This is a genomic window from Paenibacillus sp. FSL F4-0125, assembly GCF_038008565.1.
In the GTDB taxonomy this organism is placed as follows: Bacteria; Bacillota; Bacilli; order Paenibacillales; family Paenibacillaceae; genus Paenibacillus_AQ.
The window spans coordinates 3,690,977-3,748,647 of sequence record NZ_JBBOZJ010000001.1; the positions used below are offsets into that span (position 1 = coordinate 3,690,977).

At 43.6% G+C, this 57,671-nt stretch carries 54 protein-coding genes (2 of these 54 running past the window's edge); 8 read left to right on the forward strand and 46 right to left on the reverse strand.

The features are described from left to right. The 4 genes from lpdA to pdhA form a co-directional block, all read right to left on the reverse strand. A protein-coding gene (gene lpdA / locus NST74_RS16300) for a dihydrolipoyl dehydrogenase (protein WP_042128286.1) crosses the window boundary here: on the reverse strand, positions 1-1,017 show its 5' portion. 396 nt of this gene lie to the left of the window's left edge; only the first 1,017 of its 1,413 coding nucleotides appear in the window; it begins with the start codon at positions 1,015-1,017; the stop codon falls past the left edge of the window. Positions 1,018-1,019: 2 nt separating this feature from the next. Beyond that, positions 1,020-2,645 carry a 2-oxo acid dehydrogenase subunit E2 gene (locus NST74_RS16305; protein WP_042128288.1) on the reverse strand — a complete coding sequence of 542 codons (1,626 nt, stop codon included), beginning with the start codon at positions 2,643-2,645 and terminating at the stop codon, positions 1,020-1,022. A gap of 108 nt (positions 2,646-2,753) precedes the next feature. After that, positions 2,754-3,731: an alpha-ketoacid dehydrogenase subunit beta gene (locus tag NST74_RS16310; protein ID WP_042128290.1), complete on the reverse strand. Its 978-nt coding sequence runs from the start codon at positions 3,729-3,731 to the stop codon at positions 2,754-2,756. Between the two features lie 15 nt (positions 3,732-3,746). Then, positions 3,747-4,814 (reverse strand): pyruvate dehydrogenase (acetyl-transferring) E1 component subunit alpha, encoded by a 1,068-nt coding sequence (gene pdhA / locus NST74_RS16315; RefSeq protein ID WP_042128292.1) that lies wholly within the window; start codon positions 4,812-4,814, stop codon positions 3,747-3,749. A gap of 265 nt (positions 4,815-5,079) precedes the next feature. Between pdhA and NST74_RS16320 the strand changes: the two genes are divergently transcribed. Continuing rightward, positions 5,080-5,811 carry an alpha/beta hydrolase gene (locus NST74_RS16320; RefSeq protein WP_283907620.1) on the forward strand — a complete coding sequence of 244 codons (732 nt, stop codon included), beginning with the start codon at positions 5,080-5,082 and terminating at the stop codon, positions 5,809-5,811. 136 nt (positions 5,812-5,947) lie between these two features. On the opposite strand, the gene NST74_RS16325 is transcribed toward NST74_RS16320, so the two are convergent. Further along, complete coding sequence (locus NST74_RS16325) at positions 5,948-6,412, reverse strand: low molecular weight protein-tyrosine-phosphatase (protein WP_042128296.1); 465 nt, start codon at positions 6,410-6,412, stop codon at positions 5,948-5,950. 164 nt (positions 6,413-6,576) lie between these two features. On the opposite strand from NST74_RS16325, the gene NST74_RS16330 reads away from it, so the two are divergent. Further along, positions 6,577-7,218 carry a thiamine diphosphokinase gene (locus tag NST74_RS16330; RefSeq protein ID WP_341113246.1) on the forward strand — a complete coding sequence of 214 codons (642 nt, stop codon included), beginning with the start codon at positions 6,577-6,579 and terminating at the stop codon, positions 7,216-7,218. 325 nt (positions 7,219-7,543) lie between these two features. After that, on the forward strand, positions 7,544-8,044 hold the full coding sequence (locus NST74_RS16335; protein ID WP_076118705.1) for a C40 family peptidase: 501 nt from the start codon (positions 7,544-7,546) through the stop codon (positions 8,042-8,044). Positions 8,045-8,089: 45 nt separating this feature from the next. On the opposite strand, the gene NST74_RS16340 is transcribed toward NST74_RS16335, so the two are convergent. The 18 genes from NST74_RS16340 to NST74_RS16425 all read right to left on the reverse strand — a co-directional run bounded on the left by NST74_RS16340 (position 8,090) and on the right by NST74_RS16425 (position 26,222). Beyond that, positions 8,090-8,812, reverse strand: coding sequence for a response regulator (locus NST74_RS16340; protein WP_341113247.1), 723 nt, complete (start codon positions 8,810-8,812; stop codon positions 8,090-8,092). Between the two features lie 115 nt (positions 8,813-8,927). Next, positions 8,928-9,968, reverse strand: a complete 1,041-nt coding sequence (locus NST74_RS16345) for a ThiF family adenylyltransferase (RefSeq protein WP_341113248.1) — start codon at positions 9,966-9,968, stop codon at positions 8,928-8,930. 72 nt (positions 9,969-10,040) lie between these two features. Further along, a complete protein-coding gene (locus tag NST74_RS16350) occupies positions 10,041-11,594 on the reverse strand; it encodes an ABC-F family ATP-binding cassette domain-containing protein (protein WP_341113250.1) in 1,554 nt (517 codons plus the stop codon). 237 nt (positions 11,595-11,831) lie between these two features. After that, positions 11,832-13,334: a serine/threonine protein kinase gene (locus NST74_RS16355; RefSeq protein WP_341113253.1), complete on the reverse strand. Its 1,503-nt coding sequence runs from the start codon at positions 13,332-13,334 to the stop codon at positions 11,832-11,834. Between the two features lie 118 nt (positions 13,335-13,452). Continuing rightward, entirely contained in the window at positions 13,453-14,520 is a 1,068-nt protein-coding gene (locus NST74_RS16360; RefSeq protein ID WP_341113255.1) for an SAM-dependent methyltransferase, read from the reverse strand. After that, positions 14,517-15,299 (reverse strand): ABC transporter ATP-binding protein, encoded by a 783-nt coding sequence (locus NST74_RS16365; RefSeq protein WP_341115908.1) that lies wholly within the window; start codon positions 15,297-15,299, stop codon positions 14,517-14,519. The genes NST74_RS16360 and NST74_RS16365 overlap by 4 nt, the downstream gene beginning before the upstream one ends. Next, positions 15,299-15,622 (reverse strand): thioredoxin family protein, encoded by a 324-nt coding sequence (locus NST74_RS16370; protein ID WP_042128312.1) that lies wholly within the window; start codon positions 15,620-15,622, stop codon positions 15,299-15,301. Before NST74_RS16370 ends, NST74_RS16365 begins: the two co-directional genes overlap by 1 nt. Continuing rightward, the gene (locus tag NST74_RS16375) at positions 15,619-15,963 is read right to left on the reverse strand and encodes a cyclic-phosphate processing receiver domain-containing protein (RefSeq protein WP_042128314.1); all 345 of its coding nucleotides are present in this window, start codon (positions 15,961-15,963) and stop codon (positions 15,619-15,621) included. Before NST74_RS16375 ends, NST74_RS16370 begins: the two co-directional genes overlap by 4 nt. A 2-nt stretch (positions 15,964-15,965) precedes the next feature. Then, entirely contained in the window at positions 15,966-16,823 is an 858-nt protein-coding gene (locus NST74_RS16380) for a deoxyribonuclease IV (RefSeq protein ID WP_445668197.1), read from the reverse strand. Then, a complete protein-coding gene (locus NST74_RS16385; RefSeq protein WP_341113259.1) occupies positions 16,813-17,628 on the reverse strand; it encodes an Fpg/Nei family DNA glycosylase in 816 nt (271 codons plus the stop codon). Before NST74_RS16385 ends, NST74_RS16380 begins: the two co-directional genes overlap by 11 nt. A 46-nt stretch (positions 17,629-17,674) precedes the next feature. Next, a complete protein-coding gene (locus NST74_RS16390; RefSeq protein ID WP_341113261.1) occupies positions 17,675-18,463 on the reverse strand; it encodes an HAD-IIA family hydrolase in 789 nt (262 codons plus the stop codon). Positions 18,464-18,747: 284 nt separating this feature from the next. Then, complete coding sequence (gene rnz, locus NST74_RS16395) at positions 18,748-19,695, reverse strand: ribonuclease Z (RefSeq protein ID WP_341113263.1); 948 nt, start codon at positions 19,693-19,695, stop codon at positions 18,748-18,750. 144 nt (positions 19,696-19,839) lie between these two features. Beyond that, on the reverse strand, positions 19,840-23,217 hold the full coding sequence (gene metH, locus NST74_RS16400; protein WP_445668198.1) for a methionine synthase: 3,378 nt from the start codon (positions 23,215-23,217) through the stop codon (positions 19,840-19,842). Positions 23,218-23,395: 178 nt separating this feature from the next. Then, positions 23,396-23,833: a FixH family protein gene (locus NST74_RS16405; protein WP_341113266.1), complete on the reverse strand. Its 438-nt coding sequence runs from the start codon at positions 23,831-23,833 to the stop codon at positions 23,396-23,398. A gap of 260 nt (positions 23,834-24,093) precedes the next feature. Further along, the gene (locus tag NST74_RS16410; RefSeq protein ID WP_042128330.1) at positions 24,094-24,879 is read right to left on the reverse strand and encodes an HAD family hydrolase; all 786 of its coding nucleotides are present in this window, start codon (positions 24,877-24,879) and stop codon (positions 24,094-24,096) included. 33 nt (positions 24,880-24,912) lie between these two features. Continuing rightward, on the reverse strand, positions 24,913-25,440 hold the full coding sequence (locus NST74_RS16415) for a hypothetical protein (RefSeq protein WP_341113269.1): 528 nt from the start codon (positions 25,438-25,440) through the stop codon (positions 24,913-24,915). Between the two features lie 49 nt (positions 25,441-25,489). Continuing rightward, positions 25,490-25,699, reverse strand: a complete 210-nt coding sequence (locus NST74_RS16420; RefSeq protein WP_042128334.1) for a DUF896 domain-containing protein — start codon at positions 25,697-25,699, stop codon at positions 25,490-25,492. Positions 25,700-25,808: 109 nt separating this feature from the next. Next, entirely contained in the window at positions 25,809-26,222 is a 414-nt protein-coding gene (locus tag NST74_RS16425; RefSeq protein WP_341113271.1) for a LysM peptidoglycan-binding domain-containing protein, read from the reverse strand. 296 nt (positions 26,223-26,518) lie between these two features. Between NST74_RS16425 and lexA the strand changes: the two genes are divergently transcribed. The 4 genes from lexA (at position 26,519) to NST74_RS16445 (ending at position 29,057) form a co-directional block, all read left to right on the forward strand. Continuing rightward, positions 26,519-27,145 (forward strand): transcriptional repressor LexA, encoded by a 627-nt coding sequence (gene lexA, locus NST74_RS16430; RefSeq protein ID WP_042188849.1) that lies wholly within the window; start codon positions 26,519-26,521, stop codon positions 27,143-27,145. Between the two features lie 247 nt (positions 27,146-27,392). Continuing rightward, a complete protein-coding gene (locus NST74_RS16435) occupies positions 27,393-27,731 on the forward strand; it encodes a L,D-transpeptidase (RefSeq protein ID WP_076118728.1) in 339 nt (112 codons plus the stop codon). 146 nt (positions 27,732-27,877) lie between these two features. Continuing rightward, a complete protein-coding gene (locus NST74_RS16440) occupies positions 27,878-28,258 on the forward strand; it encodes a hypothetical protein (protein WP_341113273.1) in 381 nt (126 codons plus the stop codon). A gap of 220 nt (positions 28,259-28,478) precedes the next feature. Beyond that, positions 28,479-29,057 (forward strand): hypothetical protein, encoded by a 579-nt coding sequence (locus tag NST74_RS16445; RefSeq protein WP_341113274.1) that lies wholly within the window; start codon positions 28,479-28,481, stop codon positions 29,055-29,057. On the opposite strand, the gene NST74_RS16450 is transcribed toward NST74_RS16445, so the two are convergent. The 18 genes from NST74_RS16450 to mutS form a co-directional block, all read right to left on the reverse strand. Next, positions 29,058-29,834 (reverse strand): methyltransferase domain-containing protein, encoded by a 777-nt coding sequence (locus NST74_RS16450; protein ID WP_341113275.1) that lies wholly within the window; start codon positions 29,832-29,834, stop codon positions 29,058-29,060. Between the two features lie 164 nt (positions 29,835-29,998). Then, positions 29,999-30,778 carry an MBL fold metallo-hydrolase gene (locus NST74_RS16455; RefSeq protein ID WP_341115909.1) on the reverse strand — a complete coding sequence of 260 codons (780 nt, stop codon included), beginning with the start codon at positions 30,776-30,778 and terminating at the stop codon, positions 29,999-30,001. Next, positions 30,778-31,275: a cupin domain-containing protein gene (locus tag NST74_RS16460; RefSeq protein ID WP_341113276.1), complete on the reverse strand. Its 498-nt coding sequence runs from the start codon at positions 31,273-31,275 to the stop codon at positions 30,778-30,780. Before NST74_RS16460 ends, NST74_RS16455 begins: the two co-directional genes overlap by 1 nt. A 76-nt stretch (positions 31,276-31,351) precedes the next feature. Beyond that, a complete protein-coding gene (locus NST74_RS16465) occupies positions 31,352-32,377 on the reverse strand; it encodes a CDC27 family protein (protein WP_341113277.1) in 1,026 nt (341 codons plus the stop codon). Between the two features lie 347 nt (positions 32,378-32,724). Next, on the reverse strand, positions 32,725-33,702 hold the full coding sequence (locus tag NST74_RS16470) for a TraB/GumN family protein (protein WP_341113278.1): 978 nt from the start codon (positions 33,700-33,702) through the stop codon (positions 32,725-32,727). Between the two features lie 689 nt (positions 33,703-34,391). Further along, entirely contained in the window at positions 34,392-35,720 is a 1,329-nt protein-coding gene (glnA, locus tag NST74_RS16475) for a type I glutamate--ammonia ligase (RefSeq protein ID WP_042128352.1), read from the reverse strand. Between the two features lie 33 nt (positions 35,721-35,753). Then, positions 35,754-36,164, reverse strand: coding sequence for a MerR family transcriptional regulator (locus tag NST74_RS16480; protein ID WP_042128355.1), 411 nt, complete (start codon positions 36,162-36,164; stop codon positions 35,754-35,756). Between the two features lie 83 nt (positions 36,165-36,247). Continuing rightward, the gene (locus tag NST74_RS16485; RefSeq protein WP_341113281.1) at positions 36,248-37,501 is read right to left on the reverse strand and encodes a methionine gamma-lyase family protein; all 1,254 of its coding nucleotides are present in this window, start codon (positions 37,499-37,501) and stop codon (positions 36,248-36,250) included. 133 nt (positions 37,502-37,634) lie between these two features. After that, complete coding sequence (hflX, locus tag NST74_RS16490; RefSeq protein ID WP_341113283.1) at positions 37,635-38,924, reverse strand: GTPase HflX; 1,290 nt, start codon at positions 38,922-38,924, stop codon at positions 37,635-37,637. A gap of 40 nt (positions 38,925-38,964) precedes the next feature. Next, positions 38,965-39,930, reverse strand: coding sequence for an AAA family ATPase (locus NST74_RS16495; protein ID WP_341113285.1), 966 nt, complete (start codon positions 39,928-39,930; stop codon positions 38,965-38,967). A 93-nt stretch (positions 39,931-40,023) separates the two neighbouring features. Next, entirely contained in the window at positions 40,024-40,680 is a 657-nt protein-coding gene (locus tag NST74_RS16500; RefSeq protein ID WP_341113287.1) for a YdcF family protein, read from the reverse strand. 4 nt (positions 40,681-40,684) lie between these two features. Then, on the reverse strand, positions 40,685-41,239 hold the full coding sequence (locus tag NST74_RS16505; protein WP_042128364.1) for a DUF402 domain-containing protein: 555 nt from the start codon (positions 41,237-41,239) through the stop codon (positions 40,685-40,687). A 289-nt stretch (positions 41,240-41,528) separates the two neighbouring features. Next, complete coding sequence (locus tag NST74_RS16510; RefSeq protein WP_341113289.1) at positions 41,529-44,105, reverse strand: transglycosylase domain-containing protein; 2,577 nt, start codon at positions 44,103-44,105, stop codon at positions 41,529-41,531. A 139-nt stretch (positions 44,106-44,244) separates the two neighbouring features. After that, positions 44,245-44,484: an RNA chaperone Hfq gene (gene hfq, locus NST74_RS16515; protein WP_042128368.1), complete on the reverse strand. Its 240-nt coding sequence runs from the start codon at positions 44,482-44,484 to the stop codon at positions 44,245-44,247. Positions 44,485-44,503: 19 nt separating this feature from the next. Beyond that, positions 44,504-45,484 (reverse strand): tRNA (adenosine(37)-N6)-dimethylallyltransferase MiaA, encoded by a 981-nt coding sequence (miaA, locus tag NST74_RS16520; protein WP_341113291.1) that lies wholly within the window; start codon positions 45,482-45,484, stop codon positions 44,504-44,506. After that, entirely contained in the window at positions 45,474-46,253 is a 780-nt protein-coding gene (locus NST74_RS16525) for a class I SAM-dependent methyltransferase (RefSeq protein WP_341113292.1), read from the reverse strand. The genes miaA and NST74_RS16525 overlap by 11 nt, the downstream gene beginning before the upstream one ends. Positions 46,254-46,327: 74 nt before the next feature. Next, on the reverse strand, positions 46,328-48,316 hold the full coding sequence (mutL, locus tag NST74_RS16530) for a DNA mismatch repair endonuclease MutL (RefSeq protein ID WP_341115910.1): 1,989 nt from the start codon (positions 48,314-48,316) through the stop codon (positions 46,328-46,330). Between the two features lie 32 nt (positions 48,317-48,348). Continuing rightward, positions 48,349-51,099 carry a DNA mismatch repair protein MutS gene (gene mutS, locus NST74_RS16535; RefSeq protein WP_341113293.1) on the reverse strand — a complete coding sequence of 917 codons (2,751 nt, stop codon included), beginning with the start codon at positions 51,097-51,099 and terminating at the stop codon, positions 48,349-48,351. Between the two features lie 275 nt (positions 51,100-51,374). Here mutS and NST74_RS16540 point away from each other — a divergent pair, with 275 nt between their 5' ends. Continuing rightward, complete coding sequence (locus NST74_RS16540; RefSeq protein ID WP_341113295.1) at positions 51,375-52,172, forward strand: GNAT family N-acetyltransferase; 798 nt, start codon at positions 51,375-51,377, stop codon at positions 52,170-52,172. 116 nt (positions 52,173-52,288) lie between these two features. Here NST74_RS16540 and NST74_RS16545 read toward each other — a convergent pair whose 3' ends face one another. From NST74_RS16545 to NST74_RS16565, 5 genes are all read right to left on the reverse strand, one after another. Then, the gene (locus tag NST74_RS16545; protein WP_341113296.1) at positions 52,289-53,671 is read right to left on the reverse strand and encodes a putative amidoligase domain-containing protein; all 1,383 of its coding nucleotides are present in this window, start codon (positions 53,669-53,671) and stop codon (positions 52,289-52,291) included. A gap of 218 nt (positions 53,672-53,889) precedes the next feature. Further along, a complete protein-coding gene (locus tag NST74_RS16550; protein WP_042128379.1) occupies positions 53,890-54,447 on the reverse strand; it encodes an outer spore coat protein CotE in 558 nt (185 codons plus the stop codon). A 225-nt stretch (positions 54,448-54,672) separates the two neighbouring features. Further along, entirely contained in the window at positions 54,673-55,695 is a 1,023-nt protein-coding gene (locus tag NST74_RS16555) for an HD-GYP domain-containing protein (protein ID WP_341113297.1), read from the reverse strand. A 165-nt stretch (positions 55,696-55,860) separates the two neighbouring features. Next, positions 55,861-56,847, reverse strand: coding sequence for an aromatic acid exporter family protein (locus tag NST74_RS16560; RefSeq protein WP_042128381.1), 987 nt, complete (start codon positions 56,845-56,847; stop codon positions 55,861-55,863). 105 nt (positions 56,848-56,952) lie between these two features. Then, positions 56,953-57,671 carry the 3' portion of an ABC transporter permease gene (locus tag NST74_RS16565; RefSeq protein WP_341113300.1) on the reverse strand. Its footprint extends 118 nt past the window's final position, so the window shows 719 of its 837 coding nt (coding positions 119-837); its start codon lies beyond the right edge, outside the window — the gene reads right to left on this strand; its stop codon occupies positions 56,953-56,955.

Sequence of the window (57,671 nt, forward strand, 5' to 3'; positions counted from 1 at the left end):
TCCTGCAATCGCTTCTGCGGCAATCTTACCTTCGTAAGAAGCTTTGTGTGCCAATGCCAGACCTGGAACAACGTCGCCGATAGCGAAGATGTTAGGAATGCTTGTGCGACCTTGGTGATCAACTTTGATCAATCCGCGATCATCAAGCTCTAGACCGATCAGATCCAGACCAAGTTCACCGTCTGTGTTAGGACGACGGCCTACAGTAACAAGCAAGTAATCCGCAGTTACTTCTTTGGATTCGCCACCAACAGAATATTTCACGGTAACTTCCTTGTCGTTCTGTACAGCACTTTCAGCTTTAGCATTAGTTACGATTTCGATGCCAGTTTTGGCCATGTTCTTCGCAACAAGACGAGTCATATCTTTATCGAAGCCTGGAAGTACAGTATCCAATCCTTCAATGATTGTTACTTTAGTACCGAATTTGGAGTACATTTGACCAAGCTCAGCGCCGATGTAACCACCACCGATTACGATCATGCTCTTCGGAATTTCTGGAAGTTCCAGAGCTTCAGTCGAAGACAAAATGCGTCCACCGAATGGGAAAGGTTTCAATTCAATCGGACGGGAACCTGTAGCAATGATACAGTGCTTGAAGCGGTAACGTGGGGATTCATGATCATTGAACACACGTGCTTCTGTGTCGCTGATAAACATGCATTCGCCGTTAAATACTTCAATTTTGTTGCCCTTCATCAAGCTAGTCACGCCGCTAGTCATTTTCTTAACTACGCCGTTTTTGAACTCTTGAGTTTTGGCAAAATCCACTTTAACGTTCTCAGCTGTAACACCGAAAACTTCACCATGCTTAGCAGATTCGAACTGATGTGCAGCAGCAATCAGTGCTTTAGAAGGAATACAACCACGGTTCAAACATACACCGCCGAGTTCCGATTTATCCACGATGAGGACCTTTTGGCCGAGCTGGGCGGCACGAATTGCCGCCACATACCCACCAGGACCTGCACCAATGACCAATGTGTCAATATCTAGAGAAGCGTCTCCTACTACCATAATTATACCTCCATAACCAGCAGCTCAGGATTATTGAGCAGCGATTTAATGTAGTTCATAAAGTTTTGAGCAGTCGCACCATCGATAATACGGTGGTCAAAGCTGAGTGACAACGCCATTACAGGAGCAACTACGATTTCACCATTCTTCACAACTGCTTTTTCACTGATACGGCCAGTTCCGAGGATAGCCACTTCAGGGAAGTTAATGATTGGAGTAAAGAACATACCGCCAGCAGAACCAATGTTACTGATAGAGATCGTGCTGCCTTTCATTTCGTTAGCAGACAATTTACCGTCACGACCACGAACTGCAAGGTCAGTGATGCTGCTAGCGATCATCCAAATGCTCTTACGGTCAGCGTCTTTGATAACTGGAACAATCAAACCGTTAGGTGTATCAGTAGCGATACCGATATTGTAGTATTTCTTGTAGACAATTTCGCCTGCTTCTTCATCAATCATAGCGTTGAGTGCTGGGAATTGACGGGAAGCTGCAACCAATGCTTTAACGATGAATGGAAGGTAAGTAACCTTAACGCCTTTTTTCTCAGCGATTGGTTTCATACGTGTACGGAATGCTACCAGTTCAGTAACATCTACTTCGTCCATAATGGTAACGTGCGGTGCAGTGTAAGCCGATTTAACCATTGCATTGGAGATCGCCTTACGAATGCCCTTGAATGGTACACGTTCTTCTTCAAGACTAACATTACCGCTCGCCGCTGCTGCTGGTGCTTTAGCTTCGGTCTTAGCAGCCTTAGGAGCTTCAGAAGCTGCCGCTGCTGGTGTTGCAGATGCTGCTGGTACTGAACCGCCTTTCAGGAATGCTTCAACGTCTTCACGAGTGATTTTGCCACCTTTTCCAGTTCCGTTCACTTTAGAAATATCCACTTTTTGCTCACGAGCAAATTTGCGAACGCTTGGTGTAGCCAATACATCACGGTCAGGAGCTGGTGCCGCACTAACAGATCCGCTTGCAGGGGAAGAAGTTGTATCTGCACTGCCTTTTGCTACATCTGCTTCTGCAGCTGCATGACCGGCTTGTTCAGGAACGTCACCTTCTGCAGCAATGATAGCTACAACATCGCCGACACGGCATACTTGACCGTCTTTAGTCAGAACTTCCAATACAGTACCGTTGACTGGACAAGGAACTTCAACTACCGCCTTGTCATTTTGAACTTCCATGATGATATCATCATCGGTTACTTTGTCACCGGCTTTGATATGCATTTTGATGATTTCACCTTCATGCAGACCTTCACCCAGTTCTGGGAACCGATATTCAAAGTTCGCTGATTTAGCATTCGCAGGAGCTGGTGCAGCAGGTGCAGGTGCAGCTGGAGCTTCTTCAGCAGCATGACCTTCTTGCTCAGGTACATCGCCCTCAGCTTCGATAATTGCTACAACTTCGCCAACACGGCATACTTGACCGTCTTTAGTCAGAACTTCCAACACAGTACCGTTCACTGGACAAGGTACCTCAACTACCGCCTTGTCATTTTGAACTTCCATTACGATATCATCATCCGTTACCTTGTCACCGGCTTTGATATGCATTTTGATGATTTCACCTTCATGCAAACCTTCACCTAGTTCAGGGAATCGGTATTCAAACTTTGCCACTTTGAAAACCTCCTTGTGAAATTGGGACTGACCTTATGATTAGAATTTAGAAGAAGAAACGACGTTGTCATCCATATAGGATGACAACCGTTTCTCATAGAATTTTTTTTAGAAATCCAAAACTTTCTTCACGCCTGCAATGATACGTGCAGGGTTTGGAAGCCATGTATCTTCAATTTGTGCGAATGGATACACTGTGTCAGGTCCTGCGATACGAAGCACAGGCGCTTCCAAGTGCAGCAATGCTTTTTCATTAATTTGTGCAATAACCTCAGCAGCAACACCGGAGCTCTTTTGAGCTTCTTGTACTACGATAGCACGATTAGTCTTCTTCACAGACGCTACAATAGTGTCGATGTCGATTGGACTTACAGTACGAAGGTCAATAATTTCAACGTTAATGCCTTCTTTTTCAAGTTGCTCGGCTGCTTTGGTAGCTGTATGTACCATCAGCCCGTAAGTAATGATCGAAACGTCAGTACCTTCACGAACTACATTAGCTTTGCCAAGTTCAACAGTGTATTCACCTTCTGGTACTTCAGCACGGAACGCATGGTAAAGGTTCAAATGCTCCATGAAGAATACAGGGTCATTGTCGCGGATAGACGCGATAAGAAGTCCCTTAGCATCATATGGGTTTGAAGGAATTACTACTTTAATACCCGGGCTTTGTGCAATCAAACCTTCAAGTGAGTCTGTGTGAAGCTCAGCAGCCTTAACTCCGCCACCAAAAGGAGTACGGAATACGATTGGAGCATTATATTTACCGCCAGAACGCCAGCGCAAACGTGCCGCTTGAACAACGATCTGATCAAGTGCTTCAAAGATAAAACCTACGAATTGAATTTCTGCAATTGGGCGGAAGCCTTGTACACCAAGACCAAATGCCAGACCACCGATAGCGGACTCAGCTAGTGGAGTATCAAAAATACGATCTTCGCCAAATTCCTTTTGCAGTCCTTCCGTTACACGGAAAACGCCACCTACATTACCAACATCCTCTCCGAAGATAAGAACGTTAGGGTCACGATTCAGTTCAACGCGCATCGCGTCGCGGATCGCTTCTTTCATATTCATTTGTGCCATTGCCTGATATCCCCCTTATTCAAAATCGGCTTTTTGCTCTTCCAGATGTTTAGGTGTTACTTCGAACATGCTGTCGATCAAGCCAGGTATTGTCATTTTTTCGGTTTGTTCAGCTTTTTTAATCTGCTCGTTAACAGTAGCTTTCGCTTCGTCTTTCACGCGCAGCGTATCTTCTTCAGTCCAAAGACCTTTCTTCTCCAAATACTTGGCAAGACGGTTGATTGGATCCTTTTCACTCCATTGTCCTTCTTCTTCTTTCGAACGGTATTTACTTGCATCGTCAGAAAGGGAGTGTGGACGGAAACGGTAAGTTACAGCTTCGATCAATGTAGCACCTTCACCATTACGTGCACGCTCAGCAGCGTCACGAACAGCACTGATTACCGCAAAGATGTCCATGCCGTCAACTTTGATTCCCGGAATACCAGCTGCAACCGCTTTGTGAGCGATCGATTTGGAAGCTGTTTGTTTTGCGAACGGAGTTGTAATCGCGTAACCGTTGTTTTGAACAAAGAAGATAACAGGCAGTTTAAAGCGACCAGCAAAGTTCAAGCCTTCATAGAAGTCGCCTTCAGAAGAACCGCCATCACCAGTGTAAGTAATTGCAACACTCTTTTGTTTCTTCAATTTAAAGCCCATTGCAATTCCTGTAGCGTGCAGGATTTGCGCGCCGATGATAATTTGTGGCATCAATACATTAACGCCATCAGGAATAGCTCCACCATGTTGGTGTCCACGGGAATATAGGAATGCTTGGTACAATGGAAGTCCGTGCCATACTAGCTGCGGAATATCACGGTAGCCTGGGCATAAGAAGTCTTCTTTTTCCAAAGCGAATTCGCTACCAATCATAGTAGCTTCTTGACCGGATACCGGTGCGTAGAAACCAAGACGGCCTTGACGGCCAAGATTTACTGCACGATCATCCCAAGTACGGGTAAATACCATACGATACATAATTTCTTTCAGTTGATCGTCGGTTAAATCAGGCATTTTATCCTTGTTGATAATTTCTCCATCCGGGGAAAGTACCGTTAGAGCCTCGACGTCCTCTGTATACACTTCATAAGGAACTTTACTCATTATCTTCACCTCAATAAAAAAATTTGAATATCAGCTGCCTCTGTTATAATATTATTATACACCTGTTTGGTTACTTTCGTCAAAGAAATACTTATAAAATTTATATTTCTTTAAATTTTGTATGTATAACAGGTGATATATTTTTATATAACAGTTTAAAGCTTTTGGATCAAGTAAATGATTAATCACACAGTTACTCAGCTATTTATTTTAGAGCAAACCGTTGTGTATTGCAAAATTCGACAAGAAAGGTGACGTGGCAACTATGAGCGATTCTGTTTTTCTGAAACGCACAATTGTAAAAGAAACGCTTTGGAGTGAACATCTGCAGGAGGAACGCAAATTACGTATCTATCTCCCTCCCGGCTACAACGAAGTCTTGAGCTATCCCGTTGTGTATTGCCAAGACGGAGAAGAATTCTTTAACTTTGGCCGCATCGCTACACTTGCTGGACGTCTTATTATAGAAGAAGACGTGGAGCCCTTCATCATTGTTGGTGTCGAAGTAGACGTCGCTGTTCGGACTCAAGAATATGCGCCGTTTGGCAGCAGATTCAAGCAGTACTTATCTTGCTTTTCCGAAGAGATTATTCCCTTCATTGAACAAAAATATCCTGTACGCCGTACTCCGGACGAACGAATCCTAGCAGGTGACTCTCTTGGGGGCAGTGTATCGCTCCATCTTGCACTTGCTTATCCTGCGATCTTTACACGTATCATCAGCCTTTCCGGGGCTTTCTATCCTGAGTCCCGAGATATGCTGGCCAAAGAAGAGGATCTTTCCTGGCTCAACATTAATATGGTCGTTGGTCTTCAGGAAACTGACTACAAAACGGATACCGGCATTTATGATTTTGTTCAGATGAATCGAGAAACCAAAACATTGCTTGAATCACGCGGAGCAACCGTATCCTACCGAGAGAAGGACGGACGTCATCTCTGGGGATTCTGGCAGAAAGAGCTACCAGAGTCTCTACTCTATTTCTTAAACGCCTAATGACCAGTTGATAGTAGTAAATAGTGAACATCTAAAGAACAGTATGTAGATTACTTGTTGCGCTTACAGTTTAATCCAGCAACTTTCCTCAATTTACCATATGAATCATAACGAGAAAGCTGTAATCCAAATTGGGTTACAGCTTTTCTCTTATCATTCTTTCCAGCAATATGTCACAGCCCGCGTTGATCAAGTCATATACCTGTTCAAAATTACCTGTAAAATACGGATCTGGTACTTCACGCAGTTCCTCCTCAGGCAATAAATCCATGAAGAACATTAGATCAGCGTCATTTCCTCCTGGAACCTTTCGAACATTCTCTCCATTAGACTTGTCCATACAGACGATATAATCAAATTTTTGAAAATCTTCACTGCTAACTAGACGCGCCATCATATTCTCATAGCTAATACCATTATGATCAAGGATACGTCTCGTTCCTTCATGCGGTTCTTTCCCAATATGCCAGTCACCAGTTCCTGCAGAGTCTACAAGAATCTTGTCTGATAATTCTCGTTCATGAATCTTGTGCCTTAGAACAGCCTCCGCCATCGGTGATCGACAAATATTACCTAGACATACAAACAGTACTCTTACGATTTTCGTTCACCTCCTGGTTGTTAAACCTAAAATATATGTGAAATTATACTCAAAAGATCACACACTCTCATTTTAGCGTTGTCGAGGTCAATTGTGCAACCTTTCGATCTGCATTATACTGGACAGGATACTCAACTAGAGGTTTAAGAGGAGGAATGGATGTTATGTCATCCAAACGCGTCGTTATTTTTGCCGGTGGTGAATTATCTCCGGATTATTTCGATCTATTAGATGAAGATGATTTTATTATCGGTGCGGATCAAGGGGCATTGTTTCTCATTTCACACGGATATACACCAGATGTAGCAGTAGGTGATTTTGATTCCGTTTCACCTGAGGCACTTCAAGATATTGAGAACATAAGTAAAAAGACCATCACCTGTGATGCCGTGAACAAGGATTTAACAGATAGCGAGATGGCGCTCGATATTGCAATAGATCAGCAACCTGATTCTATTCTACTATTAGGTGTTACAGGGACTAGAATTGATCACTCTCTGGCTAGCATTCAAATGATGACAAGAGCCCTTCAACGTCAAATCAATTGCTACGTCATGGACACTCATAACTATATAACCCTTACAGGATCCCAGGCTGTTATCAACGATTTAGGCTACACCTACGTTTCTTTGCTACCCTTAACCCCAGAAGTATCGGGGATTACCCTTGAAGGTTTTCAATATCTATTGACTGACGCTACGCTGAAGCTTGGACAATCTCTTGGCGTAAGTAATAAACTGATTTCATCCTCAGGAACGGTTTCCATCCGAAGTGGATTGTTGCTGATTATTCAGAGTAAAGATTAATTACATATGGCACATGTTAACGTAAAAATGCTCCCTTTTTGCATTTTAGAAACATCATTGTAACTTTTATAGCAAATTGAAAGAAGCCGCGAAAATCCTTATATACCATGGGTTTTTCGGCTTTTTTTATATCCTGACAGATTAAATTATTAATTTTTTGTAACTTTTAATGAATTTTTAATATAACGCTTCCAACCCATACCCAGCCTCACTTTATTGCACCTCTACCATTTTTTATGTCATAGATAACCTGCTATACTACGAATCAGGCAAGCAAGACAGACAAACACAACAACAAAGACTAACACCTTGGAGGTAATACAACATGAATAAACAACAATGGATTAAAAAAGCGATTGTTATAGGAATGGTTACTACAATGGGCTTAGGTACAGTGATGGCAACAGGCATAGGCGCTACGAAAGTTGAAGCAGCTTCCGTGTCTAAAGGTCAAAGCGTAGTGAATTTAGGAAAGAAATATATGGGCGTGCCGTACAAGTTCGGTGCATCTACTTCTACTACTAAAGTTTTTGATTGCTCTTCTTTTACAAAGTACATCTTTAAACAATATAACGTAACATTACCACGTACGTCCGTAGCTCAATCAAAAGTAGGGAAAGCAGTATCTAAAGCTGATCTTCGTGTAGGTGATCTTGTATTTTTCTCCAGTGGTAGCAGAGCAAACGGTAAAAATGTAACTCACGTTGCTGTATACGCAGGCAATGGCAAAATTCTGCACACTTACGGTAAACCAGGTGTTACGATTTCCGATCTTAACTCCGGTAACTGGAAAAAAACATATTTAAAGGCTCGCCGCGTACTGTAAACCATCACTCTTTGGTAGAGTTTTAACTATAATAGAGAACTAGTCTCAGGATGTGGCGCCGCCTTCGGGCGCCCTCATTACATATCCTGTTCCGCGAACAGTATGAATTAACTTGTTCCGGTGACCCTTATCAACTTTCAAACGGATATGTCTAATGTAAACATCAACAACATTCGTATCTGCGTGAAACTGGTATCCCCATACTTCCTTAAGTATCTCGACACGGGAACATATCATTCCTTGGTTTGCAGCGAGATAATATAATAGATCAAATTCCTTGGGCGTCATCTTTAACTCGATCCCTTCGCGACTTACAAATCTGCGACTGGGATCGAGCATTAAACCATCGACTCTCAGCAGTTGATTTAAATTTCGACGCCGTCCAGTAAGGGTTAATAAATTTAGAATTCTGTACTTGAATTCACCGGTATGTAAAGGCTTGGTCATATATTCATTACCCCCGGCTGAGAATGCCGAAACCGCCCCAGTTCCAGATTCAGATTGTTCACCGGAAATCACCATTACCGGGAGTATCATCCCCTCTGCTCTTACAGCGGAAATAATATCCCAGCCTTCCCAAGTCCCCACCTCGTATAACTCAGCAAGCAGCAGTACCGGTTCTACTTTTGATATGGTTAAGCGGAGATCCTCGGGATCTTCGCTTTTTGTTGCTTCAAGTCCAATATCTTGTAGCACACTTTGAATAACGACTCGATCTTCTTCGCTACTAGTGCTATCAGCCATATACCATATTATTTGCTCAATCACAAAGCACCCCCATATCTATATGACTTGCACTAGCATCACTGCGGTACTTATAGAATTCCCGGAAAACAAAAAGACCATTCCTTAGAAATGGTCTGAACACCTATTTAGCGCTTCTTTATCCAAAATATCGATGATAAAAGCTTCTAGCAGCAGCAATATCTTTAGTCCCATGAATTAAGGCTCTGCCATCCGCAAAAATAACCATTCGATAAGGCCCTTCTATAAAAGAAACCAGATAAGCATTGCTGTCCACGCTTCCGCTTCCTAAACGAGACAAACGATTCGCAGTTTCCTGCAAGTTAAGCTTCTGTGGTCTCGAAGGACGGATTTGTACGGTATCTCTCCCGCAAAGGACATCGCTTCGCTCGGTATTTGCTGCCGTAAGATAGGGATAAATCGGATGACTCCCACAAGAAGGGCAGTTTTCCTTTTTGGCAGCCTTCACTCCAATCTCATGATGTTCATTCCGCCACACATCGAACGTTAATAATTTGTTTCTTAATTGTGTTTTACGCTTTCCCAGTAGCTTTAGCGCCTCTGTAGTAGCATTTGCCGTAACTAATTGTACAGCTTGCGGAAGGATTCCTACAGTATCACAGGTGTCCCCCCCTATAGGTACTGTCCCTAAGAGACAATGGAGACATGGGGTTTCTCCTGGCAAAATCGTATATGTTATTCCATAACTGCCTACACATGCACTATAGATCCATGGAATACCGTGTTTTTGCGCCATATCATTAATAATGAGCCGAGTATCAAAATTATCCGTACCGTCCATGATTAGATCAACCCCGGAAATGAGCCCTTCCAGCTCCTCTGCACGGACATCAATAACGTGGGATTCAATAACAACCTCAGAATTAATCTGTTGAAGTTTTCTCAGCGCAGCGGCAGCCTTAGGCATCCGTTCTAGTGCATCTGCCTCGGTATAGAGCTGTTGCCTTTGAAGGTTACTCCACTCTACATAATCACGGTCAGCTAAAATAATCCTCCCGACCCCGCAGCGTACCAGCGTCTCTGCAATTCCGGTACCAAGCGCACCCGCTCCTACTACTAATACACTAGACTGCGCGAGCCCTTGTTGTCCTTCTTCACCAAATGGCGCAAACCGCACCTGACGAGAATAACGGTCTTCACGCCCCTCTGTATGGATCAATCGATTCCCCTCCCCGTATCCAAAAACCGGAGAACAGCAGATAGTCTGCTATTCTCCGGAAAGATGATGATTCTATACTTGTACAGCTGACCACTGCTCTACATCCCAAATTTTCGTAACCCAATCTTCATAAAACTCAGGTTCATGGGAAACCAGCAGGACTGTACCCTTATATTCTTGCAGTGCCCGCTTCAGCTCAGCTTTGGCAATCACATCAAGGTGATTCGTAGGTTCATCGAACAGTACCCAGTTGCTCTCACGCATCAGCAGCTTACAAAGACGTACCTTAGCTTGTTCGCCACCACTCAGCATACTAAGCGGTCGTGTAATATGCTCATTTTTTAGACCGCAACGAGCTAGATGTCCACGCACTTCATTCTGAGTTAGACTAGAAAATTCATTCCAGACATCCTCAATAGGTGTAAGATTAGCTGCTTTCACTTCTTGTTGGAAGTACGCTGAATTCAGATAATCTCCAAGATAAGTTTTACCGCTGTATGTTGGAATTACTCCGAGAATGGTCTTCAATAACGTCGATTTACCCACACCATTGCAACCAACGATAGCGATTTTCTCTCCACGTTCAATGGTCATGTTCAGCATAGGTAGCAACGGACGGTCGTAGCCAATCTCGAAATCAATGCCTTCAAAGACTGTTTTGCCGCTGGCACGACTCTCTTTAAACTTAAACGTCGGCTTTGCAGCTTCTTCTGGGCGATCAATTCGATCCATACGATCTAATTGCTTCTCACGGCTCTTCGCCCGACCGGATGTGGAGGCGCGAGCTTTGTTACGCTGAATGAAATCTTCTTGCTTCTTAATGAAATCCTGTTGTTTTTCATAAGCATCTATATGTTGAATCTTGTTCATCTCAGCCATATCCAGGAATTTCTCATAATTTGCAGTATAACGAGTAAGTTTGCCGAACTCCAAATGATAGACCACATTTACGACTTTATTCATGAATTCCGTATCATGGGAGATCAATATAAATGCATATGGATATTGCTTCAAATAGTTAGTTAACCAGTCGATGTGCTCAACATCCAAATAGTTGGTAGGCTCATCCAGCAATAGTACGTTAGGTTTCTCAAGCAGTAGCTTCGCCAACAGGACTTTTGTGCGCTGGCCCCCACTTAATGAAGCGACATCACGGTCAAGTCCAATGACGGATAAGCCTAGACCATTCGCCATTTCTTCCACTTTCACATCAATTAAATAAAAATCCCCGATGTCCAGCTGTTCCTGGATGTCCCCCATTCGCTCGAGTAATACCTCTAACTCTTCAGGAGAAGCGTCCCCCATCTGCTCAGTGATCTTCAGCATTTCCTGTTCCAGCTCTAAAAGCGGCAAGAAAGCGTCCTTCAATACATCACGGATGGTTTTACCTGGTGTTAAGATGGTATGCTGATCCAAATAGCCGTAACGGACACGAGGTGTCCACTCTACTCTTCCGCTATCTTTCAACAGTTTCCCTGTCAAAATATTCATAAGCGTCGATTTCCCTACGCCATTTGCTCCTACAATTCCTACATGCTCTCCAGGTAACAACCGGAAAGAAACATTCTTAAACAACGTCCGATCCCCAAAATTGTGGGAAACGTCTTCTACACTAAGTAAACTCATAAATTCTCAGCAAGCTCCTATCTATACTTAAATAATGCGTAAACAAGCAAAAAATGCCTTCGGCGTCCTCATTGGACGATAAGCGTTTATACGAGAAATCTAAGAATAAAGTATAGTGTAAAACTTATACTTTCTTATTTTTTATTAAAACACGTATAAATATATATTTTAACACACTTTAGCGCAACACTGAATTAAAAGTTCGTTGAGTGAGCCGTTAAAACATACAGAACCTCTTTATTTAGCATTTTTTTTGAAAAAAACACGACTTTTCGCCTTATTAGGTGCATCCAATAATTCCTCAATCATTTCATTAATGACTTCCGATAACTTTCCCTTGGGCTTGAATGGATCTTGTTGAAAAGGAAGTCCATAAACTTTAGCTGTCCCAATAGCGGTTTGTAGCAGCTGTGCAGAGGAGTGTTCAGCGAGCGGTAATCCCACTCTCCAGTTCGATTCTGCTTGTATTCCCTTTCGCCTAATCCACAGAAGTAACTCTTCGATTCTCCAATCTGCACCTGAGGCAATTAGAAGCGGCAGATCGCTATGTTTAAACTCTTCAAGAGCCCCTCCATATTCGCCAGTGCCCAGGTCCAACACCACAAATTCATAGTTCCCTCTCAGTAGATCAGCCATTTCCCCGTCAATAGAACGATTCCAATAATGTACTCCTTTCCATGAAAAAACAGATTGTTCGTCCGTATATGGGACAGTTGCAATCTGTGCATATAACAAACTACGAATGCGATCAAAAATCGATGAATTCGGAGAAAAATCAACCCATGCAGTAGACCCCTTCTGTGCAAGTAAGCTACTCACAGCAAATGAAGTATGTGTTGTCCCAAGACCTGAAGCTACTCCGAGTAAAGCGATAACGATCGATTTCCCCTTTTCTAGCGGAAATGGGACTGCTGCTGTTAGATCATTTTCACGGTTCATTTCGGATTCCACACGATCTAACGCCTTAAGAACTGCTACTGCATTCTGATATCGCTCCTCTGGGCGATGTCTTAATAAGCGTCTTATGATTGGAATAATGCCTGCTGGCATGTAATTATATAGCCGATCCTCCATCCCGTACTCCCAATGGCTACATTGCCCTCCAGTTGCCATATAGAGAATTAATGCTCCGAGCCCGTATAAATCGGATACCGGCTGACTTTGCCCGCTTCCATATTGCTCAGGTGCCGCGAAGCCAACTGTACCAAGCTTAACCGTATCTTCGGAGATACCGTGCTTGTAGCTTCGAGCGACCCCAAAGTCAATTAACATCAATTCTTTATGCAGCGTCAACATGATATTAGAAGGCTTGAGATCACGATAAATAATCGGTGGATGATGATCATGTAGGTACTGAAGAACCTCTAATAGCTGTCTAGCCACTTTAACGATGAAGTTACTTGGCAAAGGTCCGGGATTGTCCTTCATTAACTGATTTAAGCTCACGCCTTCAATATAGTCCATGATTAAATAGGAATACCCTTCTCGATCTGGAAGATAGAAATCGACAATCCGAGGCAGACGTGGGTGGTCTAGAGTAATTAACATATCAGCTTCTGCTTGGATATCAGAATAAAGCTCATCTAAGCACAAGCTTTCTTTTACAGCCCATCGTTTACCCTTTAGGCGCAAATCATCCGCAAGATAAACAATACTCATCCCACCTGATCCAATCAGGCCCGTAATTCTGTACCTGTCATTAATAACCTGTCCAATCTTAAGCTTTGTCTCAAAATACAATTTAACTCCCCCTTTTCGTAAAAAAAAGAGAAAGCTTCCGCCATTAACGTCTTACCGCAAAATACGGTCACGTTAATAACGGGATGCTTTCCCTTAGAAATTTAGAATTTTGTTTGATTTAGTACTTAATCATATAAAGCGTAATTTCATCACGATTATGGAATAGCTGCTTGGCACGCTGAATCTGCATGCGCTCTCCTTCAAACATCGCAATAATTTCCTTGATCATCGCTAGCGGCTTCTTATGCATCAGTTTTACGGTCACAATAGCTGTCCCACCCGGCGACAGGCTGTGTAGCAACCCGGTTACAAGCTTCGCCATCAGCTTAGGACTCCAGCTCATATCGCAAACGAGCAGATCAAATTCATTATCGCGGAATTTCACTTCTCCAGCGTTTTTACGAAGAATCTTCAAACCCGGATAATTACGTAGGGATTCATGCATTAATGCAGGGTCAACCGCCGTAACCTTCATTCCACGTTCCAGCAAGAAAGAAGTCCACCCTCCTGGTGAAGCGCCAATATCTAACGCATTACGGAAGCTGTAAAAAGGGATATCAAACTCCTTCTCAGCTTCCATAAGCTTGAACTTAGCGCGTGAGATTTGTCCATCTTCCTTACGAAAGCGGATGGCGCCGCCATTCCAGCTAGATAAATTCGCTTCTGGTCTGGATACACCTGCATATAAGGCATTCCCGTCAGCGTAGACAGAAATGACCCAGGCTGGATCCTGCACTGTAAATTCTGCGCCTAAGCTCTGCAACTGCTCTTGCAGCCATTCACGAAGTTCTCCCGGACTGTCCTGCCAGAAGGAAGGATCCCCTTTACGAACGTTCAGGGATACTTTCTCCCCTTCCAACTCGCTGCGTCGACTTAAATAGACTGCCAAACGCTGTAGTGCCTCCATGGTTCCTTCATCCTGAAACTCAACAGGCTGTATATGACGCAGGAAAATAGGCAGGTTCTGTGTGAGTAGGTGCGTTACTTCCTCTGGTTCACATTGCAATGTAGCCAAAAAGATTTCTCCCGGCAACAGCAAAGTACTCTTCACAGCACCGAATAAACGGCGAAGCTCTTCTTGCGCATAAGGCGCAAAGCCGTGATTAGCTGTACAAATATATCGGGAATACACTACTTCTTCCGGAGCGATGTTCTGCTCTTCGGTATCTTGTCTAAAATCGTTCAAATCGTTTTGCCTCCAGGTCTAATTTTAATCCAGGGACGACCGCTATCCCATTCAACATCAACAGGAATATCATAAGTGGCCAAGATCATTTCTTTCGTTAATACTTCTTCTTTCAGTCCAGATCCAGCTAGCTTACCCTCACGAATTAATGCAACATGCGTGAAAAGCGGGACAATTTCTTCCACATGATGAGTTACGTACACTACAGAAACATTACGCTGTCTCAGTTTATCTATTTCAGCCAGCATTTTTTCCCTTTCATATAGATCAAGGCCGGCACAAGGCTCGTCCATAATTAATAGCTTAGGGTCAGCCATAAGACATCTTGCCAGCATGGCTTTTTTACGTTCTCCCTGTGACAAGGTCCCAAAGGGATGAAATGCCATATTGCCTAGATTCATATCTTCAAGCATGCTGATTGCTTTCTCTTTTATTTCGGTAGGGATCGTCTCGTAAAAACGTAAATAAGCGTAAGCCCCTGTAGCTACGACCTCCCACACCGGATCATTTAAAGACATCTTTTCCATCAAGGAAGGACCGATATAACCAATTTCTTTACGAACATCACGAACATCACATTGCCCATATTTATAACCCAGCACTTCTACAGTCCCTTTGCTAGGAAACAGGTAACCTGTCATAATCTCTAGAATTGTTGTTTTACCAGAACCGTTCCGGCCCAAAATGACCCAGTTCTCACCTTCCTTAACTTCTAGCGACACATCATCCAAGATTAAGCTTTCTTCCCTACGAAGAGATAAATGTTGTAATGAAATGATTATGATATAACACCCCTTATGTATTCCAGCACCCGCTCAACTGAAACCATTGAATAATAAATATTCGGATCATCTGTCCGGTCTGCAGAAACCACTAGTAGCGCAGGTACGCTGGTTATACGATAATGTCTTACAAGATTGGGGAGCATATTCACATTGCCTGCAACCATCTGGAGTTCAGGGGGTAAAAGATGGGCCGCCACTTCTAACATTCGTTCAGCTGCCTTACAAGTACCGCACAATGGAGTGTGTAAAAATACTACAAGCGGTTCTCCTGCGCTCTTGAGCGCGTCCAGTAATTCTACTTCCTGCATTTCCTTCATTTCAAGTCCGTCTCCTTGGAGATATCACGAAGCTTATCAGAACTTAGGGGGCCATTTACCAAAAGCATCCCCTCAGGTTTAGCCGTGTATAAGATCTCAAACATTTCTCTTCGCCCCCATAGACTGGAAGTATGCAAATAAATTTCTCGGGGATATAGTCCTTCCAGTACGATCCGTCTAGCAACTTCTCCACCCGAATAATCATCCGGCCCCATATCGTAATCCAGTGATAAAATATCCACCTCACACTCACGCAGCATCAGAAGACATTCTTCCGTCGTACGAGCCAGAGCGAACCCTTTCGGTACCTTTCGAAGATCATCCATATAGATATGAATCACAATTACGCCTCCGCTTCAAACCAACCACGCACAGTAGCAATTTCTTTTCGATGACTGCCATCCGCACCCTTCTCAGTTTCCATGACAACAGCTGAGCTTCGTAAAAGCTCGGAGGACAATAAGCTTTTCAGCCCCTGCTCTCCAATATGTCCTTGTCCGATTCCAGCATGCCTGTCACGTCTTGAGTCGAAAGGAAACTTAGAATCATTTAAATGAACCGCAACAAGATGTGGCCAAAATCCGAGTTCCTCTCCTCGTACAAGGAAGTCTTCCGTTCGCTCAGGGTTCCAGATACCGGCTGCGTAAGCGTGACAGGTGTCCAAACAGAATCCTATGTTCTCCGGAAATTGGCTGAGCTCTCGAACTTTCACGAGTTCTTCAAGTGTAATTCCTTCCGTTCCATGGTTGCCTGCTTGATTCTCAATTAGGAGCTTCGCACGGCCATCCCAGGACTGCAGCACCTCATTCATACATTGTATAATATTTTGATAGCCTTGTAACGGCTCCATTCCACCAAAATGTCCAAAATGTACAACGATGCCTAATGAACCACAAGCTTCTGCAATCTCCAGATCATTTAAGAGAGAAGCTACATAAACCTTTCGCGGAGTAACATCCTCTACACCAGCCGCCATATTAATCCCATAGGGTGTGTGCGCAATCGAATCAATCCCTTTTTCCTGACAATAGTGTGCACAATCCCTCGTATCTCGGACATCCACCTGTTTAAGTTTCAAACTACGCGGATTTTTAGGGAAATATTGAAAACATGTTGCACCGCTCTCCCAAGCGAATCGGGCAGCTCTCCCATATCCACCGCGAATGCTAACATGAGCCCCTATTTTGGGACTATTCGTCATGCTGACAGTCTGGGCAATAAAATACTTTGCGTCCAGTCTGCTCTGTTTTAATAATGGTTCCCCCATCACGAAGGCAAGGTTCGCCTTCACGATCATACACTTTACATTGATTATTATATGATCCTGTAACTGTATCCCCAGTCATAAAAGGCATTTCCATGTACCCACCAATTTCAGTAGCCTCAGTCAGTACTTTTTGGATGCTCTCATAAAGGCGGGCTATAGAATCCGATGTTAAATTCTGAACTTGAGCAGTAGGTAAAAGTCTAGCTTCAAAAGCAATCTCATCCGCATAGCAATTTCCGACTCCAGCCATCACATGCTGATTCACCAGCAGGCTTTTGAGCGCACCACGCCGTCCCTTTAATAATCCTGTGAATCGTTCCAGTGTCATTCGACGATCCAACAGCTCAGGTCCAAGCTTACCCATTGTGGCTTCACTTTCCTTAACGGACAGCAAATGTAGATACCCTAAGCGAAGTCCTATGAAGTAAAGGATATGATCACCAAATGCAATTTCAACCTGTGTGTTTCGATCCGGACGTTCTTCCTCAGTACCATAAAAAAGCATTCCACCTAGCATCAAATGTAAAAGTAGTCTTCGTCCATCATGAAGGTGAAACAAAATATACTTGGCACGCCGCTCAACAAAAACAACACGTGCGCCGATCAATGCTTTTCTAAAAGTATCTGTTTCCATGTTAATTGACTTTTCTCTGTTCACGATCACATCAGATATTGGCACATTTATAATATGCTGACTTAGCAGCTTTCTATAATTCTCCATTTCCGGCAGTTCCGGCATAGCTCATCGTCCCCTCTAAGTTGGTGAAGTAATAAGATCCTAGCTATTATACACCGAGAAACGTTTTAAGTTCAGTTAAATCGGCACAAATTTCATCCGGTGAGATCCCGGTAAGATTTTTATAGTGGTCAAGATTGTCGGCATTTGTTAATCCCGTAAATACAAGAACTGTCCGACAGCCCGCATTTACTCCAGCAGCTATATCAGTTCGCATATTATCACCGACAACCACTGCATGTTCAGGCTCGATACCAAGAAGATCTGTCGCGAATTTGATTAGATGAGATTCCGGCTTGCCAATTACTACCGGACTCACACCACTAGCAGCCTCAATGGCTGCACCAATGGTACCCGCCCCCGGCATGACGCCATCATCTGATGGCAGCATTAAATCCGGGTTGGTGAGTACAAACTTTGCCCCTCCCAGAATCCAACGCGAAGCTTGTGAGAGCGACGTATAGTTGAAGGAACGATCAATACCTTGCAGTACATAGTCAGGTGAGTCTGTCACGATGCGAAGCCCCGCTTCTTTACAGGCCTCACACAAACCCTCTTCTCCAAGTATCGCCACTGCAGCCCCAGGTGATTCCTCAGCTATGTAACGCGCGGCCGCCATTGATGAGGTACATACCTCCTCAGCTTTCGCATCGATTCCCATTCCACATAAGTGAGCAGCCACATTAGCCGCTGTGCGCGATGAATTGTTGGTAACAAATAGAAAAGGAATGCCTGCTTCTCGTAATCCTTTAATCAGTAAATCAGCACCGGGAATCATCTTATGCCCATGGTATAACGTACCGTCAAGATCAATCAATAACCCTTTAATCTGTTCCATTATAAATCCCTCTATTTCCATAAGAAATTTAATTAATGTGATAAATAAATAATGATATTAATAAATGCTAAGCCTAAGCCCAGCTTGAATTTGGAATAGTTCATTATCCTTTGGGTTTAGTCCTATTGCCCGCTGGTATTCGGCAAGATTTCCAGCCATTCGTACGTCTTTCACGCTGTGATCACTTTAAATCTAACACACTTCGTCGAAAGAAATCGAACGAGAGTCTCAGCCAGCATTTTTTAGCATAGGACTGTCATTTCCTGCGCTTTCCCGGAAAATAATCATTTCCCCAATTGCCCGTTTTGTCTTCGATAAATTGGATATGTGCTGAATTCTTCAGCTAACAATGTCTCTGGAAAAACGAGCTCAGCTTCTTCCAGCAAAGGAATCAACTCCTCAGACGAGCTGTACCGAGAGCTGAAATGAGTGAGCAATAGTTGACCTGCATTGGCTTCCTTTGCTAGCTCTGCAGCTTGACGTGCTGTACTGTGATGGTACTGATACGCCATTTCTGCCAGATCATGCCCAAAGGTTGCTTCATGAACGATTAGGTCTGCATCAAGTGAGAGTTCTAAAGCTCCAGAACAAGGTCTTGTGTCACCTAAGATCGTAACAACCCGCCCTCTTTTAGGCTCTCTGACAACATCAGCCGCGCAGATACGAATACCTTCGTCCGTTATAACATCTTCACCTTTTTTTAATTTTCCATATATCGGTCCAGGTTTCAAACCATAACTCTTAAGTAATTCCGTATTGAGGCTCCCGGGACTATCCTTTTCCGTTACCCGGTAACCATAGCTGTCAATACGATGCTCTAATAATGTCGCCTCCACTTTAAAGCCATCATCCTCGAATACCGTTCCTCCGGTATGCTCGACAATCTCAATTTTGTATGGAATACGAGATTGACTCACAGCTAAGGATATATCTAAGTATGCTTTCAATCCAGGTGGTCCGTAAACCGTTAACGGAGAGATCCCTCCCTGATAACCACGACTCGATAACAGACCTGGAAGGCCAAATAGATGATCTCCGTGCAAGTGAGTAATAAATAGCTTTTCCAGCTTTCCTAGGCGAATCGGTGAACGAAGAACCTGATGCTGAGTTCCTTCCCCGCAATCAAACATCCAAATACTACGACGTTCTTCCAATAGTCTTAATGCAATCGACGTTACATTGCGCTGCAGAGTCGGCACCCCTGCATTCGTACCCAAAAAATATAATTCCATCCTTTTTCCTCCCCTCTTCTTATTAGCTGAACCATCTCTTGTCTATTCTAAACGTCCTTCTTCCAGCAAAAAACCCCCCAGTTACGGGAGGTTCCGCTGATAGGGATACAATCCCCTTACAGACCGGGTAAATCAATGACAGAATTACAGCTTTTCTACATTAAAATACTGCGCTTCTGGATGGGCGAATACCATTGCCGACACAGAAGCCTCGGGTTCCATCATAAAGCCTTCTGTAAGGTGGACACCGATATCCTCCGGGGATAATAGCTTAAAGAGGGGTCCCTGATCTTCCAGATCCGGACATGCAGGATAACCAAAGGATACACGAATCCCTTGATACCTTGCTCCATGTCTTTGTTTCATGGTCATATCTGCAGGGTCTGGGAAGCCCCATGTATCACGCATCATGTGATGAACACGCTCCGCTAACCCTTCCGCTACTTCAAGTGCAACAGACTGCAAGGCATGTGAGCGTAGATAATCACCATTCTCCTTAAGCGCTGTAGAGAGCTCACGAACACCGTGTCCCGCAGTCACCACGAGGAATCCAACATAGTCCATAATCCCACTGTCGACCGACTTCAAAAAGTCCGCTAGACAGAGATAAGGCTCAACACCTTGTCTTGGGAAAGTAAAAGTATGCAGAATCTCGGCCGTGTTCTGTGGATTATACACGATGATATTGTTACCACTTGATTGTGCCGGGAAGAATTGATACATCGCATGTGGAGTAATCGTACCTTCCAGTATCGCTTGATGTAGAATATCATCTACAGTACCTTTCAACTCAACAGTACGCTCGTCACCAGCAGCTAACTGCGCCTCTACAGAACCACGTAGACCCAAATGATGACCGAGCAACATTTGCATATTCACATAAGGGATAATATGCCCCAATGGATAATTACGAATTACATGGCGCTCTAAGTCTGGCGGAACAAATACAGGTGCATCTGGTGAAATTTTGGAGCGAACTGCTCTAGTTAACTTAGGAAGCTCTTGTTTAGGAGCAACTGCTACTGCAGATTCTGCCTCTACTCGAATTTCCTCGGCAATTTTCTCCCGTTCAACAGGATTCATAAGCCGATTAGCAATATCTAGTCCATCCATAGCATCCTTAGCATACAGTACTAAACCATCATACTCCGGACGTATACGTGTTTTGGTGAACTTTCGTGTCAGGGCAGCACCGCCTACCATAATGGGTACATCAATCCCAGCCGTACGTAAGTCTTGTGCCGTTAGCACCATCTGCTGTGCCGATTTTACAAGTAACCCAGACAATCCAATCGCGTCAGCTTTTTCACGACGAAACGCTTCGATAATGGACTCAGGTGGTACTTTTATACCCAAATTAATGATCTGATAACCATTATTCGATAAGATGATCTCCACTAAGTTCTTGCCTATATCATGTACGTCGCCCTTTACAGTAGCAAGCATGATCTTACCTTTTACCGATGTCTCATCCTTCTTCATAAACTGTTCCAAATGACCAACGGAAGCCTTCATCACTTCAGCACTTTGCAGCACCTCAGCAACAATCAGTTCATTGTTATTAAACAACCGTCCAACCTCTGACATCCCAGCCATTAGCGGTCCATTGATGATTTCCAAAGGTCCTGATTTAGTAAGCGCCTCATTAAGGTCTGGAATGAGACCTTCTTTAGTACCCTCAACCACATAAGAAGCCAGACGCTCTTCTAGCGAAAGATTAGAAATTTTCTCTTTTTTCTCAACCTTCTTTCCTCGGAAGGCGGCTACAAAAGCAGCAAGTGTGTCGTCATTCGTATTATAAATCAATTCTTCAGCAAGACGACGGTCTTCAGCAGGGATAGAAGCATAACGCTCAACCTTCTCGGTGTTTACGATCGCATAATCCAAACCGGCCTTAGTGCACTCATAAAGGAATACTGAGTTCAACACTTCACGTCCTGCTTCCGGTAATCCAAAAGAAACATTGCTGATCCCCAAGATCGTGTGAACACCTGGAAGAGCTTCTTTGATCAACCGAATTCCATCAATGGTTTCTTTGGCAGAGCCAATATATTGCTCGTCTCCAGTTCCTACAGGGAATACCAACGTGTCGAAAATAAGATCTTCTCCAGCTAATCCGTATTTATTCACAAGTAAGTCGTAGGAGCGTTTAGCCACTTCCAGTTTGTCTGTAGCCTTGATTGCTTGTCCTGTCTCATCAATCGTTCCTACAACGATAGCTGCACCATACTTATGAATCAAAGGAGTAACCAGCTCGAATTTTTCTTCACCATCTTCAAGGTTAATGGAGTTAATTATAGCCTTACCTTGACAGTACTGTAGTGCCAGATCAATAACCTTAGGATCGGTAGTATCGATCATTAGAGGAACTTTAACCTTCTTTACAACTAATTCTAAAAAAAGTTTAATATCTTCAATCTCATCACGGTCCGGATCTTGCACGCAGACGTCAATGACTTGTGCACCGCTCTTCACCTGTGCACGGGCAATTTCTGAAGCTTCCTCATATTTACCTTCGACGATTAGACGTTTAAATTTACGCGAACCTAATACATTCGTACGTTCACCCACCATGTATGGTCGGTTGTCGTTCTCGATATAGATAGGCTCAATACCTGAAAGTGCCGGTGGATGATTCCCTGTAAGCGGTCGTGGAGGAAATTGTGAGAGTGCCTCCGACATAGCACGGATATGTTCCGGTGTCGTTCCGCAGCAACCCCCTGCAATGTTAAGCCATCCTTTTTCTGCAAACGCAGCAATTTTACGCGCAAGAGAATCAGGAGATTCATGATAATGTCCATTCTCGTCTGGTAACCCAGCGTTCGGATAACAACTCACAGCCGCTGAAGAGATTGCAGAAAGCGAACGAATATGATCCCGCATGAACTCAGGGCCCGTCGCACAGTTCAGACCAATAGAGATAGGCTTGAGATGTTCTAAAGAAATATAGAAGGCTTCGATGTTCTGACCGGCAAGCGTGGTACCCATCGGCTCTATTGTCCCCGAAATCATTACTGGCAATTTGATACCTGTCTTCTCAAAGGCATTACGAATGCCTATACTTCCAGCCTTCACGTTCAAAGTATCCTGAGAGGTCTCTAGCAGTAACGCATCCACTTGACCATCAATCAATGCCACTGCCTGTTCCTCGTAGCTATCAACGAGCTCTTGGAAAGTGACGCCGCCTGTAACAGAGAGCGTCTTTGTTGTAGGACCCATTGCGCCTACGACATATCGAGGACGATCAGGTGTATCATATTTATCAACGGCATTGCGAGCTAGCTTCGCTGCAACCAGATTAATTTCGCGTGCCCGTTGCGGAATATCATATTCGGCAAGTACAACAGACGTTGCACCAAAGGTATTCGTTTCTATGAGGTCAGCACCTGCTTCGAGATACTGCTCATGAATCGTCTGAATTACTTCTGGACGGGTTAATACTAGCATTTCATTACAACCGTCCAATTCTTCCCCACCAAAATCCTCACCAGTCAAAGGCACCTGTTGGATCATTGTGCCCATTGCACCGTCTAGAATTAATATTCTTTGTTGTAAGCTTTCCTCAAGTGTATATTTAGCCAACGTATAGTCCCCCCAGTAAAACATTAGAGTAAGTTTAGCAGAATAAAGGAATTTCGGAAAGCCTTCCTTTCCACTCTGCATTATCTGTGATTATAGGATATCATTACTATTCTTTTAATTATGGTTTCACAGAGAGTTCCTTATTAGGCATAGAATGCTGAGTTCTAGCAGTTACGTGTGATGTAACAATATATTGTCCTTCTTTCTCAAGTGTTCCTTCTGCTTGATAGACTCCATCACCAACTAGCTTCCCTTTAAGTTCAATTTTCTGTTCATCATCATTTTTACTCACAATTTCGAATAGAACCTCTTTCGCATCATCCACCGCCAAGTTGTCTTGCGTCACCACAGCCTCAAAGGTCACCTTCTGATTTACAGCAACCTCTTCAGGACTCCAATGTAACTCAACTTTGATAGGCTCCATAGACATGTCCATGTCCATGTTCATGTTCATATTATGTATTCCAGAATGTTTGGTTTGGTCTGATGAACAACCTCCCAGAACTAAAAGTGTTGCACCTAATAATAAAGGAACGATTGTTCTTGAAATCTTCATATAGAGTCCTCCCAGCCGATTTGAGTACTAAGAATCTACCAATTCATGTTATACATTCTCCATCTATTATACACATTATTATTGGTTTTTCAGTATTTCATATCAATTCAGCCTAACTCTTGTGACTAAAATCATATACTAGATAATTCCATTAATTTTAAAAGCAATATGTAGATATAAAGAAAGACAGTAAGCCTCCTAGTAACCCAGGAACTTACTGCCTTCTTAAGGCTCAATGATTCAAAGCCTCTTACTCTACTTTATAAAGATTGGACTAATGAAAGAAGCTCTCCAAGATGTTTGATTTCATAATCCGGCTGAATTTCCGGATCCGGCTGTTTGCCTTTTCTATTAATCCAAACCGTAGTCAAACCTGTTGCCAACCCACCACGAATATCCGTTGTAAGCTTATCACCGACCATAACCCCTTGCTCAGGTGCAATATCTAGAAGCTCTAGAGCATGCAGAAAAATATCCTTATCCGGCTTTCCTTTGCCGAAGCTTCCGGAAATTACGATATGATCAAAGAAAGGAACGATTTCAGGTACACCATCTAGTTTCTCTTGTTGCAATGCAGGGCATCCGTTAGTCAAAAGCAATAACTTCACTTTTCCCTTCAGTTCTTCGAGCACCTGAATTGTTTCTTCATAGATGTAAGGCCGATTTCTACGCTCTGCTGCAAATTTGGCTGCTAATGTCTCAGCAAGAACTTCGTCCTCTACACCAAGTGCTGCAAGACCACGACGCCACGCCTCTTTACGGTATCCCGGTGCAAGCTGCTCCAATTGACGGAATTCCGGTTGTTCACCTGCAGTAAAGTTCCCCCAAAGTGCTTCAAACGGATTAATCCCAATCATTTTTGTAAATGGGTTCGTTTCGTATGATTCATATAGTGCTATGGCTTCTTTACGCACCGCAAGTTCCAGTTCTTGTGGATCAATCGTATCCCCAGCGGCTTCACATGCAGAACGAAATGCTTCATTGACGCTCCGATCATCCCAGAGCAGTGTATCATCAAGGTCAAATAGTACGGCAGAAATTGGCATTACAGGTCTCCCTCTCCCATGGCTGGTTAATTTCTATTCGTGAACTACTTCAATTTGGTGAGCTTTTGCGAATGCTTCCAGTCTAGTCCCCATCGCAGTTGTATCATAACGATTCATAAGTCTGGTAAAAATCCATTTCGTGCGTTTGCCTTTATGCTTAATAACAACAGCTCCACGCGAAAGGATAATTTTTTCAATATCAGTAGCTGGTAAATAGCGTTCGCGATTGAATTTTATAGTGGATAGTCTGGCATTCTCCACCTTCAAATACGGACGTCGGAAAAACAGAAGTGCCGCTAGTAAGTAGTACAAAACGACTCCTAGCCAATTCATCAGCATACCATTGCCTTTGGCCTGATCCACCGAACCAATCATCCAAAACATAGTACCAAGCACTAATAACACTACTGGAAATGCAATGTTACGGCCTTTAAAGGTTTCACTGTTCTTGCCAGGAGATTTGGATTTTGATGCGTAAATCGTTTCCTTCCCCTGTTTCTTTCTTTGCTTGTTAATTTGCTGTGTGTTACGTTGAACCATTCTTTCCCAAGAACGGGCCATATGCGTTCCCCCTAGTCATCCAGTAGTATCTATGAAAAGGAACAGGGTGTTAATGCTTAAGCCCCTTGTTACCTTGTTCATGCTCATCATTATCGACCAATTCAATCGTATTCAATTGTGCTCGGAAGTTATTGCGAATATTCCCCAAATAGATTTCACGAAGCTTGGCGCGTTCCGCCGTTTCCTCTTGATTAAGGCCTACGCTCTTCTGTTTGCGTGCCAATTCGTTAATACGCGCGACCAACTCATCAATGTTCAAAACTTTCCCTCCCCATATAAATTAATTCTAACTCTGCCATGAGAAAAAGAGCTTGTCAAGGTTTACTCCCTGCAAGCTCTATATGTCCTTCTATTATGTTCTTAGAATATTAATAAATAGGTAAACTGAGGATATCTCCAGCATTAATCTGACTGCCTTTAATGCCATTGGATTTTTTAATTCCTTCTATATATACAGCCGTCTTCATATCCGATGGTTTATTCTCAAGAGCAATACTCCAAAGTGTATCTCCGCGTTCAACCACTACGCGCTTCTCATCCTTCATTAAAGTAGTAGATCCTGCAAATACATTACCTACTACTGTGAGTCCTGATAGTACGAGCACAATGATCAATGTAAGTTTAATAACAAAATCTCTCCGGAACAAACGCATCAATCCTTCAAGCAAAAGGTCTGTAATCTCTTTAATCTGAGCTGAATAACGGGTAACAGGATTATGTCCTAAAGATTCAACCACTGGGGCTTTATCGTAGATGCTACGGTATGTACTGTATTTTAACATGAATATCATCCTCCAAACACTTGTTCTTACTTTCGAAATTATAATAACACGAACATGTGTTTTGTTCAATACTATTTTAGAACAATTGTTCTCTTTTTTTTCGAAAAGAGCAAATCACCCTATCATCTATAAAAAGAATCCAGCTGATCATTGTTTTAAAGTTCGCTTTATCAATACGAGACTACCATTTATTAACTCTTTCGAATTAATATTTATAATAGTTAGAACTTATGTTTGTGCGAACGGTAGTTCTATGTTATAATTTTCCCAAACATTACTATATGGGGTTGATTCCAATGTCAAAGATTTCAAGTCGCCAGCTGGCGATCCTGGAATTTATACGTAGCGAAGTCCGCAGCAAGGGTTATCCTCCTTCCGTTCGGGAGATTGGAGAAGCTGTTGGTCTTGCTTCCAGCTCCACAGTTCACGGTCATTTGGATCGGCTAGAGAAGAAGGGACTTATCCGTCGAGATCCAACGAAGCCACGTGCAATAGAATTGCTTGGCCAAGAGGATTCCGAGAATGTCCATCATTTCGCACAAACCGTCGCACGCATTCCTGTCGTAGGTAAGGTTACCGCCGGGGTTCCTATCACTGCTACTGAGAATATTGAAGACTACTTCCCGCTTCCAACTCACTATGTTGGAGATAACAAAGTATTTATGTTATCGGTTCAAGGTGACAGTATGGTCGAAGCTGGGATAATGAATGGTGACTATGTTATTGTCCGTCAACAACAGACAGCTGATAACGGAGATATCGTTGTAGCTATGACCGAAGAAGATGAAGCTACCGTTAAGACCTTTTATAAAGAACGTGATCATATACGTCTTCAGCCGGAGAATCCGGCGTACGAGCCTCTTCGCCTTAATCGCGTGACCATTCTCGGCAGAGTTATCGGATTATTTCGAGATATCCACTAAGTATGCACTCCTACCAAGCCAAAACGGATACCGTCCATTAAAGGATGGTATCCGTTTCTACGAGAAGCATAATGATACTGTTTACTGTAATATCAAAAGCTGTTCCACAAATGTGGAACAGTTTTTTTGTTTTCTAACTCAAATTATCCACACTAGAACACGCGTTCGCATACGCTATAATGGCCATTTTCTATTAATAACCGTTTAGGCTTTCTGCTCATATCCTATTAGAAAGGAGTGTTGCGCAATGCCAAATTACCGAATTATTGTAGATCTGACCCAGCGTATGCTGTATCTTCTTGATAACAACATTGTGATCAGAGGTTTCCCCGTCGGAATCGGTAAAATGTTAACCCAATCACCCTTGGGTGACTTCACTATTATTAACAAAGAACCCGATCCAGGTGGTCCATTTGGGGTCTTTTGGATGGGTCTATCTAAGCCTCACTATGGAATACATGGAAATAATGATCCCTCCTCGATAGGTCACGAAGTTTCCCACGGTTGTATTCGGATGTACAATGAGGATGTGCTAGCACTAGCTGCGATTGTTCCGATTGGAACTCAAGTAACGATCAGGAATTAATATATCCATAAATAAATACACCTCACTCATGGTTCAATGAATGGGGTGTGTTTGTATTTAAGTATTTTTGATGGCGTAATAGGAATTATGTGGTTATATGTCGAATAATGTTAACAGGATTTCAAATAGAAAGGAAGTGTCTGGTTTTGAACAACTCCAAAATTAGAACCCTCGTCGATTTTAAAGTCGATGCACTTGTTAAACTCTCAGGATTATTGTTAAATAACGATCAAGCTAGTGGAAAAAAAGTAAATCTACTCACCTCATTTGGCAGTATTCAAGGGACGATCTCCCCTTCCGTCTCCAATAAAGAGGATGTTTTTGACTTAAAATCTCTAATGGATGATGTCATTGTAGATGAATACATATCTTATTTAGGTGCGGAACATCCCGATAAAAATTTCAGCTATAACTTTGTAGTCCTCAATGATGTTTCTGTAAGACCCTATGCTAACTATGAATCATCGATCGAATACAAGCAGCTAATTGTGTATACCGATCAAATTACGGCTTTCAATTTCTTATAATTTTGACATATTCACATTAATAACTCTCATCTAAGCACTCAGTAACTGCCCTAGCATGCATTAAAGGCGGATCTCAGGGTGCTTTTTTTTGCTAATGCTGTAATTGTTCCTATATTTCAACGAATTTCACTTTTAGCAGATACTAGTCGAGAAGATTTAGGCATATCTTTCATTAAGTAATAAATCTTGCTCTGCTGAGATAACTCGGAGGTGTGATTCCATGCTGATTTTCTTGATGTACATATTTGGTATTATAGGAGTTGTCTTAATTCTTAGTGCCGGTTTTCTAGAATTGAAAAAGCTATCTACTTCTTCAGACCTTTCAAAGCTGTTAAACGCAATCTCATCCTTTAACATCATATTCACCAAAACGTTCATTCCACCCAATCAATCTCACTTGATCGCCCTTAACGAATCCTATAAGAAAATAGCCATAGGCAGTAGCGATCCGAAAACACGTAAAAAAGCTATAGCAAAACTGTATTCCTTCGATAATGTAATGGGATCAGAGATTGTTGTTAACGCGCTAACCCATTCAAAAGTATCCAAAAGACAACAAAGCAGCAAAGCAACCGCTTCAAGTGCGAATATTAATGTGCTTAATAGCGCTGACGAAGAGGTTAGTGTTATTGAGGAACTTACGCTTAAAATATATATGAACAGCAGTGAAATGCCTGTGTATAGTATCTCCTTCTTGCCAGGCTTATTGCCCATTAAACAATCCGACAATCAGTATAAAGAAGCTTACTCCCAAGTACAGCAGTTGCATGCATTTTTCAGGACGATCGTATCCGAATAATTATCTGATTTTTTCCGCAATAAGATGTATGAAAATCGCTATGTCTTTAAATGGTGATTCACTGCCTAATTTAAGCTCCAGCTCCACCATGTGTTTATTCCAATCTTCATTCATTTTCACTTCATTGTCTGCTATGTAACCATAGATATTATGTATTCCGTAAGTCCATCTAACCTCGTATCCGCAATTCTCAAGCCATTCCGCCAATTGATCATTTGTATAGATCGTAATTTCTGTTTGAATAATGCCACTATATTCTCGCATATTTTCAATGCTATCCAGAGCTCCCTGAGGATCTTTATTCATGATGGCTTTCTTCATCACCTTGGCCACAGGATTATGAGCGATCAGAGAGAGCATTCCATTTGCAGATTGTTTTTTACTAATGTCCATTAACATTTCTTTGGGATGTTCAAGATATTCAAGCACGTTGTGGCAAAATATCCAGTCATAACGCTCCCCCAACACGTCTGAATCCTGTAACGTAGTTACGTTATAAGAAATACTGAGACCTTCTTTCATCGCAGACTCTTGAGCCTTCGCTATCATCTCCGTCGTCGGATCTATTCCGGTTACTGTGTACCCCTTTCTGGCAAATTCATGACTAGTTATCCCAAACCCACAGCCGATATCTAAAATCGATGGCTTCTTTTCTAAAAGGATGTGATTTTCAATTTGATGCCAGGCGGTCAGGTAGAACAATCTCCCCCAAGGCATTTGGATATAATTCGAATAGGAACGCATCGATTTTGCAAAAGCTTCAGTTGTTGGTAACATTACTCCACTACCTCTTTCCTCTCAATTAATAACTTTATTTCCAACAGATGAAATCTACAAGCTCACAAGCTACAAAAAAACGGTCCTCTTTGAGGCCGTTTTACTGTTTTTAAAAACCATCAACGTATTTCTATTTCTACATCAACAGAGCTTCTATCTTTTTATTAGAATTGCAAGCTAAACCCATTAAACCGATGAATACCCGTACCATGTGCGACAAGTCCCTGTTCACGCAAAGCACGAACCGCCTGCTTTACTTCATGCAAAATAGATGGATCTAGACCTAACGTATTATGAGAGCCGAATACTTGGGTCACCTTTGGAATGTGCGCAATCTTTTCTAAAGAAGCCACTAAATCTTCCGGACTAGTCGAAGGATAAAATGCATAAACAGGTGTAACATCATACAATAAATCCCCTGTAAACAGATACCCTTTGGCATGATCAAAGACGCTTATATGGCCTGGTGAATGACCCGGTGTGTGGTAAATTTCTAATTTACGCCCTCCTATGTCAAGCACATCTCCTTCATGCAATAGAGCTGTCGGTTTACCTTGAAATGGCGTGTATGTACTAGGATCAAAGGATTCAGGTGGAGTTAGTGTAAGGTCTCTGCTCATATCTTTTCTGATCTGGGCAAGGGACAAGCCTTGTATTCCATTCGTAAGCCAATCCTCATCCTCTTTATGAACATAGATCGTATCGAATTGTCCATGACTGCCGATATGATCTGCATGCACATGTGTGGTGATAACAGCAATAGGTAAATCCGTTAACTGATCTGTGATTCTTTTTATATTATCGATGCCTAATCCTGTATCAATCAATACAGCTTGTTCTTTTCCTATCAGCAAAAATGAATGCACTTTTTCCCATTGACCATATTCACTTATCGCATACGTTGTCGGGTCAATTTCCGTAACTGTGAACCATCGATCTTCCATCAAGTGCGATCCTCCAACCCGTTCCATTTCTCCCGGACCTGTTCTTCACCTTTATAATAGTCCGCCTGCTCATCCGCTTGATAGATCTCTTGATATGGGAGAATGTTGATTTTACCTGAGTCAGGATATTCGCAAACATCTATGCCCTGATTTGTTCGAAGATCAAGATACCTGCAGGGTGCTTCCGTATGATTATAAAGTTGATGCGCACCTTCCGGTCCCATTTCAAAAAAAATCACATCGCCTTCACTAACCTCAGTAAAACCCTCAGGAGTTCTTAACATTGCTTTTCCTGCTAAGATCACAAATATCTCTTCAGCATTTCTATGAAAATGATAAGGAAAGGAATATTTATCTGGATCTAGCGATCTAATGTCGAAAACAAGATGTTTAGAATTAGCAACCTCAGCTAGCCTCTCACTTGTATGCCAAGCAAACTCAGGGATCTGAGATAACTTTTGTTTATAAGAAACTGTATTTTCATTAAAAATCTTCACCATTATTAAGCCCCCTTATCCTCAAAAACTGTGCATACCATATCATTTGATTAGAAATTTAAGCAACAATGATTAATCAGGATTCTAAGAAGTCAGGATTGTCATGTCTTTTACAACCAAATAAATAACATTTTGATTCAACATATGCCGTAAAATTCATACTAGGACGATAATTTAAATGTAGGATATCATCATAGCCTCTAAGATAATCCCGTTTATCAGCCTCCAGTTCCAACTTATATCTTTCGCGATCTTCTGGAGTAAAATCTTCATCTTCATCCGTTATGCAACTAATTAATTCTTCATTAATCTTAACCAAGGCATTGTTCAGAATGTCCTTAGCCTTATCCAAAAATCCACATTGAACGTTGGCATACAAATAGCGAAGCACCCAGTCCGGACTGACCCATAATTTAGTTCCCTCATAAGCATTGACCACGTTAGTATACTGATCCAGTTCATAATAAATGTCTGCTAACCCTTCCTTATCTATCTCTGAATTCTTATCATCCATAGACCTCACAAGCTCTTCAATGGCCTCTTTTGGGTAAGAACCTGTCTTAATTTTACATATAGCATAATAATACAATGCCCAGTAGCTGTAGCATTCATTTTTAACCTGATGAGCCTTCCAATAGTACTCTGAAGCTTCTTCCAGTTGTCCCAATTGAAATAAAGATGCTGCGAGATTATATTGATTTAGAAAGGTTGGTTTAACACTAAAAGATCGTTCTAGCGCTGACTTCGCTTCATTCCATCTCTCTTTTGCAAAATAAAATTGACCAAGCATTGCACTGGGAACTTCTGACTTTGGATTCAGCAGCATTACTCTTTCTAATAATAGAATCGCATCTTCTTCACGATTGATCCATCCGCCACTCTCGATCTCCGGCTCTCCTTCATGAAAATAAAAGTAAGCCAAATTAGATAATGACTGTTCAGAAGGGTTTATTTCAGCATTCCTCTTGAAGAGTTTAAAAGCTTCTAAATAATCATTAACTTCCATACTAGCTATCGCCAGTTGATTGGCTATTAATGGATTCGTTGAATCTTGTTTATACGCAAATTTTAAATCATTATGTTCATTTGTATAATCAGTCATTCTTATTCCTTTCTAAAGTTCCAACATAAATTCCATAAATCAAAATAATGCAGAGTTCTATTTAAATGAAAATTAGTTCCGTATCAACCCTACCTATGAGAATGTCGTATTTACTACTTAGTCTATCATTATTATATGTAATTTTGGGAGAATAATCAGTTTTTTGGAAATTATCCAGTAGTTAACCTACCGAAACAGGTTTACCAAACATAAAAAACCTCAACACCAAAGGTGTCAAGGGTTTGACGGATATAGTAAAGAGTTATGTATTGCCTTGGAATGTTCCAGAGAATAATTCCAACACCTACAATTATGTTAGTCTTTGAGAGTAACTGTAGATAAGCTATTTATTTACGAACGACGGTAAAGCCCTTATCCTCAAGCAGTTCAATGATTCCATACTCACCCAGATAATGGAGAGCACCAACGACAATGAAATACTCTTCTTCCTTATTGCTATTTAGGTAACCTTCAATCTTTTCAGCCATACCTATATTACGATCAGTCAGCATCACTTTTCCGTATTCCGGATCGCTATATAGGCTGTTAGTTATTTTGAGCAGCGTTTGTTCATCGCCTTTCTTCCACACCTCTATCAATTCGTCTGTTGGATCATTGATGACGCCAGAATTATAATCGTCTAGCGTAGTATTGAGCCTCTTCTCCTGCCGCTCCTTAGAGAAGCCAGCTAAGGCCCCCATCTGGGATTCCTGAGTTTCTAGCCCTATTACCGGGATCTTGCGTTCAAGGGCTTTCTGAAGAAAATACAGATCAATTCCTTCTTCTAGGTTGTAGTCAACCTTCAACGCCATAACTGAAATATTTCCTTCCACCTGCCAAGGCTTAAACGCATCATACGCGTTGGCCTTCAAACCGTTCTTCATCAAAAACTCTTTTACTTTCGCATACGTTTCTTTGGATACATGATCTTTTAGTGTAGTGCCATCCTTATACATCATCATATCCACAATCCTCTTCTGCTGCTCTTCATCAGGGGCTTTGGTAAAATCAATTTCAAGACCCAAATAATCCGCTTCTGCAAAAACTTTCTCATATTTCGAATGCAGAGGGTAGAAGTTATCATCCGTAAGATGTATTGATCCTACGAGGTAAACCGTCGTTCCGTTATTCTTCACTTCCCACATAAAACCACGAGCGCCATCAATTGTTACGTCTTTCATAGTAGGCGAATTTGATGCATTCTCGATCTCTTGATTATTTGCCTTCGAGACCGCTTGCTGTGGAGACTTCATAGAGCAGGCCCCTGACACGAGGAAACATACGGAAAGAATAAGCCATAAGACCGATCTTCTCCATTTTTTCATATCGAATATCTCCTTCCAATGATACACATCAAATCGATCAGATGTGATAACCGCAAATCTCCAAAATGCCGCCTTACTCTGGTGAAGATCTAAGCTCCATTCCGTTGTGAGTATATTTCTACTTACTTCGGACAGCCCATCGGTACTAACCCCGTTGCGAGAACATTGTGCAATCCGCTGTCGTTTATCTTTTTTGTTCTTTATCTGCTCTATATTTTTGATACTCTTCTATGTATGTTCTTTATGATGATTCTTTAAAAATTAATTCATCGCACTCACTTAACACAGCTATTTCCTAACTTTACTTTTATAGCCATCCCCTTACTATTACTGGATACGATTAATTATACATTATGGTTCCATTATTTTTATTCTTAACACTTTTTCAAATTGATGATGGTAGAATCGTCCAATATCCTTGCCTTGGGCTATGCAGCAAAAGTGAGAATGAGAATCCGGGTTAATTCAGGTATGCTGCGGAGTCCGGTGTATTCTGTTATTGTATAAGAAAAACAGACCCGTCAAGCAATAGCTTGGCGGGTCATTTTATGTATGCTCTAATTCAAAGTATTTCCTGACAAGTTAGAGTATGGTCACTTTATGGACGCACATAATCCTCCACAAAACCTCCTAACCTTGCCACATAAAAAAACCCTCAACGCCACATTAGCGTCAAGGGTTTAACAGTCCTAGTAAAGAGTCATGTATTGCGCTCTTTCCCACTCGTGCACTTGCGTACGGTAGATATCCCATTCGATTTCTTTCAGCTCGTAGAAGTGAGCCAGAGCATGTTCACCGAGAGCTTCGGTAATAACATGACTGCGGATCATTTCGCTAAGTGCTTCTTTCAAATCGGATGGCAAGCTTGGAATACCTTCTTCAATACGCTCTTCTTCAGACATCACATAGATGTTACGGTCAATTGGAGCTGGAAGATCAAGCTTACGTTTAATTCCGTCAAGACCTGCTTTCAACATAACAGCAAGTGCGAGGTATGGGTTAGCTGCTGGGTCCGGGTTACGAACTTCAACACGTGTGCTAAGCCCTCTAGAAGCCGGGATACGAATCATCGGGCTACGGTTACTTGCAGACCAAGCTACGTAGCAAGGAGCTTCATAACCAGGAACAAGACGTTTGTATGAGTTCACTGTTGGGTTAGTAATCGCTGCAAAAGCACGAGCGTGCTTTAAAATACCTGCCATGTAGTAACGAGCAGTTTTGCTCAGACCCAGCTTGTCGCTTTCATCGTAGAACATGTTTTCTTTGCCTTTGAACAAGGATTGGTGAGCGTGCATACCAGATCCGTTGATACCGAACAATGGTTTAGGCATAAAGGTTGCATGCAAGCCGTGTTGACGGGCTACCGTCTTCACAACCAGCTTGAAGGTTTGAATTTGGTCAGCAGCAGTAATCGCATCAGCATATTTAAAGTCAATCTCATGCTGACCGGATGCTACTTCATGGTGAGAAGCTTCGATTTCAAAACCCATTTCTTCAAGGGTCAATACGATTTCACGACGACAGTTTTCTCCTAAATCTGTTGGCGCTAAGTCGAAATAACCACCTTGGTCATTCAATTCCGTAGTTGGATTGCCTCTTTCGTCAGTCTTGAACAGGAAAAATTCAGGTTCAGGTCCAACATTCATAGCTGTGAAACCCATTTCTTCTGCTTCCTTCAGACAACGCTTGAGGATACCACGTGGGTCTCCAGCAAAAGGTGTTCCATCCGGCATGTAAACATCACAAATCAGACGTGCTACACGACTATCTGTCACCCAAGGGAAGATAACCCATGTATCAAGGTCAGGGAAGAGATACATATCGGATTCTTCAATCCGTACGTAACCTTCGATGGATGAACCATCAAACATCATTTTGTTATCAAGTGCTTTTTCCAATTGGCTAACTGGAATTTCAACATTCTTGATAGTACCTAATAGATCTGTAAATTGCAGACGAATAAAACGAACATTCTCTTCCTTGGCAATGCGTAAAATATCCTCTTTAGAAAAGCTCATGTGATCCTCTCCCTTTCAAACTTCTATATATTATTATTTATTAAAAAACCGGGATAACTCACCTTGAATCAAAGACACTTGTCCCGGTCTTTTACCGGAAACTAGTTCTTGCTTCAGCATTCGGTGTAACTGGGAATCGGATAGCTCTCTACGTCTAACCTCTGTGTCAGGAGTAATAACAGTTGCTTCCTCGGATTCCTTAGAGACAGGATTCATCACTTGCTTAATGCCAGCAATATTAACACCCTTCTCTATCAGAGCTTTAATTTCTAATAGGCGCTCAACATCATTAAAAGAGAACAACCGCTGATTCCCCGACGTACGTGCGGGTACGATCAGACTGTGCTGCTCATAATAACGAATTTGTCTTGCAGACAGATCGGTCAGCTTCATTACAATTCCAATAGGAAATAGTGCCATATTTCTGCGGATTTCATCACCCATGACTCATCCAACCTTCCAATGATCTTTTTCTGATCTCATTGTACATTTCCTAATACAGCGTGTCAATGGTGTGTGAGATATTCTTACAGCAATTTTCTTTCACGCATACTTTGGAGCGCCATCAAAACGCCATATTTCACATGTGAATAAGTTAATCCACCTTGCATGTACCCAATAAAAGGAGCACGTATTGGTGCATCTGCAGATAACTCCAAGCTTCCACCTTGAATAAACGTACCTGCCGCCATAATAACAGGATGTTCATAACCTGGCATATCCCAAGGCTCTGGTACCACATGGCTGTCTACAGCCGCAGCGCGCTGAATGCCCTGAACAAAGGCAATTAAGTGTTCTGGACCATCAAAGGAAACCGCCTGAATTAAATCTGTCCGAGGCTCATTCCACGCCGGCTTCGTCTCAAACCCGCAGCGCTGAAATACTGATGCAGCAAAAATGCTCCCTTTTAGTGCTTGCCCTACAATGTGCGGAGCCATAAATAATCCTTGGTAAAGGCCACGAGTTGTACCTAACATAGCCCCTACCTCACCACCGATACCAGGAGCGGTTAGTCGATAAGCTGCCAATTCCACAAGATCCTGTCGACCACAGATATAACCGCCGGTCTCAGCAATACCGCCGCCTGGGTTCTTAATTAACGAACCTGCTACCAGATCTACACCAACCTGTGGTGGCTCAAGCTCTTCGGTAAACTCACCATAGCAATTGTCTACGAATACAATAACTTCCGGTTTCATCAACTTTACCTTCGAAGTCATCTCACCAATTTCAGCTACTGTGAAAGAAGCACGCCAATCATACCCTCGTGATCTCTGGATTCCAATCACTTTAGTATTTTCGTTAATAGAGAGCGCTACCTCATCCCAATCGATCTTTCCTTCTGCCGTCAGAGCAACCTCTCGATAAGTGATCCCAAAATCTGCAAGAGAGCCTGTCCCATCGCCGGCATGTCCAATTACCTTATGTAGGGTATCATACGGACGTCCTGTGATATACAGCAGCTCATCTCCTGGGCGTAGCACACCAAATAGAGCTGTTGATATCGTATGTGTTCCTGAAGCGAAATGCGGGCGTACCAGCGCAGATTCCGCACCAAAAACGTCAGCATAGACAAGATCCAACACTTCACGGCCACGGTCATTATACGCATACCCCGTTGAACCGGCAAAGTGAAAATCACTGACTTGATGACGCTGGAACGCTTCTATAACCTTCCACTGATTCTTATCTACCATACGATCAAGGGCTTTGACAGCGCCTTCTATTTCAACTTCTGCGGCCTCTGCCGCGCTCAAAATATCCTCTGCAAAAACTACCATTCGTTCTTATTCGCTCCTTACATTTACTTGCCATCATAATGACAGAAAGCGGCAGTTAACTGACGCTTTCTAGATTAGCTATTATTTTATACCTATATACGCAGCATTTCCACTTTAGGAACAACTGACAAGATTACTGCTGGTCCACAAAATCAGCAAGCATGTAACCCCATTTGTCATAATCCTCTTTGTTGAGACGAACGTTATAGAGCACATCGTTCTCGTCATAAGTCGTTTCCAGAACTTCACCCACCCTATAGAGCAAGGAAGAAATGTCACCTCGGTCTCCGGGAATACGGAAGTTGAGTGTGTCGCCAGCCAGTTCATCGGCGATCATTTCGGTAATCCGAGTTAAATCTTCAGGATTAAATGCACTGATCTTCAAGTACCCTGTACCTGTTGGCAACATTTCAAGTTGTTCAGGCTGACACAGATCGATTTTATTAAAAAGTACGATTTGAGGAGTACTAGCTGCACCTAAGTCCTGCAAAATGGTTTGAACAACCTCCATCTGCTCCTCACGCATTGGTGAAGAGGCATCCACCACATGCAGCACCAAATTGGCCTCATTGACTTCCTCCAGCGTTGCACGGAAAGAAGCGACTAGATCATGCGGAAGATTCTGAATGAAGCCTACAGTATCCGTAAGCACAACCTCTTTACCGCCTGCAAGTTCAAGCACACGTGAAGTAGGGTCCAGTGTGGCAAACAACTGGTTTTCAATATAGACATCCGCATCGGTAAGTTGCTTAAGCAGCGTTGATTTCCCTGCATTCGTATACCCAACAAGTGCGACTTGCACCGCTCCCGCCTTGCGGCGACGCTCCCGATGTAGCTCCCGAGTCTTAACGACCTCATCAAGCTGACGCTTCAGCTCCGTAATCCGATCACGAATATGCCGGCGATCGGTTTCCAGCTTACTTTCACCCGGACCTCTGGTCCCAATCCCGCCACCTAGTCTAGATAAGTTCTTGCCTTGGCCAGAAAGCCGGGGTAACAGATAGGACAATTGTGCCAGCTCAACCTGAATAATCCCTTCTCGCGTCTTCGCACGCCCCGCAAAAATATCCAGAATAAGCTGCGTCCGGTCAATAATCTTTAGATCCAGAGCCTCCTCAAGGTTCCGTACTTGGGCTCCGGACAATTCTTGATCAAAGATAGCTGTATTTGCTCCGAGAGCATCAGCAGCCATCCGTAGCTCTTCTACTTTACCTTTACCAATAAACCATCTTGAATCAGGCGTTTCCTTATTTTGACGCAGCACATCCAGAACTTCAACACCTGCCGTTTCAGCTAGTTGCACTAATTCCTGCAGAGAAAGCTCTGGATCAATTCCTGTTCTTTTAATTTTATCTGTGACGAGACTTACCAATATCGCTCGATCTTGTACATCTGTTTCCGTATCATGCGTAGTTATTGCCATGTATGTCATGCTCCTTATGACGGTGATAGTTTCCTGTAAATCATAATTTAAAATCTTCAGTTCGAAGCGTCATTAATTCCTGCTTGCCTGGGCTGATACTTTCATACTGGTTAAGCAGTCTTACAGCCTGACCCCGAACAGCTTTTTCAATGGCGTTGCGAACATACCGCGCATTACTGAAAGCATGAAGACTCTCCGTCTTCTCTACTAACAAATGCTGCTTTAACTTGAGTATCGCCTGTGGCATCAAAATATAGTCGCGATCCTTTGCCATTAGTTCAGCAATCTGCAACAGTTGGTCGATCGTATAATCAGGAAATTCTACCTGTATTGGAAACCGTGAAGGCAATCCAGGATTACTCATCAAAAAATACTCCATCTCCCCAGAGTACCCCGCTAAGATAAGTATAAATTGACTGCGATGATCCTCCATGGCCTTGACCAACGTATCAATCGCTTCTTTTCCAAAATCCTTTTCCCCGCCACGAGCAAGGCTATAAGCCTCATCAATAAACAAAATGCCGCCCAAAGCCTTTTTCACCAGATCACGAGTCTTCTGTGCTGTATGACCAATGTATTCGCCGACAAGGTCAGCTCTCTCCACCTCAATAAGATGTCCTTTGGTCAGTACACCCATACGTTGGAACAGCTTGGCTACGATTCTAGCTACTGTTGTTTTACCCGTTCCGGGATTCCCTTTAAAAACCATGTGATATGCTTGCCCACCGCTTGCAAGTCCTGCCTCAGCACGCATTTGTGCAATCTGTAACAAAGCGTAGATTTCAAAGACTAGCTCTTTGATATTGTCCAGACCCACTAAACCTTCCAATTCTTGTGTTAACTCTTGGAATAAGCTAGTGTGGCCGTGATTTTTTGGAGGCAGTGGCCGACTCTCTCCAGTAGGGTGAGTTATAGCCGGAGGCTCTTGACTCCGCAATACAATGTTGATTTGTCGAGACGGTCTTTCTTCCTCCCGTCCACTGGCCGCTGCTACGCGTCCGCTCATCGGTATCACCTCATTATCCAGGGCTGACTTCTCTTATCAAGTCTATTCCATCAAATGAAGTGTTATTAGAAGATTCGGGATTTTTTGGACAAATCACAGGAATAGCTGCTGAAGCTTCCATTTCGTATAGGCTAGAATCTCACGTGTTTTATGTCTTGTCATCGAAAGTACGGTGGATTCTGTAAGTCCCAGCTCAGGATTCACATATCCAAGCTCGTCAGCAATTTCATGAGCCCGCCACCCATGATAGGTATGCGTAATGATTATCGCTGAAGACAAGCTCTCACGCGCCATAATCTCTTTACTATACAAAAGATTCTCGTAAGTGCTGGTAGCTTCATTCTCTACAAAAATGGCGCTATCCGGCACGCCTTTAGCAACCAAATAATTACGCATTCCTTGAGCTTCGGTATATTGTAAATCAGGTTTATCTAAACCACCAGAAACAATAAGATGCGGGAACATCCCTTCTTCATAAAGCTTCAGTCCGTAATCCAGTCTTTCCTTGAGTCCAGGGCTTGGCTCATCCCCCCACATCGACATGCCAAGAATGATCCCAACTTCCGCCTTTTGCATAGGATCTGTCGTGGCAGCTTTATTAATATTGTTTAACGCATAAGCACACCACAACAATCCAGCAATCACAATAATCGATAAAGCGATAAGCAACGTTCGTTTCGACCAGAATCTGCGTTTTTTGGAAACAATCCGAATCGGGGAAGACCCTCTTCCGTAGACGTACCATTCCATTTCTTTATTTCCTCCTGAATTCTCCATGATGAAATAATTCGGCACGATGCTTCAAAGATAGTGAGAAATAAGGGAAAGCATGAGCATCGATGCCGCGTAAAATAGTATTGGCTGTCTCCCAGGCGAGTTTATAATCACTCTCGGAAATATCTTCCCTCTCCAGCGCTTCCTCTAATTCATCCTCATCAAGCAAGAAAACCTCGCCGTTCCAAAGCACAACCACATCCAGATACAAATCATCAAACCATGGAACGCCTTGGTCTGTGACGCCCTGCACCTTGCAGGTGTCTATGTACCATTGAATGATATTTTGCCGTTCGTCGAACATAGCCGTCACAATATAGTGACTGTCTTTGGGGAAATATTGCAGCCAGGAATAACCTTTATCCGCAATACGATATGTATGCCGTCCATAGCTCTTCCACAGTGGTTCTTTCAGCCCGTAGATGGTATAAAGCGTAATATATCCGCTGAATTCCCGGCTCTCCACATAGCGGCAGGCAAAATGGCGACGCGTAATCCGGCGCCAGTTGGCCCGGTCTCCGAATTTACGTTTCATAGAAATTACCCTCTCCAGTATGGTGTCTTCAGCTTAACACATTTAGCGGATACACTCAAAACATCCCGTAAAATACAACCAATTATTATCACAATACAATTCGCAAATTAAGGAGTTGTAATTGGTAATATAGCTGAAATGGTTGAACAACAGTCATTTCGAGAACCATCCTCTTCAAGGAACATATTAATCCTGCTCAAATAAAAGAAGCTGTCTCATTAGTAGCATTCACTACTTTTGAGATAGCCTCGGGTAAAGAATAGCTTAACTTCATAAATTATAAGCGTGTTTATTGAACAGAAGAATCACCATTCAAATGACCAACTTCTTGATCAGGGCTCGTCGTTGCATTACCGCTGTCATTCCCTGAGGTTCCGCCTCCAGAAGGTACATCCGGTGGTGCGGTAGGTATCGGTGTTGCTGACGGTGGAGGCGTAGTGATTTCAGGTAAGGTACCTGTTCCACCATTATTCCCGCCTCCATTGTTGTTACCACCATTATTTCCACCATTACCATTATCCCAGCCATTGTCCCCACCATCTTCAGGTGTTGGCGTCGGAAGATTAGGATCAATAGTCGGCTCAGGTGTTGGCATCTCATCCTGTACAGAGACAGTAACCACATTTGATGGTTCACTTTCCAATTGGGTCGCAGAATCATAAGAAGTAACATAGTACTCGTAAACCAGCCCAGGCATTGCACTAAAATCTCCTGCACTAGTCGTGACCGTATTTAACAATAAGCCAAAATCTGCCTCAGAGGTCTCTCTACGATATATACGATATTCCACACCTGCAACAGGAACTGCCTTCCAGCCCAGGTTTACTGTCATCGTAGATGGATCATAGGCTGCTGTAAGACCACTAACATTCTGAGCGGGTTCTGGTGTTTCAGTAGGCTCAGGAGCAATTTCATTATCTAGCTGTGGGAAAGACTTCTTAGGAACATCCCTTAACGCTTCCTCCATCACCTTGCCCCAGAATGCTGCGGCAAGCCCACTGCTATTCTTAAGCAGATGCTTCTTACTTGGCTTGTCATAACCCATCCACACAGCTGCTGTCCATTCTGGTGTAAATCCTACGAACCATACGTCACGGTTCGAGCTGATTCCAGAATATCCACTTTGAGTTGTACCGGTCTTACCAGCAACAGGACGGTCAATCCTTGCTTTTCTACCTGTACCACTCTCAACAACCTTTTGCATCATCTCGGTCATTTGATAAGCCGTCTCCTTACTCATTACACGTTCAGGAGTTGTATTGGCTTTGAAGACAGTCTCTCCGCTGCTATCAGTGATCGATTTAATCGAATAAGATTCTCGTAGTTCACCGCCATTTGCAAAAGCACTGTAGGCTTGCGCCATTTCCAGTGTATTCGTTCCTTTGCTCATACCTCCGAGAGCCAGTGAGAGGTTCTTGTCCTCATCTTCCAGTCCAATCCCTAATTTCTTGGCGAATTTAAATCCGGTATTCACTCCAATTTCATTAAGCAACCAGACCGAAGGAATATTCTCTGATTTCTGTATAGCATCACTCATGCTGATACTCTTAGAATACCCGTGAAGGTTAGTTGGGCAATAATTTGCGAAACACTGCTTCTCGTTGCTAAGCGTAGAATTCATGTTGTATTTTCCAGTTTCCAGTGCTGGAGCATAAGAAACGATTGGTTTAAAAGCTGAACCTGGAGAACGTCGGCTGCCCGTTACACGGCTGTAACCTTTTTTCTCATAATTCCGTCCACCTAGAAGTGCGACGATGCCACCATTCTCCTGATTGACGATGGTCATAGAACCTTGTACCAGCTCGTCGTCTACACTCTTCTCGAAGTTATCACTGTCTGCAAAAGCATCCTCTACGGTTTCTTGAGCGTGCTTATCCATCGTGGTGTAGATCTTGTAACCACCAATATTCAGATCATCTTCAGACAAGCCAAACTTCTCTTCCGCTTCTTCCACTGCGAAATCAATAAAAGCTTGGTAACGCTGTTTCTTTTCAGGCGGCTTATAATTATAATCCACGGCTTGCGCTTCGTCTCTTTCTTGCTCCGTAATATATCCTTGCTCATACATGAGCTGAAGCACTACTGCTCGTCTTTCCTTTGAAAGCTCTGGGTTGCGCAATGGGTTGTAACGAGATGGTCCCTTAGGCATCGCAGCCAATGTCGCAATTTCCCAAACCTTAAGCTCATTCAGATCGCTCTTGCCAAAATATCTTTCCGATGCCGCTTTAATTCCGTAGATCGTACCCCCAAAGTTTATTCGGTTCAGGTACATGGTAATGATCTCTTCTTTAGATTTCTGGTTCTCCAACGCTACAGCAATGGATACCTCAGTCGCTTTACGGAAAAATGTCTTATCCCGAGTCAAAAAGATGTTTTTGGCCAGCTGCTGAGTAATGGTACTACCGCCTTCTACCATGCTGCGTGCAGCAATATCTTTTACCGCTGCCCGGCCGATAGACCATAAATCCACACCGGAATGCTCAAAGAAGCGTTTATCTTCTGTAGCCACAAAGGCATTGATCAATAACGGAGGGATCTTCTCATACTCTACAGGATCACTTTTCTCAAGCGATAATTCACCGATTAAATTAGCATTGCGGTCATATACTTTTGTAGTTTCATTAACGGTTAGCTTATCTTGGTTCTCAAGAAGAAGTTTTTGACCATTCAGCATAATGAACAGATAACCGCCCAGTGCACAGAAAATGGCCAACGCTGTAGCAAAGAACAAGCTCCACAGCACGCGCTTCTTCGTTAAAAATTTCTTTTTCTTTTTACTTTTCGGTTTTGATTTTGAATTAGAATTGGAACTGGACGATCCTCTATTTCTATTGTTATTCGTCCTTGATGAATCATCTCTAGACATGATGCCTCCTGACTCCCTTCCTTGATAAATCATGTATGGACTGCTCTGAATGAAAAGAACAACCTTCTCAGGTTGCTCTCGCACTCTCTATTCAAACGATTTATAAACAAGAAAGGTTTCACTTCAAATTTGATAAATGTTATTCTTCGTTACTGTTGTCCTGCATGAGTGACACACTGCGTTGTGGTGTAAATGTGGATATCGCATGCTTATACACCATTTGCTGGCGCCCATCACTATCAATAACGATTGTAAAATTGTCGAAAGCTTTAATAATTCCCCGGATTTGAAAACCGTTGGTCAAATATACTGTAGCAGGGATATTTTCTTTGCGTAGTTGGTTCAAGAATGTATCTTGGATGTTAATGGACTTGTTCATATGACGTACCCCCAATGGTTCAATTATATTGTTCAGAAGTATATTCAAGACCTGAGAGAAACTTTCCTGCTATTATAGCACGTATTTTTGAGAAATTCTCAGAAAAGTTTTGCTCACCTTCGACATCGATCCACTCGATTTCCTTCATGTGGCGAAACCATGACAACTGTCTTTTGGCGAATCGGCGAGTATCGCGTTTAAGCAGTACCACAGCTTCCTCTAGCGTCAGTTCTCCTGCGAGGTAAGCGGCAATTTCCTTGTAGCCCAACCCCTGCATGGACACAAGGCTTCTGCTGTAACCGTTATCCAGCAGTCCTTTTACCTCAGCAACAAGACCATCCGCAAGCATGCTATCAATTCGGTCCTCAATACGTTTATATAGTATTTTCCGGTCCATTGTCAAACCGATAAGGCATAAGTCATAGGGTGACTCCTTCTTTTGAGCGGCATGTGAAGCGGACAGAGTGGTGTTTGTCTGGTGATGAATTTCCAGTGCCCGGATAATTCTTCGACGGTCATTTGGATGCAATTTCGCCGCACTGACCGGATCAACCGCTTCAAGTTTGGCATGCAGTGCAAGCGCTCCATGCACTTCTGCGAATTGATCTTGCTGTTTTCGAAACGCTTCATCAGCTACAGCTTCAGAGAATTGAAATCCGTAACACAAGGATTCAATATATAGACCCGTCCCCCCTACAATAAATGGAAGTTTCCCACGGCTGCTTATCTCCTCGATCAGTCTGCTGCCTTGCTCCTGAAATTCAGCTGCAGAATATGGGTCCTGTGGATCATGAATATCGATTAGGTGGTGGGGAATTCCCATCATTTCAGCTGGAGTGATCTTAGCTGTACCAATATCCATACCACGATAAACCTGCATCGAATCGCCAGAAATGATCTCTGCATTATAGGCGGCCGCAAGCTCCAGACTTAATCTGGTTTTACCTACGGCTGTTGGTCCTAATAAGACTAGAACCTTATGTCTCTCTTTAGTTGTCAATGTGTATCACCCCGTACGATGTTTTAGAGTTGCTCCGAAGCAGCTCTGTAAAACCAAGACGTTCGAATTCGCCGCTTAAAGCTTTCTCTTTCAAAAGAACCGTTTTACGAGCGACTCTCACTGCCTCAGCTACACTCTCCAGAGATAAAGCAGCTTGATTAGCAAACTGCCGCAGCGGAGAAATTGAAGCAGAACCCGTAAGCGGCACCCGGAACATCGGATCGAAGTAAACTATATCAATACTTCGATCCGGTTGAGCTCGTAAGTAGTCCAAATGTTCACTATGCACGACATTAATTCTACGTAACGCCTCATTCACCAATACTTGCCCAGAGGTATAGTGACGCATTCCTTCATAGAGCAGTGCGTACAGCGGCAATGAGCTCTCCAGAGCGGTAACTATAGAGGACTCACCACCATGTACAGCAAACAGCAAGGAATCAGCGCCTAGACCCGCTGTGCAGTCTAATACACTATCTCCGGGAAGCATCCGAGCGGCGACAAGCATCGGTTCAATATCACCCTTCAGAATCCGTTTCGCGCGAACGAACCCCATGCTCGGGTGAAACTCCATCGGCTCCATCCCTAATCGGTGTAAACGAACAGCTTCTTGAGAAAGAATTAGAATATCCTCATCTCTGTACTTTTCCACCAGCTTGGGTATGGAGAATTTCTCCCGTGGAGCGTAATTACAGCCCGTTCTCTCTGCGAGATTCTGAGCTCGCTCTACAATTTCCATTATCGGGCTATAACCCGTAGTTATAATCATGTTGCCTCCAGTCATACTTACAACAAATTTCTATATAAGTTCATCTTAAAAACATTCTAAAAGGAGACTTACAATCACATCACCCGTTTAAACAATTTCTCTAAATCATAGGATGAAAAAGAAATTACAATCGGCCGCCCATGCGGGCAGGTATACGGCTGCTTACAAGCTGCCAGACGAGACAACAATGCCTCGACTTCCTGTTCTGTTAGTTTCTGGTTAGCCTTGATAGAAGCTTTACATGAACAGAGTATTGATGATTTCTCACGCAGCTTCGCAAGGTCAATCAAGCGTTCACTCAAGACCCACTCCGCCATTTCTTCAACGATCGCTTTTTCCTCGCCTTCAGGAAACCAATAAGGCAAGGATCGAATTAAAAATGTCTGTCCCCCAAAATGCTCAAGGTACACTCCGGCCTGCTGAAACCAATGCAGACGTTCACTAAGTTGACGGCTTTCCGAAGGGGTAAACTCTAGTGTAATCGGCAAAAGTAAATCCTGAGAAGCATCTTCAGGTCGTCCGAACTTCTCATAAAAAAATTCGTAATTTATTCGTTCGTGAGCCGCATGTTGATCAATGAGATACAGCCCACCGTCATTCTGAGCGATAATATAAGTTCCATGATGCTGCCCGATATAATTTAATTCCGGGAAGGCAGGGAGTCCTGGTTCTTCCTGCTGCTGCGGAGGAGCCCACAGCTTTTCAACAGAAGGCAGTTGCTTCTGTGATGAAGCAGTTTGTTGCGGGTGATAACTATTCGTATAGTTATTGCTCACATTATTTTGACGTCCTTGTGAAGAGGAAGGCTGATAACCCGACCCATAAGATGGAGCCGCTTCACGAGTCATTGGATGATCTGTCAGCCCCTCCTTCCTGAACTCACGGGCGTTAAGCTCAACGTTTGATGTTTGTTGTCTACTGAAGGAACTACCAGCTCCCTGAGGAACTGAATCCTTGCCTCCGTCAACCGATGGCGGTGGCGGAACTGTTCCTTTGGAAAAAGAAAACTGTTCCTGTATAAAGGAACTACTGCCCTTTGGTCCGATGGTTTCTTTACCAGGACGGGGTATTAAACTTTGTCCCACCAATACTTTACGGATTTCTTGTTCAACAAATGAGTAAAGCTCGTTCTCTTTACTAAATCGAACCTCCAGCTTAGCCGGATGAACATTGACATCCACAAGTGAAGGATGCATGTCCAGTTCAAGCACCAGCAGCGGATAACGGTTTATCGGAAGCAAAGTATGATAAGCACGCATAATCGCCGCGTTCAGACCATTGCTGCGAATATAACGTCCTCCAACAATGGTAGTCACTGCATTCCGATTTGATCGTGTCCATTCCGGACGGCTTATATAACCGGAAATACGATAATCCAAGTCCTCTGCCGTAATCGGCAGCATAGCCTTGGCTGCGGAGGTCCCGTATACCGCTGCGATCACTTGCAACAGATCACCGTTACCAAGCGTGTGCAGCAGCTGATTGCCATTATGATGCAAGGTAAAAGAAATCCCCGGATGCGCTAGTGCCATTCGATACATGGCATCCGATATATGACCAAGCTCCGTCTGGATACTCTTCATATATTTCAGCCTTGCCGGCGTATTAAAAAATAATTCACGCACCGCTAGATCGCTCCCACGACCCGAAGGTGAATCCTCATTCCGAATTAAATTACCACCCTCAATATCGATCAAGCGTCCTTTGCCGTCATCGGCAGTAGCCGTGAGAAGAGAGACTTTGGATACCGCTGCAATACTGGGAAGTGCCTCCCCACGGAACCCTAAGCTAGTAATCTGAAATAAATCTCGCCCATTAGCGATTTTACTTGTAGCATGGCGATAAAAAGCAGTCTCGCAATCCTCAGGCTCGATCCCTGAGCCGTTATCTTTTACTCGAATGCTCTGTAAGCCGCCTTCCTCAACCGAAACCTCAATTCTTGTACTCCCTGCGTCAATAGCATTCTCAACCAACTCCTTCACAACAGAAGCTGGCCGCTCTACAACTTCACCCGCAGCAATCTGGTTGGCAATATGCTCGTCCAATATATGAATTTTGGCCAATTTCATTCACCTCTTATTTAGGCAATCAATTATTAAAGATCCTTCGCTTTCATCTTCAGATCATTCAGCATGCTCATAGCCTGCAGCGGAGTCATATTCATAAGATCTGCGTTACGTACTGAAGTGATAAATTCTTTTATTGCAGGGTTCTCTTGTACTTCAGATCCTACTGCCGCCTGACTTGCACTACCTTTGCGATTCTTACGCGGTTCTTCCTCACCAAAGATAGACAGTTGAACAACTTCATTTCCTACTAAAAAATCCGCAGGAATTCCTGACGTTTCAGCGATAAGGCTACCGGAATGTTGGATAGATGATGTTGATGCGATCTCTTTTACAGCGGCATGACTCTCTAGTCCACCGCCATAATGTATTGAGGAGCCTCCCGGATGCGCTGCCTGCTCGATGCTCTGAAGCAGACCGTAAGCACGATCAATAATGCCTTCAGGAAGCCCGGCAAGGCGTGCACAATAAATTCCATAACTGCTGTCAGCCGCTCCCGGAACGAGCTTACGCAGGAAGTTTACTTTATCGCCACTCTCTTGAACGGCCATAGAATAATTCTTTAGACCTTTAAGACTTTCTTCTAAGTGAGCCAGCTCATGAAAATGCGTCGAAACTAAAGCTTTGCAAGAAATGGTATCGTGCACATACTCAATCACCGCCTGTGCGATCGCCATCCCCTCACTAGTCGAAGTTCCTCTACCAAGTTCATCTATTATGATCAAACTCCGGGCGGTTGCTTTCTCTGTCATGACCTGAATGTCGGCCATTTCTACCATAAATGTACTCTGACCACCGATCAAATCATCGGCTGCCCCAATACGTGTGAAGATTCGATCAATAAGAGGTACTTCTGCACTAGATGCTGGAACGAAACAGCCAATCTGAGCCATAATGCAAATAAGTGCAACCTGACGCATATAGGTACTTTTCCCAGCCATATTAGGGCCAGTGATCAAAAGAATATTCCCATCTTCCTTACTGAGCGTACTTCCGTTTGCTATAAACGCCGAGTCTTTTAACACAGCCTCAACGACAGGATGGCGACCGCCTTCAAGTCGAAGATCGTACCCATCGGATAGGGCTGGTTTCACGAAGCGATGCTCTGCACTCACAGCTGCCAGACATTGATACACATCAATTTCCGCTACCTTTTCTGCAAGATTCTGCAGTCGCGGTATTTGGCTGCTGATTCGATCACGCAGTTCAGTAAACAGACTGTACTCCAAATCTGTCATTTTATCTTGCGCTTCAAGAATCAGTGCCTCTTTTTCCTTAAGCTCTGGTGTAACAAAACGCTCTACATTTGCAAGCGTCTGTTTACGTTCATAACGCCCTTCCGGCAACGCGGCCAGATTGGATTTGGTAATCTCTATGAAATAACCGAAGATTTTGTTATAGCCGATCTTCAGTGATTTAATGCCAGTGACTTGTCGTTCCTTCGCTTCCAGTTCAGCAATCCAACGTTTACCATTACTGCTAGCTTCCCGCAGCTCGTCCAACCGGGCATGATAACCAGAGCGGATAATACCTCCGTCTCGTACGGACACCGGCGCATCCTCTACAACTGCTTGGTCGATATCCTCCCGGATCTCGGCGCATTCATCCATACTCGCACCAATCTCGCGTAAGGTTGCAGACCCCGAAGTCATACATAATTCCTTCAAAGCAGGGATTTGTGCCAGCGATAGCTTCAAAGCGTTCATGTCACGACCATTCGCACTACCAAAGGCAATCCGACCTACCAGCCGCTCTAAATCATAAATTTCTTTCAACGCTAAACGCAGGTCCTCCCGAACAATAAACTGATTGTACAAATAATCAACCGCTTCTAGGCGACGTTCGATCGGAGCTCGCTGCAATAGCGGCTTATCAATTCTACGACGTAACAAGCGCGCACCCATGGATGTTTCGGTACGGTCTAGAAGCCACAGGAGAGATCCTTTTTTAGATCGTTCTCGGACCGTCTCTGTAAGTTCCAGATTTCGGCGTGTGAAGGGATCAAGAATCATATAATTGCCTGGTTCATATGGTGAAATTTGACTAAGCTGTCCCATTGAACGTCGTTGCGTCTCGTTTAGATAGGAGATCAGCAGCGCTAGACATTGTCCGCGTTCTTTCTCCAAACGTACCCAGGCAGCTTCACCAAATTGACGGCGTGCCAGTTCCTCCTCGCGTTTCTCCCAAGGTGTGTACACCACAGGCTTCGCTAACAGAGGCGTTTCGCTGCGTAGAAGTTCCAATAAAGCTGGGTCTCCGATGATCTCGGCCGGTTCATATATGCCAATCTCATCGCGCAGCCACTCTGCACCAGATAAAACTGAAGTAACATACAATTCACCTGTTGTTAAATCACAAGCAGCTAACGCCATCATCCCATCACTTTCGGTTACACAAACGAGATAATTGTTACTTTTGTCGGCAATGATTTTTCCATCCATAACCGTTCCCGGTGTCACGACACGTACGATATCCCGCTTCACCATTCCCTTTGTGACGGAAGCATCCTCTAACTGCTCACAAATGGCGACTTTATATCCTTTTTCAATCAGGCGCTGAATATAACCCTCGGCGGCGTGATAAGGTACTCCACACATCGGGATCTTCTCTGCGCCCCCGCCTTCGCGACCTGTCAACGTAATTTCAAGCTCCTTGGAAGCCAAAATGGCATCTTCAAAGAACATTTCATAAAAATCGCCCAGTCTAAAAAATAGGAAGGCATCCTTTGCCCCTTCCTTTACTTTCAAATATTGCTCAATCATCGGCGTATATTGTGCCATGGTCAACCTCCATGCCTATTTATTGCTGTCCTCCATTATAACAGAAAGTCGGCGTACAAAGTCACCCTGGGACCGCATGGAAGTTCATCCTATTCAATCCTCAGGTAAAAAATCAAGAAATCTCACACAATTACTAAGGCATAATGGGTATTACCGTTTGTTTATTTTTCAAGCATCCATCGTTCCTTAGAAAGAGGTATATTCTTCTGCATTTTAATATTGTAAAATCTTAACACAGAGTGTCAACTCATAAGAAAATCAAAGGAGAATATCAGATGATACGAAGACTCACGGAGGATGATCGGGAACTACTAATGGCATTGCTGCGGAAAGAGCCGGCTCTTAATTTATTTATCATCGGAGATGTAGAGAATTTCGGGTTTGAACAGGATTTCATGACATTATGGGGGGAGATAGATCCAACGAATGGTCGGATGAAAGCCGTTCTTTTACGTTTTTATAGAAGCTATATTCCCTATGCAGATGGGCCGTTTGATGTCGAGGGATTTGCTGCAATCATGCGAAAAGATAACGATATTCATATGATTTCCGGTGTAACCGAAGTGGTAAAAGCCTTTGACGGAGTGGTTGACTTTAAACAAGAAAAGCAACTGTACTTTGCTGAGCTAAAGGAAATGAATCCAAAAATTAAAGCGTCCAATTCATCTACTGAAAACATTAAAAAAGCAACCGTTCAGGATGTAGAAGCGATTTGCTCGCTTACGGATACTATAGAAGAGTTTGAAAGCAGTCGGGACGGATCGAGAACTAGCCTACGTAAAACATTGGCCAGTGGTACTGGCCGCACGTATTATATGAAACGTGAAGATCAGGTAATTGCAACAGCCTCAACATCAGCAGAAAATTCCATGTCGGCTATGATCGTAGGGGTTGCCACGCATCAAGCATTCAGAGAGCAAGGATTAGCTACAAGCGTAGTTGCACAGCTATGTACAGACTTGCTGCATGAAGGGAAATCTTTATGCCTCTTTTATGACAACCCTCATGCCGGTATTATTTACAAACGTCTTGGATTTCAGGATATCGGTTCTTGGAGCATCATGTACATGTAGACAAGCATAAACGCCTTGGGCGCCCTTATTAAGGCGCCCAAGGCGTTTATGCGAGAAATAATAGATATAAGGGATATGTGAAAAACTGATACTTACTGATATTTTGATATATAGGCTCAACCTTTAACTTTGCTGCACCAAAGCTCACGGATATCGCGAGATTCATCCCACGTTCGTTCAGCGGCGATATATTGAAATAAAGGCTCTATGTGTTGGGCGGCCATCTCGTAGCCGCCTAGAGCGCGCAGCTGCGCCAGCAGAGGGGGTACTGCGTCGCGCAGCGGGGATTTATCGCCGCCGTAGTAGGCGATATGCAGGTCTTCCCGGTCGAGCGGGCGCAGCGTCAGGTCTTCATAATGGCTCACGATAAGATGAGCCAGATAGACCGCGCCTTTAGCGATGACCGGGGATACCAGGAAGCTCGGCAAGGTCCGATACTCAAAGCCGCCATGCGGCTGAGTCCGGAAATCGCCGAGCACGCCGTAACGAGGACGACGCGCTCCCGCGCGGACGTCCTCAAGCAAAAGCATGGGCAGCGCGAGATAGTTATCGAGCGCGCGCAGCAGCGGCGCCGTCAGCGTCACGCCGCTGAAGTGCAAATGGCCGCCGAGGGCCCAGCCCATCAGCGGCATGCCTCCCGCCCGCCAGCGCAGCGTGCGGTCGGCGATAAGCCGGTCCGCCGTGGCCGCGGCGGACATCAGCTGCGCCAGCAGCGCGCGCGGTTCCCCGCGCGGCTGGGGGCGCAGCTCGGCGACTGGGAACACGCCGCGTGTTCCCGGAGGTCCGGCGTCGCAGCCAGCGACGCCGTCCGTGGGCAGGTACCGCGACGCAGGCACGACGCGGCCGGTGGATTCCCGGAGGATGATGAACTCCGGGTCCATGCCCATGAGCAGGCCGCTGCGGCCTGGCTGCTCCAGAGCAAGCTTCCGTTCCAGCGCTACTGCTGCGGAACGATATGGCTCAGGCAATGATTTGCCGGAACTCTGTAGAAGTGGAGTAACTCTCTCCACAACATACCTCCGGTTCCCCATTGCCCTCAATAGTACTTCACCACTATCCAGCCCCAAGCTGTATAAAGTTCGAACAGCAATACGCTGAAGCAATTTCATCACCCCGCGCCTCTCTCTTGAGGCACTGCTCATTGATTCACTGTTATCCAAGCGATCCTCATTTAATCCCCCGGAAAACACATCTAAGGCTGCTCGCATCCCTAAACCCGCTCCAAGTGGAGTGATCTGAAGAACGCTCAGATTATATACGAGTATGTTATAGCACTGTTTATGAGCCTTTTCGAAAGACGGAGCACCATATGTATCGGCTAAACGAGTTCTTTCATCAGAGGTCTGGTTTCTCTGCGTCTGTATCGATGCTTTTGTGCCTTTTTTTTGCGACAGGATCTGTTTTGCAGACGACAACGTCGCTTCAATACCACTCCTACGTAACCTTGACTCTCTCTGCACTGCTGACAATCCCGAATACACTTTATAGCCTTCATTCATTTCTCTCGCCCCTCCATCCCTTCCACCCGAGATTGAAAGCTCAGCACTAACTCCTTCACATCTTACTTCACTGAATTCGAACCGATTATCACTAAATGCATCCGATTTCCTAAAAATAAATAAAAAAAAGGAGGGCATTCGCCCTCTACGCCGCCGCCCCTCCTACATATAATGGACCATAACCCATCGATACTCAGTTAGCGGCGGCGCATCCTTCCTTACAGTTCATCATCCAGATTGTCAGGGTCCAGATCATCGTAATCGAAGCTATCACCGTCAAAATCATAATCCTTGTCTTCCGGATCATCACTTTGCTCAGTAACATACACACGGACTTTGGTCTCAGCCACCAACTCCACTTCGAATTCGCGCTCTACGCGAAGTGTCACACTGCCTCCGCCTGGCGATACGCCCGCTTCTACACAGTTGGGTTCCTGCGTTGCCTCCGCAGAGACCTCAACGGTAGAAGTGCGGTGTCTCGTGTCCAGGTACGAGAGCGGAATGAGTTCCACATAGGAGACCGTTTCTTTAGCTACCTCGGTCTGCTTGTTCTTGTCGTACGAGTACCAGATGTTTACATCGTAAGTACCAATTACTTCGATTCCGTTCCCGGCGGCAACCGCTTCGTACTGGTGGTTGATAATCCAAGCACCCAGAATACTAGTCGGATGATGTGGCGGAGTCACGGTATGGGTTGCTGTAGAGAACTTACGACCTTTGCCGCAAATTGCCTTCGTAATGATCTCCCTTGTTTGACGTTTATGGCTTAATGACATCTTTAAACCTCCTCCATACAATCATTCACTATCAAGTGTATGCAGGTTCTAGGCATTTGTTGATTGTTAGTCTATAAATTTATTTGAGTAAGCCCTCCAAAAGGTCTTATCAGAAGACTCATAGTTCATTTTATTTCAAAATTTGTACAGATATGAGTAGATTATAAAAATGGTCCAGCCTATTCATATCCATCCTGAACGTTAAAAAAAACCTTATAAAGCGCACTATTGCGGGATTACGCGTACAATACCAAGTGATCTATGTTTGCTTAAGTCAATAAAGTCCTCATCAATATTCACGAGCGGGCGCAGTGGATCCGTAGCAAGAATCATTATGATTTTTCCTGTCCGTCCATCTGTCAATTCCACTTCATTCCCTATCATTGACTGCATTAACTTATTAATAAAGACTCTACAAATATAAGGGTCAAGCTTACCAAACACATTTTCCTCCATTTGCAACAATACTTCATATAGAGGGGATGCTTTACGATAAAAACGGTCGGATGTCATTGCATGGAACACGTCTGCGACAGCAACAATTTTACTGAAATCAGTGATCCGATTTCCAAGAACGCCGAACGGGTAACCGCTGCCGTCCATTCTTTCATGATGCTGCAGGGCGACGAGCGCTTGCATATGATTGGTTCCAATAGTGTCACGGATCATCTCGTAACCATAAGTCGTATGCTTTTTCATAAGCTGATACTCCTCATTGGTCAACGGGCCCGGTCTAGTTAGTAATTCATCCGGAATCCTCATTTTTCCGATATCGTGCAGAGTCGCAGCGATCGTCAGCATACTCAAATCCTCTGGCTTTAATTTTAGCCATTTCCCTAGCAAAGTAGATAAAATGCCGACCGCTACATTATGTCTATATGTATAATCATCCTTGGACTGCAATGCAGCCAATACGCCATAAAAATCATTCTTTTCGCTTACCTGCTGTATAAACGGAATGACTTCATTTCTAACTTCAAGCATAGGAATTCTTTTGTTTTTGTTATGTCGAATCTGTTCAAAAATATTCTCTATTGCAGCTGTGCAATCATCAATGGCTAGTTGGAAAAACTCCGCGCTGTCCAGCTGCACCACGTCATGTGACTCTAACGTGATCTTATGTTGACTGATTAATCGTATATGCTCAGCACTTAATAATGTCAATGCGGGTAAAACAAATACACCTTTGTCATTAAAAAGGTTAGCTATAAGTTGTTTTCCGATAAATGTTTCCATAACTTTGTCCATACGCTTCACCTGCCAATGCGGAAAATTCGACTACCGAACTTCCTGCTATTATTTGAACTCACCATAAAATCGTTAATCCTATCTTGTGATCAACTTTTAGTTCATACATATCTTATCGTGATTTTGACAGAGATAGTTAATACTTCACTTTATTAAAGCCTCAGTTTAAGCTTTTTTTCGTATGCTAAGACGTTTCTCCGGCTTGTAACTGACCGGTATTTTATGCCGCTTAGCGATCTTTAAATAAAGTGCCAATTCCCTGCATAACTGAAGAATAGCTGACCGTACTTCAAATTCCTCACGTGTCTCCGGCAGATCCATTTCTTCGAATTCTCGTGTTAGCTCGTCCAGCAGATGTTCAGTTCGTCCAGTATATTCCTCTGCAAGCACATCCCCGCTAAGCTGGTCGAACAATTCGGCAACCATCTCCCCATGCGGTAAGTGGCGATACACTTGAGACAGCAGCTGCATCATACTTTGAATCGATTCCAGTTGCTCCTTCCGCATATAGAAATAGACATTCCATGCTTCATCAGGATGAATAACATGATTCTCCATCTCACGGGTAGCTGCCGTTAGTCCCCGCTGCACTGCATTATCTGCATCAATTAATTCTTTACCGTCCCAAATATACAAAGGGTCTCGAAGCGTACGGGCCATCTGAGTAAAAATAACTGAGAAATAACGATCCACTTCCTTACGGATCCCATAAATAACTCCACCCGTCTGAGGCATGTAAACCAAGTTTACCAATCCTGCTGAACCTAGTCCTATAGCCAAAAGCTCAATTTGCTGCAGCAGGACATGGAGCGACAGTTCAGCTTGTCCAAACACGCGAAACACGATAACCGAGCTGGTGACGATCCCCTCTTTGTAGCCAGACTTCACGATCATCGGAAAGCCTACGAGTACATACAGCCCAAGTACCCAGTAATGGAACCCTAGAAGCCAGAATAGGATGCAGCCAAAAAAGAGTCCCACGAGCGAGGCTAAAAAACGAGCCGTTATCGTTCGGAAACTCCTTTTCAAAGTAACCTCTACACCTAAAATTGCCAACAAGCCTGCACTCTGTGCATTAGGTATACCCACTGCAGAAGCAACTAGTACGGATAATAAAGTAGCTGCTGCTGTTTTAATCACACGAAATCCCATAACCCTATCTCTCCTTACAAACACTATACAAACACTATCCAATATATAGGTAAAGATATAGACATGTTACAAGATTTTGTGTACGGACACAATATTACATCAGGATCATCGTCTTGTTAGCAATCGTTTCTCTAGATATACCACTATTTGATACATTGCCGTTGCCACTGCCGCGATAATCAAAAGACTGGACATCACGAGAGTGAAGTTAAATACCTGGAAGCCATAAATAATCAGATAGCCCAGACCAGATTTTGCGACTAGAAATTCCCCTACAATAACCCCTACCCATGACATCCCCACATTCACCTTGAGGGTGGACACCACCGTTGGGAATGAAGCAGGCAGAATCACTTTAAAGAACACCTGAACTCTGGAAGCTCCAAAGGAACGAACCACCTTAACCAGATTCGGATCTACACTGCAAAAGCTGTTGTAAACAACAAGCGTCGTAATAATCACCGTTATAGATAAAGTGGTAACAACGATAGCAGTGAATCCGGCCCCGAACATGACGATAAAAATCGGCCCCAGCGCCACCTTCGGCATACTGTTAAATACGACCATATACGGATCAAGTACTGCTGATAAAAAAGGAGACCACCAAATAATCACAGCCAGCAGTGTCCCTAACAGCGTTCCCAGTACAAAGCCTACCGCAGTCTCACCTACCGTCATCCCCAGATGCGGCCACAAGCTCCCGCTAACCATATCTCCCCAGATTTGGCGAAAGACTTTTGTAGGATAGCTAAACAGTAGCTCATCAATCCAGCCCATTCTTGCTCCTGCTTCCCAGAGAACAAAAAACAATAGTAACAGGCTGC

Excerpts from the sequence above, each read along its gene's own strand:
- NST74_RS16370 (WP_042128312.1), bottom strand. The coding sequence starts at position 15,622 with ATGAAGGAAATGCAGGAAGTAGAATTACTGGACGCGCTCAAGAGCGCA.
- NST74_RS16525 (WP_341113292.1), bottom strand. The coding sequence starts at position 46,253 with ATGATTATAACTACGGGTTATAGCCCGATAATGGAAATTGTAGAGCGA.
- NST74_RS16425 (WP_341113271.1), bottom strand. The coding sequence starts at position 26,222 with ATGTTAAAATACAGTACATACCGTAGCATCTACGATAAAGCCCCAGTG.
- NST74_RS16390 (WP_341113261.1), bottom strand. The coding sequence starts at position 18,463 with ATGGAACAGATTAAAGGGTTATTGATTGATCTTGACGGTACGTTATAC.
- NST74_RS16485 (WP_341113281.1), bottom strand. The coding sequence starts at position 37,501 with ATGGTAGTTTTTGCAGAGGATATTTTGAGCGCGGCAGAGGCCGCAGAA.
- NST74_RS16380 (WP_445668197.1), bottom strand. The coding sequence starts at position 16,823 with ATGACGAATAGTCCCAAAATAGGGGCTCATGTTAGCATTCGCGGTGGA.
- rnz (WP_341113263.1), bottom strand. The coding sequence starts at position 19,695 with ATGGAATTATATTTTTTGGGTACGAATGCAGGGGTGCCGACTCTGCAG.
- NST74_RS16545 (WP_341113296.1), bottom strand. The coding sequence starts at position 53,671 with ATGAATGAAGGCTATAAAGTGTATTCGGGATTGTCAGCAGTGCAGAGA.
- pdhA (WP_042128292.1), bottom strand. The coding sequence starts at position 4,814 with ATGAGTAAAGTTCCTTATGAAGTGTATACAGAGGACGTCGAGGCTCTA.
- NST74_RS16465 (WP_341113277.1), bottom strand. The coding sequence starts at position 32,377 with ATGACTGATTATACAAATGAACATAATGATTTAAAATTTGCGTATAAA.
- NST74_RS16540 (WP_341113295.1), top strand. The coding sequence starts at position 51,375 with ATGATACGAAGACTCACGGAGGATGATCGGGAACTACTAATGGCATTG.
- NST74_RS16330 (WP_341113246.1), top strand. The coding sequence starts at position 6,577 with ATGTCATCCAAACGCGTCGTTATTTTTGCCGGTGGTGAATTATCTCCG.
- NST74_RS16405 (WP_341113266.1), bottom strand. The coding sequence starts at position 23,833 with ATGAAGATTTCAAGAACAATCGTTCCTTTATTATTAGGTGCAACACTT.
- NST74_RS16350 (WP_341113250.1), bottom strand. The coding sequence starts at position 11,594 with ATGAGTTTACTTAGTGTAGAAGACGTTTCCCACAATTTTGGGGATCGG.
- NST74_RS16335 (WP_076118705.1), top strand. The coding sequence starts at position 7,544 with ATGAATAAACAACAATGGATTAAAAAAGCGATTGTTATAGGAATGGTT.
- NST74_RS16320 (WP_283907620.1), top strand. The coding sequence starts at position 5,080 with ATGAGCGATTCTGTTTTTCTGAAACGCACAATTGTAAAAGAAACGCTT.
- lexA (WP_042188849.1), top strand. The coding sequence starts at position 26,519 with ATGTCAAAGATTTCAAGTCGCCAGCTGGCGATCCTGGAATTTATACGT.
- NST74_RS16495 (WP_341113285.1), bottom strand. The coding sequence starts at position 39,930 with ATGAGCGGACGCGTAGCAGCGGCCAGTGGACGGGAGGAAGAAAGACCG.
- NST74_RS16480 (WP_042128355.1), bottom strand. The coding sequence starts at position 36,164 with ATGGGTGATGAAATCCGCAGAAATATGGCACTATTTCCTATTGGAATT.
- glnA (WP_042128352.1), bottom strand. The coding sequence starts at position 35,720 with ATGAGCTTTTCTAAAGAGGATATTTTACGCATTGCCAAGGAAGAGAAT.
- hfq (WP_042128368.1), bottom strand. The coding sequence starts at position 44,484 with ATGAACAAGTCCATTAACATCCAAGATACATTCTTGAACCAACTACGC.
- NST74_RS16500 (WP_341113287.1), bottom strand. The coding sequence starts at position 40,680 with ATGGAATGGTACGTCTACGGAAGAGGGTCTTCCCCGATTCGGATTGTT.
- NST74_RS16505 (WP_042128364.1), bottom strand. The coding sequence starts at position 41,239 with ATGAAACGTAAATTCGGAGACCGGGCCAACTGGCGCCGGATTACGCGT.
- NST74_RS16560 (WP_042128381.1), bottom strand. The coding sequence starts at position 56,847 with ATGGGATTTCGTGTGATTAAAACAGCAGCAGCTACTTTATTATCCGTA.
- NST74_RS16385 (WP_341113259.1), bottom strand. The coding sequence starts at position 17,628 with ATGCCGGAACTGCCGGAAATGGAGAATTATAGAAAGCTGCTAAGTCAG.
- NST74_RS16455 (WP_341115909.1), bottom strand. The coding sequence starts at position 30,778 with ATGGAAGATCGATGGTTCACAGTTACGGAAATTGACCCGACAACGTAT.
- mutS (WP_341113293.1), bottom strand. The coding sequence starts at position 51,099 with ATGGCACAATATACGCCGATGATTGAGCAATATTTGAAAGTAAAGGAA.
- NST74_RS16550 (WP_042128379.1), bottom strand. The coding sequence starts at position 54,447 with ATGTCATTAAGCCATAAACGTCAAACAAGGGAGATCATTACGAAGGCA.
- NST74_RS16410 (WP_042128330.1), bottom strand. The coding sequence starts at position 24,879 with ATGCCAATTTCTGCCGTACTATTTGACCTTGATGATACACTGCTCTGG.
- NST74_RS16415 (WP_341113269.1), bottom strand. The coding sequence starts at position 25,440 with ATGGCCCGTTCTTGGGAAAGAATGGTTCAACGTAACACACAGCAAATT.
- hflX (WP_341113283.1), bottom strand. The coding sequence starts at position 38,924 with ATGGCAATAACTACGCATGATACGGAAACAGATGTACAAGATCGAGCG.
- NST74_RS16435 (WP_076118728.1), top strand. The coding sequence starts at position 27,393 with ATGCCAAATTACCGAATTATTGTAGATCTGACCCAGCGTATGCTGTAT.
- NST74_RS16445 (WP_341113274.1), top strand. The coding sequence starts at position 28,479 with ATGCTGATTTTCTTGATGTACATATTTGGTATTATAGGAGTTGTCTTA.
- NST74_RS16470 (WP_341113278.1), bottom strand. The coding sequence starts at position 33,702 with ATGAAAAAATGGAGAAGATCGGTCTTATGGCTTATTCTTTCCGTATGT.
- metH (WP_445668198.1), bottom strand. The coding sequence starts at position 23,217 with ATGGGCACAATGATCCAACAGGTGCCTTTGACTGGTGAGGATTTTGGT.
- NST74_RS16555 (WP_341113297.1), bottom strand. The coding sequence starts at position 55,695 with ATGGACAAAGTTATGGAAACATTTATCGGAAAACAACTTATAGCTAAC.
- NST74_RS16310 (WP_042128290.1), bottom strand. The coding sequence starts at position 3,731 with ATGGCACAAATGAATATGAAAGAAGCGATCCGCGACGCGATGCGCGTT.
- NST74_RS16510 (WP_341113289.1), bottom strand. The coding sequence starts at position 44,105 with ATGTCTAGAGATGATTCATCAAGGACGAATAACAATAGAAATAGAGGA.
- NST74_RS16450 (WP_341113275.1), bottom strand. The coding sequence starts at position 29,834 with ATGTTACCAACAACTGAAGCTTTTGCAAAATCGATGCGTTCCTATTCG.